Source organism: Sinorhizobium sp. BG8, from assembly GCF_016864555.1.
Taxonomy (GTDB): Bacteria; Pseudomonadota; Alphaproteobacteria; order Rhizobiales; family Rhizobiaceae; genus BG8.
On the sequence record NZ_CP044011.1, the window covers coordinates 2,863,247 to 2,920,917 of the forward strand.

At 60.9% G+C, this 57,671-nt stretch carries 48 protein-coding genes, 1 tRNA gene and 1 pseudogene (2 of these 50 running past the window's edge); 30 read left to right on the forward strand and 20 right to left on the reverse strand.

Going from position 1 to position 57,671, the window contains the following annotated elements; genetic code table 11:
* The 3 genes from lipA to F3Y30_RS13595 form a co-directional block, all read left to right on the forward strand.
* Positions 1–327, forward strand: partial view of a lipoyl synthase gene (lipA, locus tag F3Y30_RS13585; RefSeq protein WP_203423218.1) — the final stretch only. Its footprint begins 645 nt before the window's first position; only the last 327 of its 972 coding nucleotides appear in the window; the start codon falls outside the window, past its left edge; its stop codon occupies positions 325–327.
* Between the two features lie 362 nt (positions 328–689).
* Positions 690–2,102 carry an aminotransferase class V-fold PLP-dependent enzyme gene (locus F3Y30_RS13590; RefSeq protein WP_203426616.1) on the forward strand — a complete coding sequence of 471 codons (1,413 nt, stop codon included), beginning with the start codon at positions 690–692 and terminating at the stop codon, positions 2,100–2,102.
* A 94-nt stretch (positions 2,103–2,196) separates the two neighbouring features.
* Entirely contained in the window at positions 2,197–2,652 is a 456-nt protein-coding gene (locus tag F3Y30_RS13595; protein WP_203423219.1) for a type II toxin-antitoxin system RatA family toxin, read from the forward strand.
* 9 nt (positions 2,653–2,661) lie between these two features.
* On the opposite strand, the gene F3Y30_RS13600 is transcribed toward F3Y30_RS13595, so the two are convergent.
* Both F3Y30_RS13600 and F3Y30_RS13605 read right to left on the reverse strand, forming a co-directional pair.
* Positions 2,662–3,165, reverse strand: coding sequence for a CinA family protein (locus F3Y30_RS13600; protein ID WP_203423220.1), 504 nt, complete (start codon positions 3,163–3,165; stop codon positions 2,662–2,664).
* Entirely contained in the window at positions 3,162–4,376 is a 1,215-nt protein-coding gene (locus tag F3Y30_RS13605) for a bifunctional 2-C-methyl-D-erythritol 4-phosphate cytidylyltransferase/2-C-methyl-D-erythritol 2,4-cyclodiphosphate synthase (RefSeq protein WP_203423221.1), read from the reverse strand. The genes F3Y30_RS13600 and F3Y30_RS13605 overlap by 4 nt, the downstream gene beginning before the upstream one ends.
* Before the next feature lie 156 nt (positions 4,377–4,532).
* Between F3Y30_RS13605 and dusB the strand changes: the two genes are divergently transcribed.
* The 9 genes from dusB (at position 4,533) to hflX (ending at position 16,034) form a co-directional block, all read left to right on the forward strand.
* Positions 4,533–5,549 carry a tRNA dihydrouridine synthase DusB gene (gene dusB, locus F3Y30_RS13610; protein ID WP_203423222.1) on the forward strand — a complete coding sequence of 339 codons (1,017 nt, stop codon included), beginning with the start codon at positions 4,533–4,535 and terminating at the stop codon, positions 5,547–5,549.
* Complete coding sequence (locus F3Y30_RS13615) at positions 5,546–6,697, forward strand: nitrogen regulation protein NR(II) (RefSeq protein ID WP_203423223.1); 1,152 nt, start codon at positions 5,546–5,548, stop codon at positions 6,695–6,697. Before dusB ends, F3Y30_RS13615 begins: the two co-directional genes overlap by 4 nt.
* A complete protein-coding gene (gene ntrC / locus F3Y30_RS13620) occupies positions 6,694–8,148 on the forward strand; it encodes a nitrogen regulation protein NR(I) (protein WP_203423224.1) in 1,455 nt (484 codons plus the stop codon). The genes F3Y30_RS13615 and ntrC overlap by 4 nt, the downstream gene beginning before the upstream one ends.
* A gap of 210 nt (positions 8,149–8,358) precedes the next feature.
* On the forward strand, positions 8,359–10,632 hold the full coding sequence (locus tag F3Y30_RS13625) for a PAS domain-containing sensor histidine kinase (protein WP_203423225.1): 2,274 nt from the start codon (positions 8,359–8,361) through the stop codon (positions 10,630–10,632).
* Positions 10,622–11,986: a sigma-54 dependent transcriptional regulator gene (locus F3Y30_RS13630; protein ID WP_203423226.1), complete on the forward strand. Its 1,365-nt coding sequence runs from the start codon at positions 10,622–10,624 to the stop codon at positions 11,984–11,986. Before F3Y30_RS13625 ends, F3Y30_RS13630 begins: the two co-directional genes overlap by 11 nt.
* A 58-nt stretch (positions 11,987–12,044) precedes the next feature.
* Positions 12,045–13,421 (forward strand): Trk system potassium transporter TrkA, encoded by a 1,377-nt coding sequence (gene trkA / locus F3Y30_RS13635; protein ID WP_203423227.1) that lies wholly within the window; start codon positions 12,045–12,047, stop codon positions 13,419–13,421.
* Positions 13,422–13,428: 7 nt separating this feature from the next.
* The gene (locus F3Y30_RS13640) at positions 13,429–14,292 is read left to right on the forward strand and encodes a D-amino-acid transaminase (protein ID WP_203423228.1); all 864 of its coding nucleotides are present in this window, start codon (positions 13,429–13,431) and stop codon (positions 14,290–14,292) included.
* 106 nt (positions 14,293–14,398) lie between these two features.
* Entirely contained in the window at positions 14,399–14,641 is a 243-nt protein-coding gene (gene hfq, locus F3Y30_RS13645) for an RNA chaperone Hfq (RefSeq protein ID WP_183799062.1), read from the forward strand.
* A 4-nt stretch (positions 14,642–14,645) separates the two neighbouring features.
* Positions 14,646–16,034 (forward strand): GTPase HflX, encoded by a 1,389-nt coding sequence (hflX, locus tag F3Y30_RS13650; protein WP_203426617.1) that lies wholly within the window; start codon positions 14,646–14,648, stop codon positions 16,032–16,034.
* A 238-nt stretch (positions 16,035–16,272) separates the two neighbouring features.
* Here the strand turns inward: hflX and mazG are convergent, their stop codons facing one another.
* The gene (mazG, locus tag F3Y30_RS13655; protein WP_203423229.1) at positions 16,273–17,106 is read right to left on the reverse strand and encodes a nucleoside triphosphate pyrophosphohydrolase; all 834 of its coding nucleotides are present in this window, start codon (positions 17,104–17,106) and stop codon (positions 16,273–16,275) included.
* 23 nt (positions 17,107–17,129) lie between these two features.
* Entirely contained in the window at positions 17,130–17,717 is a 588-nt protein-coding gene (locus tag F3Y30_RS13660; protein ID WP_203423230.1) for a nucleoside deaminase, read from the reverse strand.
* A gap of 216 nt (positions 17,718–17,933) precedes the next feature.
* Between F3Y30_RS13660 and cysG the strand changes: the two genes are divergently transcribed.
* The 5 genes from cysG to F3Y30_RS13685 all read left to right on the forward strand — a co-directional run bounded on the left by cysG (position 17,934) and on the right by F3Y30_RS13685 (position 22,922).
* Positions 17,934–19,370, forward strand: coding sequence for a siroheme synthase CysG (gene cysG / locus F3Y30_RS13665; RefSeq protein ID WP_203423231.1), 1,437 nt, complete (start codon positions 17,934–17,936; stop codon positions 19,368–19,370).
* Between the two features lies 1 nt (position 19,371).
* Positions 19,372–19,689 carry a DUF2849 domain-containing protein gene (locus tag F3Y30_RS13670; RefSeq protein ID WP_203423232.1) on the forward strand — a complete coding sequence of 106 codons (318 nt, stop codon included), beginning with the start codon at positions 19,372–19,374 and terminating at the stop codon, positions 19,687–19,689.
* A gap of 9 nt (positions 19,690–19,698) precedes the next feature.
* On the forward strand, positions 19,699–21,369 hold the full coding sequence (locus F3Y30_RS13675; RefSeq protein WP_203423233.1) for a nitrite/sulfite reductase: 1,671 nt from the start codon (positions 19,699–19,701) through the stop codon (positions 21,367–21,369).
* A 10-nt stretch (positions 21,370–21,379) separates the two neighbouring features.
* Complete coding sequence (locus F3Y30_RS13680; RefSeq protein WP_203423234.1) at positions 21,380–21,892, forward strand: DUF934 domain-containing protein; 513 nt, start codon at positions 21,380–21,382, stop codon at positions 21,890–21,892.
* 217 nt (positions 21,893–22,109) lie between these two features.
* Positions 22,110–22,922 (forward strand): ferredoxin--NADP reductase, encoded by an 813-nt coding sequence (locus tag F3Y30_RS13685; protein ID WP_203423235.1) that lies wholly within the window; start codon positions 22,110–22,112, stop codon positions 22,920–22,922.
* A gap of 110 nt (positions 22,923–23,032) precedes the next feature.
* Here F3Y30_RS13685 and F3Y30_RS13690 read toward each other — a convergent pair whose 3' ends face one another.
* Together F3Y30_RS13690 and F3Y30_RS13695 are read right to left on the reverse strand one after the other, a co-directional pair.
* Positions 23,033–23,653, reverse strand: coding sequence for a GntR family transcriptional regulator (locus tag F3Y30_RS13690; protein ID WP_203423236.1), 621 nt, complete (start codon positions 23,651–23,653; stop codon positions 23,033–23,035).
* Between the two features lie 377 nt (positions 23,654–24,030).
* A complete protein-coding gene (locus F3Y30_RS13695; RefSeq protein ID WP_203423237.1) occupies positions 24,031–25,452 on the reverse strand; it encodes a M10 family metallopeptidase in 1,422 nt (473 codons plus the stop codon).
* Between the two features lie 311 nt (positions 25,453–25,763).
* Here F3Y30_RS13695 and F3Y30_RS13700 point away from each other — a divergent pair, with 311 nt between their 5' ends.
* From F3Y30_RS13700 to F3Y30_RS13730, 7 genes are all read left to right on the forward strand, one after another.
* On the forward strand, positions 25,764–27,023 hold the full coding sequence (locus F3Y30_RS13700) for a ferric reductase-like transmembrane domain-containing protein (RefSeq protein ID WP_203423238.1): 1,260 nt from the start codon (positions 25,764–25,766) through the stop codon (positions 27,021–27,023).
* A gap of 47 nt (positions 27,024–27,070) precedes the next feature.
* Positions 27,071–30,307 (forward strand): c-type cytochrome, encoded by a 3,237-nt coding sequence (locus tag F3Y30_RS13705; protein ID WP_203423239.1) that lies wholly within the window; start codon positions 27,071–27,073, stop codon positions 30,305–30,307.
* A 71-nt stretch (positions 30,308–30,378) separates the two neighbouring features.
* Positions 30,379–31,278 carry an OmpA family protein gene (locus tag F3Y30_RS13710; protein ID WP_203423240.1) on the forward strand — a complete coding sequence of 300 codons (900 nt, stop codon included), beginning with the start codon at positions 30,379–30,381 and terminating at the stop codon, positions 31,276–31,278.
* Positions 31,275–32,039, forward strand: coding sequence for a caspase family protein (locus F3Y30_RS13715; protein ID WP_203423241.1), 765 nt, complete (start codon positions 31,275–31,277; stop codon positions 32,037–32,039). The genes F3Y30_RS13710 and F3Y30_RS13715 overlap by 4 nt, the downstream gene beginning before the upstream one ends.
* Before the next feature lie 35 nt (positions 32,040–32,074).
* On the forward strand, positions 32,075–32,830 hold the full coding sequence (locus F3Y30_RS13720) for a hypothetical protein (RefSeq protein ID WP_203423242.1): 756 nt from the start codon (positions 32,075–32,077) through the stop codon (positions 32,828–32,830).
* 14 nt (positions 32,831–32,844) lie between these two features.
* A complete protein-coding gene (locus F3Y30_RS13725) occupies positions 32,845–34,113 on the forward strand; it encodes a caspase family protein (protein WP_203423243.1) in 1,269 nt (422 codons plus the stop codon).
* A complete protein-coding gene (locus tag F3Y30_RS13730) occupies positions 34,017–34,367 on the forward strand; it encodes a DUF4384 domain-containing protein (RefSeq protein WP_246752982.1) in 351 nt (116 codons plus the stop codon). Before F3Y30_RS13725 ends, F3Y30_RS13730 begins: the two co-directional genes overlap by 97 nt.
* Before the next feature lie 258 nt (positions 34,368–34,625).
* Here F3Y30_RS13730 and F3Y30_RS13735 read toward each other — a convergent pair whose 3' ends face one another.
* The 13 genes and pseudogenes from F3Y30_RS13735 to F3Y30_RS13790 all read right to left on the reverse strand — a co-directional run bounded on the left by F3Y30_RS13735 (position 34,626) and on the right by F3Y30_RS13790 (position 50,771).
* Positions 34,626–35,747 carry an AI-2E family transporter gene (locus F3Y30_RS13735; RefSeq protein ID WP_203423244.1) on the reverse strand — a complete coding sequence of 374 codons (1,122 nt, stop codon included), beginning with the start codon at positions 35,745–35,747 and terminating at the stop codon, positions 34,626–34,628.
* 252 nt (positions 35,748–35,999) lie between these two features.
* Complete coding sequence (locus tag F3Y30_RS13740) at positions 36,000–36,665, reverse strand: CBS domain-containing protein (protein ID WP_203423245.1); 666 nt, start codon at positions 36,663–36,665, stop codon at positions 36,000–36,002.
* 280 nt (positions 36,666–36,945) lie between these two features.
* Positions 36,946–39,396, reverse strand: a complete 2,451-nt coding sequence (locus tag F3Y30_RS13745) for a phosphoketolase family protein (protein ID WP_203423246.1) — start codon at positions 39,394–39,396, stop codon at positions 36,946–36,948.
* Positions 39,397–39,810: 414 nt separating this feature from the next.
* Complete coding sequence (gltS, locus tag F3Y30_RS13750; RefSeq protein ID WP_203423247.1) at positions 39,811–41,016, reverse strand: sodium/glutamate symporter; 1,206 nt, start codon at positions 41,014–41,016, stop codon at positions 39,811–39,813.
* Positions 41,017–41,377: 361 nt separating this feature from the next.
* Entirely contained in the window at positions 41,378–42,751 is a 1,374-nt protein-coding gene (locus F3Y30_RS13755) for an amidase (protein WP_203423248.1), read from the reverse strand.
* A 99-nt stretch (positions 42,752–42,850) separates the two neighbouring features.
* The gene (locus tag F3Y30_RS13760; RefSeq protein WP_348649870.1) at positions 42,851–44,341 is read right to left on the reverse strand and encodes an aldehyde dehydrogenase family protein; all 1,491 of its coding nucleotides are present in this window, start codon (positions 44,339–44,341) and stop codon (positions 42,851–42,853) included.
* Complete coding sequence (locus F3Y30_RS13765) at positions 44,259–45,413, reverse strand: ABC transporter ATP-binding protein (RefSeq protein ID WP_203423250.1); 1,155 nt, start codon at positions 45,411–45,413, stop codon at positions 44,259–44,261. Before F3Y30_RS13765 ends, F3Y30_RS13760 begins: the two co-directional genes overlap by 83 nt.
* 26 nt (positions 45,414–45,439) lie before the next feature.
* The gene (locus F3Y30_RS13770; protein ID WP_203423251.1) at positions 45,440–46,231 is read right to left on the reverse strand and encodes an ABC transporter permease; all 792 of its coding nucleotides are present in this window, start codon (positions 46,229–46,231) and stop codon (positions 45,440–45,442) included.
* Complete coding sequence (locus F3Y30_RS13775; protein WP_203423252.1) at positions 46,228–47,151, reverse strand: ABC transporter permease; 924 nt, start codon at positions 47,149–47,151, stop codon at positions 46,228–46,230. Before F3Y30_RS13775 ends, F3Y30_RS13770 begins: the two co-directional genes overlap by 4 nt.
* Positions 47,148–48,449 carry a GMC oxidoreductase gene (locus F3Y30_RS13780; RefSeq protein WP_348649844.1) on the reverse strand — a complete coding sequence of 434 codons (1,302 nt, stop codon included), beginning with the start codon at positions 48,447–48,449 and terminating at the stop codon, positions 47,148–47,150. Before F3Y30_RS13780 ends, F3Y30_RS13775 begins: the two co-directional genes overlap by 4 nt.
* A gap of 74 nt (positions 48,450–48,523) precedes the next feature.
* Positions 48,524–48,814 (reverse strand): annotated as a pseudogene (locus F3Y30_RS26725) (GMC family oxidoreductase N-terminal domain-containing protein); the annotation flags it as partial.
* A gap of 85 nt (positions 48,815–48,899) precedes the next feature.
* A complete protein-coding gene (locus tag F3Y30_RS13785) occupies positions 48,900–50,033 on the reverse strand; it encodes an extracellular solute-binding protein (RefSeq protein ID WP_203423253.1) in 1,134 nt (377 codons plus the stop codon).
* A 662-nt stretch (positions 50,034–50,695) separates the two neighbouring features.
* Positions 50,696–50,771, reverse strand: a tRNA-Lys gene (locus F3Y30_RS13790).
* A 224-nt stretch (positions 50,772–50,995) separates the two neighbouring features.
* Between F3Y30_RS13790 and F3Y30_RS13795 the strand changes: the two genes are divergently transcribed.
* A complete protein-coding gene (locus F3Y30_RS13795; protein ID WP_203423254.1) occupies positions 50,996–51,751 on the forward strand; it encodes a cytochrome c biogenesis CcdA family protein in 756 nt (251 codons plus the stop codon).
* Positions 51,752–51,794: 43 nt separating this feature from the next.
* Positions 51,795–52,757 carry an AEC family transporter gene (locus F3Y30_RS13800; RefSeq protein WP_203423255.1) on the forward strand — a complete coding sequence of 321 codons (963 nt, stop codon included), beginning with the start codon at positions 51,795–51,797 and terminating at the stop codon, positions 52,755–52,757.
* Here F3Y30_RS13800 and F3Y30_RS13805 read toward each other — a convergent pair.
* A complete protein-coding gene (locus F3Y30_RS13805) occupies positions 52,725–53,933 on the reverse strand; it encodes a UbiH/UbiF family hydroxylase (protein ID WP_203426618.1) in 1,209 nt (402 codons plus the stop codon). The genes F3Y30_RS13800 and F3Y30_RS13805 overlap by 33 nt on opposite strands.
* Positions 53,934–54,199: 266 nt before the next feature.
* Here F3Y30_RS13805 and pcsA point away from each other — a divergent pair, with 266 nt between their 5' ends.
* The 4 genes in view from pcsA to F3Y30_RS13825 are tightly spaced (at most 49 nt apart) and all read left to right on the forward strand, a layout consistent with a single transcriptional unit that may run on beyond the window.
* On the forward strand, positions 54,200–54,925 hold the full coding sequence (pcsA, locus tag F3Y30_RS13810) for a phosphatidylcholine synthase (RefSeq protein WP_203423256.1): 726 nt from the start codon (positions 54,200–54,202) through the stop codon (positions 54,923–54,925).
* Between the two features lie 18 nt (positions 54,926–54,943).
* On the forward strand, positions 54,944–55,915 hold the full coding sequence (locus F3Y30_RS13815; protein ID WP_203423257.1) for a quinone oxidoreductase: 972 nt from the start codon (positions 54,944–54,946) through the stop codon (positions 55,913–55,915).
* A 49-nt stretch (positions 55,916–55,964) separates the two neighbouring features.
* Positions 55,965–57,539 carry an ABC transporter ATP-binding protein gene (locus tag F3Y30_RS13820; RefSeq protein WP_203423258.1) on the forward strand — a complete coding sequence of 525 codons (1,575 nt, stop codon included), beginning with the start codon at positions 55,965–55,967 and terminating at the stop codon, positions 57,537–57,539.
* Positions 57,529–57,671, forward strand: partial view of an ABC transporter permease gene (locus F3Y30_RS13825; RefSeq protein ID WP_203423259.1) — the 5' portion only. 952 nt of this gene lie beyond the right edge of the window; 143 of the gene's 1,095 nt are visible here — the first part of the coding sequence; its start codon is at positions 57,529–57,531; its stop codon lies off the right edge, out of view. The genes F3Y30_RS13820 and F3Y30_RS13825 overlap by 11 nt, the downstream gene beginning before the upstream one ends.

Here is a 57,671-nt window from a genome sequence, read left to right on the forward strand (position 1 = left end):
CTGGACCCCACCATGTTCACCAAGTCCGGCATCATGGTCGGCCTCGGTGAGGAGCGCAACGAAGTGCTCCAGCTGATGGACGACCTGCGCACGGCGGACGTCGACTTCCTGACCATCGGCCAGTACCTGCAGCCGACCCGCAAGCACCACAAGGTCGAGAAGTTCGTTACGCCGGAGGAGTTCAAGTCCTATGAGACGGTTGCCTATACCAAAGGCTTCCTGATGGTAGCCTCCAGCCCGCTCACGCGCTCTTCGCATCACGCGGGTGACGACTTCGCACGATTGAGGGCAGCGCGCGAAAAGAAGCTTCTCGCCGCAGCCGAGTAAGTTCTTTATCCATGATCGCACGGGCCGGGGTTGCAAGACCTCGGCCCGACTGCGTTTGAGGGCGAAGAAATGGGCAATGCTTTCAATGGCAAGTTTGATTCAGATTCGACGCTTGTCGCGGTTTCGAGGGCTCTCGTGATCGCTTGCCAGAGTTATCTGGTTGGCCGATCCGGTAGCGGCGCTTCGGGGCAACAAAGCGAGCCGGGCAGGGGAATCGTCCCCCATCAATCCCCAAAAGTCTCCTGGCCCGGCGAAAGTCACCAATTGAGGTAATTGTCGGCTTGTACCCTTGAGGGTAGGCTGCTCATGAAGCTTTCGCGGGGAAGCGGGAGCGATGGCTCGTGCGCGAAAGTGGGTTGCCGATGGACACGGAGGCGCTTTTCAGGGTCGCGGCCGCCGAGGCTGCGCGGTATCGCAATTCCGTGCCGGACCGACCGCACCGACCTGTTCGGGGATATGCGGAAAGTCTCGCGGCATTTTCTGAACCGCTGCCGGTGGAGGCGTGCGAGCCGGAGGCCGTGATCGCTGATTTAGTGTCGCGCGCCGAGGCGGGGCTTCATCTGATGGTCGGCCCGCGGTTTTTCGGCTGGGTCATCGGCGGCTCACATCCGGCCGGCGTTGCGGCGGACATGCTCACCTCCGCATGGGGACAGAATGCCGGCAACCATGTGGCGGCTCCCTCCGCTTCAGCGGTGGAAACCGTGGCGGCCCGATGGCTCCTCGAACTTCTCGACCTTCCGCGCGAGAGTTCCGTCGGCTTCGTAACCGGTGCGACAATCGCTAACTTCACGTGCCTAGCGGCCGCACGCGGCGCGGTCCTGAGGCGGGTTGGCTGGGATCCGGACGCAAACGGTCTGTTCGGCGCGCCGCCCGTTTCCGTTTTGATCGGAGACGATGCCCATACGACTGTCTTTTCCGCCCTCCAGTATCTCGGCCTAGGCCACGACAGGGTCGTCCGCCTTCCCACCGATCGGGAGGGACGGATCCGGCCTGATGCGTTCGCGGCACTGATGGCGGCGATCGAGGGGCCGTGCATCGTCATCCTCCAGGCGGGTCAGATCAATTCGGGCGCTTTCGACGACTTTTCCACGCTCGTCCCGATCGCACGGGAACGAGGCGCCTGGATTCACGTGGATGGCGCTTTCGGTCTCTGGGCGCAGGTAACCCCCGCACTGCGACATCTTTCACGCGGCGTCGACCTCGCCGACAGCTGGGCGACGGACGGGCACAAATGGCTTCAAACCCCCTATGATTGCGGCTACGCGATCGTTCGTGACGAAGCCGCACACCGCAGGGCGATGACAATCGCTGCGAGCTACCTACCGACAGCTTCAATGGGAGAGCGGGATCCGAGCCATTATGTGCCCGAACTGTCGCGGCGCGCGCGCGGCTTTGCTACCTGGGCGATGATCAAGCATCTCGGACGCGAGGGAATTGCCCGGATGGTCGAACGCAACTGCCGCGCAGCGGCGGCGCTGGCGGAGGCACTTGGCCAGCATCCGGACATCGCCGTTATCAACTCCGTCGATCTCAACCAGATGATCATTCGCTTCGGCGCATCGCTTGAGCCGGAGCGCGGTGACAGGCTGACGAGGGCGGTGATCGCGGCGATCCAGGAGGAGGGTGAAATTTTCACCGGCGGCGCCGAGTGGCGCGGCCTGCAGGTCATGCGCCTGTCCATCAGCAACTACCAGACTGATGAGGTGGAGGCGGAGAGGGCTGCAACGGCGATCAAACAGGCCCTTGACCGCGTCAAAGCGCTCGGCGGCGAGTAGGAACTCGCTGAGATCAGCCGCAACTGGTAGCAAAGAACGCGCTTGCAGGCGCACACATCTTGTCTCGTTCGAGGCGATTGAATATCTGGTTGCCATGCCCCATTTCGAAACCAACCACTCCGTTCCCCACACATCCGAGCAGATGTTCGATCTTGTCGCCGACGTCGAGCGCTACCCGGAATTCCTGCCGCTGTGCGAAGCTCTCACCATACGCAGCCGCAAGGAGCGGAACGGCAAGGTGCTGCTGATCGCCGACATGACGGTGGGTTACAAGGCGATCCGCGAAACCTTCACCACGCAGGTCCTGCTCAGCAAGGAAGAGCGTGTCATCGACGTCAAGTACATCGACGGTCCCTTCAAGTACCTCGACAATCGCTGGCGCTTCGAAGAGCGGGGCGATGGGACATCCATCGTGCACTTCTACATCGACTACGAATTCAAGAGCCGCATTCTCGGTGCGCTGATGGGGTCGATGTTCGACAGGGCCTTCCGGATGTTCACTGATGCCTTTGAGAAGAGGGCGGATCAGGTCTACAAGCCATCCGCATGACGAGGCCTGTCAGCGGAGCGTTGCAAGGTCTCTAAGCATCTGAAGCGCCGTCCGGACGGTTGCAAGCCGGATCTGGTCCCGCCCGATGTCACCGTAGCGCATCTCTCTGTGCTTCCCTTTGCCTGCGCGGGTCGTCGCGGCGATGTGGACGAGCCCGACCGGCTTTTCTTCCGACCCGCCACCCGGACCTGCAATCCCCGTGACCGCCACTGAAATGTCAGCCCTTGAATGCGCGAGTGCGCCCGCCGCCATTTCCTCGGCCGTCTGCCGAGAGACCGCTCCATGGGCTTCAAGCGTCGCGGACTTCACGCCGAGCAGGTCCATCTTCGCCTGGTTGGAGTAGGTGACGAAGCCTCGCTCCACCACAGCCGACGAGCCGGCGATCTCGGTCAGGGCGCCGGCGATAAGGCCGCCGGTGCAAGATTCCGCCGTGGCCACCATCAGATTTCGTGCCGGGAAATCCGTGATGATGTCGCGAGCCAATGCTTCCAGATCGGCAGGCCACATGCTCATGGGTTGCTTCCCGCAAAGACCACCGTGGCCGTGGCGATCGCCGCGATCCCTTCGCGTCGACCAACGAAGCCGATCTTCTCGTTCGTGGTTGCCTTGACCGAGCATCGGTCGAGCGCGATTCCGAGCATCTCGGCGAGGTTTCGTCGCATCTCCTCCCGACGCGGACCGATCTTGGGTGCCTCGGCGATGAGCGAGATGTCGGCGTTCATGATCGTGCCGCCACGGCTTCTGACGATTGCGGCGGCATGCTCCAGGAAGATCCGCGATGCCGCGCCCTTCCATTGGGGATCCGAAGGCGGAAAGTGATCGCCGATGTCGCCCGCCCCGCATGTGGCAAGAAGGGCGTCCGTCAGCGCATGCAGGGCCACGTCGGCGTCGGAATGCCCGGAAAGCCTCTGGTCGTGCGGAAGGAAGACGCCGCACAGCGTCACGCCATCGCCGTCCACGAGCTGGTGGACGTCGTAGCCGTTGCCTGTCCTCACATCCGGGAGTGTCTGCGAGCCGAGCCGCTGGTCTGCCATGCGGATGTCCTTCTGTACTGTCAGCTTTACATTCCCCGCCGCGCCTTCGATCAGCCGCACAGGGATACCGGCCCATTCGGCAATCGCCGCGTCGTCGGTAAAGTCTGCGAGCCCTTGAGAGGCCACCCGGTGATGGGCATCGAGGATCGCCCGAAACTCGAAAGACTGCGGCGTCTGGGCTGCGTAGAGGCCGGCGCGATTAACCGTGTCTGCCACCATGCCCCGGCCATCGGCACGCTTCAGCGTATCGGCGACGGCCATTGCGGGCAACACCGCGCGCTCTCCCTCGGTGAAGGCTGCTATGGTGCGCGCAAGAATGCCATCATCGACAAAGGGACGCACGGCATCCTGGATGAGAACATGTGTCACGCCCGTTCCGTCGAGGGCCTCCAGGCCGGCAAGCACGGATTGTTGGCGGGTCGCTCCGCCGAGCACTGTGACAAGTCGGTCGCCGGCCGGGTTCGCCTCTTGGCTTGCCTGTTCGAAAAGCGCGACGTCGTCCGGGTGAATGACCGCGACGATCCTTTCGGCGTGCGGCCAATTGACAAAAATATCCAGAGTGTGGGAGATCACCGGCCTTCCGCCGATGCGGCGGTACTGCTTGGGTCCTTCGGCGTGTGCTCCGGCGCGTTCGCCGCGTCCGGCTGCGACAATGATCACGCCGCAGGATATCCGTTCCTTTGCCTGCATGTCGAACCCGGGCCTCGCAAATTCAAAGCGTTTCGGGCCGGTTTAGACTGAACGCAATCACAATTCCAGCCGTCTGGGGAATTTTACGTTTGCCTCTTAAAGAGGCTTGGCAAGCGCGGGAACTATGTCTAAAAATAGTGCAGAAACGAGGACTGCTTGAAAGATAAGCACTTGCTGAATGCCTCCCTGTCCGAGCCGTTGACCATCGGTCACCAGACGCTGCGCAATCGCGTGGTACTGGCGCCGATGTCCGGCGTCACCGACCTGCCGTTCCGCGAGTTGGCGTGGCGCTTCGGTGCAGGGCTCGTCGTGACCGAGATGGTCGCAAGCCGTGAACTCGCAGTCAACTCCCCCGAGTCCTGGGCTCGCATCCGCAACTGCGGGATTCGTCCGCATATGGTGCAGCTCGCCGGTCGCGACGCGCACTGGATGGGCGAGGCCGCCCGTATAGCCGAGGCGAACGGTGCGGACATCATCGACATCAACATGGGCTGCCCGGCCAAAAAGGTCATCGGTGGCTATTCCGGTTCGGCACTGATGCGCGATCCCGATCACGCTTTGACCCTCGTTTCGGCGACGGTGAATGCAGTGAAGGTGCCGGTCACGCTGAAGATGCGTCTCGGCTGGGACCACAACTCGATCAATGCACCCGAGATTGCGAGGCGCGCCGAAGAGGCGGGCGTAAAGATGATCACGGTGCATGGGCGTACCCGCATGCAATTCTACGAGGGCAGGGCGGATTGGGACGCCATTCGCGCCGTCCGCGATTGCATCTCGGTCCCGCTCGTCGCCAATGGTGATGTGGACACAGTAGAGGATGCGCGGGAGATCCTGCGGCGCTCGGGCGCGGACGCGGTGATGCTCGGACGCTCGGCTCAGGGGCGGCCCTGGCATCCGGCGGTTCTCGCCGGAGCCTGCAGCGCGCCGGCGGGCGAGGATCTTGCTGCCCTCGTTGTCGAACACTATCGCATGATGCTCGACTTTTATGGTCCGGAGGCCGGGCTCCGTCATGCTCGCAAGCATCTTGGCTGGTATATCGAGCGCCATGCGACGGATCTGCCGTCGCAATCGAAGGCGGAGATCCTGACCTCGCGCGACACCGCGTTCGTAATCGATCGCATGGGTGAAACTCTGCGCGCGGAGGCGGCAATTCAGGAAGTGAAAGCGGCATGAACAGCGGCAAGCGCAACGACGATCCGGCGAACGGCAACGGCCTCGCCATGGCGGTTCTCAACGCCGTCCAGAATCCGGTCATACTTGTCGACGAGGCGGGGCTGATCGCCTTTGCTAACTGGGAAGCGGAATCCTTTTTTGGGGCAAGCGCCCAGTACCTCGCTCGGAACACGGTCAATACCTTCATTCCCTTCGGCAGCCCGCTCCTGACCTTGATCGACCAGGTCCGGGAGCGCCGGGCACCGGTCAACGAATACCGCGTCGACCTGAGCTCGCCGCGGCTCGGCGCCGACAAGCTCGTCGATCTCTATGTAGCGCCGGTGACCAGTCTGCCCGGATCCGTGGTTATCGTCTTCCAGGAACGATCGATGGCCGACAAGATCGACCGGCAGCTCACCCACAGGGCGGCGGCGCGCTCCGTGACCGGGCTCGCTTCCATGCTCGCGCACGAGATCAAGAATCCCTTGTCGGGCATACGCGGTGCGGCGCAGCTTCTTGAAACGTCCGTGATCGACGAGGACCGCGCCCTGACGCGCCTCATATGCGACGAGACCGATCGCATCGTGTCGCTGGTCGACCGCATGGAAGTCTTTTCGGACGAACGTCCAGTGGATCGCGTTCCGCTGAACATTCACTCCGTGCTCGATCACGTGAAGGCCGTGGCGAAAGCCGGTTTCGCCCGCCATATCAAGATCACCGAGAACTACGACCCGTCCCTGCCGCCGGTCTTCGCCAATCGGGACCAGCTCGTCCAGGTGTTCCTGAACCTGATCAAGAACGCCGCCGAGGCGATCGGCGACAAGACGGACGGCGAGATCATGCTGACGACGGCCTATCGCCCCGGCATTCGCCTGTCTGTTGCAGGAACGCGGGAAAAGATCTCGCTGCCTCTCGAATTCTGCGTTCACGATAACGGGCCTGGTGTCCCGTCCGATCTGCTGCCGCATCTCTTTGACCCGTTCATAACCACCAAGACGAACGGTTCCGGCCTTGGTCTGGCGCTGGTCGCCAAGATCATCGGCGGACACGGCGGCATCATCGAATGTGACAGTCAGAGCCACCGCACGACCTTCCGCGTGCTCATGCCGGCTTCCAAGGGCGTGAGCGAAGACGACGATACCTCCACGACCAGAGGACATTCCCGATGACAGGTGCCACAGTCCTTGTTGCAGACGATGATGCAGCGATCCGCACAGTGCTCAATCAGGCATTGAGCCGCGCCGGCTACGACGTCCGCATCACCTCGAATGCCGCAACGCTTTGGCGCTGGATTGCCGCGGGCGACGGCGACATCGTCGTCACGGACGTGGTGATGCCGGATGAGAATGCCTTCGATCTGCTGCCGCGCATCAAGAAGGCGCGGCCGGATCTGCCGGTCCTGGTCATGAGCGCCCAGAACACATTCATGACGGCGATCAAGGCATCCGAGAAAGGTGCCTACGACTACCTTCCGAAGCCCTTCGACCTGACCGAATTGATTGCCATCATCGGTCGGGCGCTGGCCGAGCCGAAGCGCAAGCCGCCGAAGCAGGACGACGACATGCAGGATGGCATGCCGCTCGTCGGCCGCTCTGCTGCCATGCAGGAAATCTACCGTGTCCTGGCGCGTCTGATGCAGACCGACCTCACGCTCATGATCACAGGCGAATCGGGTACCGGCAAGGAACTGGTGGCGCGTGCGCTCCACGACTACGGCAAGCGTCGAAACGGACCGTTCGTGGCGATCAACATGGCCGCCATTCCGCGCGACCTGATCGAGTCGGAACTCTTCGGGCATGAGAAGGGGGCGTTTACCGGCGCGCAGAACCGTTCGACGGGCCGCTTTGAGCAGGCTGAAGGCGGAACCCTCTTCCTCGACGAGATCGGTGACATGCCGATGGATGCCCAGACCCGTCTTCTTCGGGTGCTGCAACAGGGGGAATACACCACCGTCGGCGGTCGCACCCCGATCCGTACGGATGTCCGAATTGTCGCGGCCACGAACAAGGACCTGAAACAGTCAATCAATCAAGGGCTTTTCCGCGAAGACCTCTACTATCGTCTCAACGTCGTTCCCCTGCGTCTACCGCCGCTTCGCGATCGCGCCGAGGACATTCCCGACCTCGTTCGCCATTTCGTCCAGCAGGCCGAGAAGGAAGGGCTCGACGCAAAGAGGTTTGACCAGGAAGCGCTGGAGCTCATGAAGGCGCATCCGTGGCCGGGCAACGTTCGCGAACTCGAAAACGTCGTGCGCCGCCTGACCGCGCTCTATCCTCAGGACGTGATCACGCGCGAAATCATCGAGAGCGAATTGCGCTCCGACATTCCCGACAGTCCGATAGAGAAGGCGGCCACGCGCAGCGGTTCGATGTCGATCTCTCAGGCGGTCGAAGAGAACATGCGCCAGTATTTCGCAAGCTTCGGCGAAGGACTTCCGCCTTCGGGCCTCTACGATCGCGTGCTCGCCGAAATGGAATATCCCCTAATCCTGGCCGCCCTGACGGCAACCAGGGGTAACCAGATCAAGGCTGCAGACCTTCTCGGTCTCAACCGGAACACGTTGCGCAAGAAGATACGGGAACTCGGAGTTTCCGTGTACAGAAGCTCCCGTTCCGCTTGACACTGCCCCTCCCGGCGTTGCATTTTCGCCACAATATGTTGCTTCATGGTAACAGATGGAATCTGCGTCCGCAGCTCTTGCGACAGCGGAATGCAGCTTGTTCCCAGAGGTATCTGAACAGCGACCGCGTGCCCGTTCGGGTTTCCGGAATACGCCGGCAATGGAATATGGGTGGAGCGTACGCCCCGCCCGCGAGCAGAGAAGCGGACTATGGCTGAGGGGACGACCCTGGTTGGCACCACGCAACAGCATGCGAACGGCGGTTCCGATCGCCGGGCGTCCTTCGCGTTACCGGGGCTGGTACTGGCTGGGGGCGCGCTTGTTGCGGCGACGATCTCGCTCTTCATCCTCCTCGGGCTTACGCCTATCAAGCCCGAGACGAATGTCGTCATCGCCTCCGCATCCATCAACGCGATTTTCGTTGTCGGTCTTATCTTCCTGATCGGACGGGAAATTTCACGACTCCTCAAGGCGCGGAGCCGCGGAAGGGCGGCAGCAAGGCTGCACGTACGCATCGTCGCCCTGTTCTCGATCGTCGCGATCACGCCGGCGATCCTTGTGGCGATCTTTGCATCGATTACGCTGAATGTCGGTCTCGACCGATGGTTCTCCATTCGAACGCAATCGATCGTCAGTTCGTCGCTGAATGTCGCCCAGGCCTACATGCTCGAGAATGCCAGTTACCTGCAGGGCCAGACGGTCTCGATGGCAAACGATCTCGACAGGAACCGCCAGCTTTACAGCCTGGACCGCACCGGCTTCATCGAGCTGATGACCCGCCAGGCGAGGGGCCGCGGGCTCCTTGGCGCCTTCCTGCTGCGGGCCGATGGGACCGCGATTCTGCAGGCGAAGATCTCGACCGAACGGCCTCTGCCGGCCATACCTGATGACGCGCTGAAGGCATCCGCAGCAGGCCAACCGACGCTGATACCGCCCGGCGCGACAAATCTGGTCGGCGCGGTCATAAAGCTCGACAACATCCCGGACTCGTTCCTCTACACCATCCGCACCGTCGATCCCGAAGTCATGCGCTCGATGCGCCTGATGGAGGAGAATGCTGCGGAGTATCGCGCGCTGGAGGCCGGCCGAACCACGCTTCAAGTCGCATTCGCGGTGCTCTACCTCGGTTTCGCACTTATCGTGCTGCTCGCCGCCATCTGGACCGCCATCGCCGTCGCCGACCGGATCGTGCGCCCGATCCGCCTGCTGATCGGCGCTGCCGACAGCGTCGCCTCGGGCAATCTCGACGTCAACGTTCCCGTGAGGACCGCGGATGGCGACGTGGGTAACCTCTCGCGGACCTTCAACAAGATGATTGCCGAGATCCGGGTTCAGCAGGAGCAGATCCTGGACGCGAAGGACGAGGTCGATCATCGCCGCCGCTTCATCGAGGCTGTGCTCTCGGGCGTGACCGCCGCCGTTATCGGCGTCGAGGAAGACGGACGCGTGACGATCGCGAACCCGACCGCTGAGATCGTTCTGGGCCGGCCCATGGCATCCCTCGTCGGCGAACGCCTGGCGGACGTCGCGCCCGAGATCGAAGCCGTCCTCGCCGAAGGCGCCAACAGGTATCGAAGCGACCATCGTCAGCAGGTCAATATCATGCGTGGCGGCAAGGAACGGACCTTGAACGTCCAGATCACCCGCGAAGAGGCGAAGGACGCCAAGCAGTCCTACGTCATCACGATTGACGACATCACGGACCTGGTGATTGCCCAGCGCTCGACCGCATGGGCCGACGTGGCGCGTCGTATCGCGCATGAGATCAAGAATCCGCTCACGCCCATCCAGCTGTCGGCGGAACGCATTCGCAGGCGTTACGGAAAGCATATCGACCCTGACGACCGGGCCGTGTTCGACCAGTGTACGGACACGATCGTGCGGCAGGTCGAGGATATCGGCCGAATGGTTGACGAATTCTCCGCCTTTGCCCGCATGCCGAAGCCGACCAAGGAGCGTGCCGACCTTCGGACGATCCTCAAGGATGCGGTATTCCTTCGCGAAATGGGCAACACCCATGTCGACTTCCAGAAGGAATTCGGGGACGCGCCGCTGACCGGGCATTTCGACAACCGGATGCTCGGGCAGGCCTTCGGAAACCTTATCAAGAATGCCGTCGAGGCCATCGAGGGGCTGCCGGCGGATGCCGTGCGTGATGGCCACAGGATCCTGGTTCGTGCCAGGAGGAACGATGTGGCCCAGCAATTCGTCGTGGATGTGATCGACAACGGTCGTGGACTTCCGACCGAAAACCGGCATCGCATTCTCGAACCCTACATGACCATGCGCGACAAGGGCACCGGGCTCGGGCTCTCGATCGTCAAGAAGATCATCGAGGATCACGGCGGTCACATCGAGCTGCACGACGCACCCGCAGATTTCGACAGGGGCTACGGAGCGATGATCCGGGTAGTCCTGCCCTTCGAGGATCAAATGTCTTCTGGTGCTGATACCAAGAACAAGGAAATGACTGATGGCGTCTGATATTCTGGTCGTCGACGACGAAGAAGACATCCGCGAAATCGTCTCGGGCATATTGTCCGATGAAGGGCACGAGACCCGGACCGCCTTCGACAGCGACAGCGCGCTCGCCGCGATCAGCGACCGTGTTCCGCGCTTGGTGTTCCTGGACATCTGGATGCAGGGAAGTCGCCTGGACGGGCTTGCCTTGCTGGACGAGATCAAGAGCCGTCATCCGGACCTGCCCGTGGTGATGATTTCCGGCCACGGGAACATCGAAACGGCGGTATCGGCCATTCGCCGCGGGGCCTACGATTTCATCGAGAAGCCGTTCAAGGCGGACCGGCTCGTGCTGATCGCGGAGCGTGCTCTCGAGAACTCCAAGCTTCGCCGCGAGGTGAGCGAACTGAAGAAGCGCTCCGGCGATCCGGCCGAGCTGATCGGAACGTCCGTCGCCGTCTCCCAGCTTCGCCAGACCATCGACAAGGTGTCGCCGACCAACAGCCGGATCATGATTCATGGACCGTCCGGATCGGGTAAGGAACTCGTCGCCCGGATGATCCACCGAAAATCCAATCGCGCCAACGGGCCCTTCGTTGCCCTGAACGCGGCGGCCATCACCCCGGATCGCATGGAGATCGCTCTTTTCGGGACGGAGGGCGGACCGGGACAGGCAAGACGCACCGGCGCGCTTGAAGAGGCTCACAACGGCATCCTCTATCTCGACGAAATCGGCGAAATGCCGCGCGAGACGCAGAACAAGATCCTGCGCGTGCTGGTGGATCAGCAATTCGAGCGGGTCGGCGGCTCGAAGCGGGTAAAGGTCGACGTCCGGATCATCTCGTCCACCGCCTACAATCTCGAGAGCCACATAGCGGACGGTACGTTCCGGGAAGACCTCTACCATCGACTGGCCGTCGTGCCCGTGCGTGTACCCGCGCTTGCCGAACGCCGCGAAGATATCCCTTTTCTGGTCGATCTCTTCATGCGGCAGATCAGCGAGCAGGCAGGCATCCGCGCGCGCAAGATCGGCGACGATGCGCTTGCCGTCCTCCAGGCTCACGATTGGCCCGGCAACATCCGCCAGTTGCGCAACAATATCGAGCGGTTGATGATCCTCGCCCGCAGCGACGGTCCGGATACCGCCATTACCGCCGATATGCTCCCCACCGAGGTCGGCGACATGCTGCCGAAGGTCTCGACGCAGGGGGACCAGCACATCATGACGCTACCCTTGCGCGAAGCACGCGAAATGTTCGAGCGCGACTACCTCATCGCCCAGATCAATCGTTTCGGCGGCAATATTTCGCGCACTGCCGAGTTCGTGGGCATGGAGCGGTCCGCTCTGCATCGAAAACTCAAGTCGCTCGGAGTATAAGCCCGGAACTGCCGGCCGCCGCTTGTGATTCGTTGCTGCCCCGCACGAGGGAATATTCATGAAAGTCATCATATGTGGTGCCGGACGGGTGGGTTACGGCATCGCGGAGCGCCTGGCCCAGGAAGGCAACGACGTCTCGGTGATCGACACACAGGCATCCCTGATCAGTGCGATCACGGAGACGCTGGACGTGAGCGGTCACGTCGGTCACGGCGCTCATCCGGAAGTGCTCGCGAAGGCCGGGGCTGACCAGGCCGACATGATCATCGCGGTCACGCTCTTCGACGAGGTAAACATGGTGGCCTGCCAGGTCGCTCATTCCCTTTTCGGCGTACCGACGAAGATTGCCCGCATTCGCTCCCAAAGCTACCTCGCTCCCGAGTATTCCGATCTGTTCTCCCGGGAAAACCTGCCGATCGACGTCACGATTTCCCCCGAAGTGGAAGTCGGAAAGATGGTGCTGCGCCGGATCTCCTATCCCGGCGCGACCGATGTCGTCCGCTTCTCCGAAGACCGGGTGGTCATGCTGGCGATCGAGTGCATGGAGGATTGCCCGGTCGTCAACACGCAGTTGCGGCAGCTCTCTGAACTCTTCCCTGATCTGAATGCGACCGTAACGGGCATCTACCGAGATGGGCATCTGTCCGTTCCGAGCTCCCAGGACGAACTCTTGACGGGCGACCTCGCTTACGTCGTCTGCGACCGCGATCACACCCGCCGGACGCTCTCGCTCTTCGGACATGAGGAACAGGAGGCGGCTCGCATCGTAATCGCCGGCGGGGGCAATATCGGCTACTTCGTCGCTAAAGCGATAGAGGATCATCAGCCGAGGACCCGCATAAAGATCATCGAGAACGACCGCGAGCGCGCGGTCCTGGTCGCCGACAAGCTTCGCAACGCCGTCGTCCTTCACGGCTCCGCGCTCGACCAGAAGATCCTCATGCAGGCGGATATCGAGAATGCCGACCTCGTCGTGGCGCTGACCAACAACGACCAGATCAACATCCTCGGCAGCGTCATGGCGAAGAAGCTGGGCTGCAAGCAGAACCTGGTCCTGATCAACGATCCGTCCTACCAGGAATTCACGAAAAGCCTGGGTATCGATGCCCATATCAATCCCAGGGCGGTGACGATCTCGGGCATTCTGCAGCACGTGCGCAAGGGGCGCATCCGTGCCGTCTATGCCGTACAGCACGGTTCCGCCGAAGTGATCGAGGCAGAAGCGCTGGAGACTTCTCCGCTCGTCGGAAAGCCCCTGCGCGAGACGGACTTGCCGGATGGCGTGCGCATAGGCGCCATCTATAGGGACAAGACATTCATACGCCCGGACGGCAACACCAGGGTCAAGGCCAAGGATCGGGTCGTTCTCTTTGCCAAGGCCGAAGCCGTGCGCCACGTCGAGCAGCTTTTCCGCGTCAGTATTCAATTTTTCTAGGGGCACCATGCCGAGATACGCCTATGTAAACGGACGATACCTGCGCCACGCCGACGCCGGGGTTCACATCGAGGATCGCGGCTACCAGTTTGCCGATGGCGTCTATGAGGTCTGCGAGGTCCGCCACGGCCAGATCGTCGATCTGACACGCCATCTGAACCGTCTCGATCGCTCGCTCGGCGAAATCCGTATCCGGGCGCCGATGTCCCGTGCAGCGCTCGTCGGGATCATCCGCGAACTGTTGCGCCGAAACCGCGTGCGCAATGGACTGTTCTACCTGCAGGTAACACGTGGTGTCGCTCGTCGCGACCATGTCTTTCCATCCGCCGAAACGCCGGCTTCTCTGGTGATCACAGCCAAGAGCACGGATCCGGGAATTATTGCCGGCAAGAACGCAAAAGGAATCAAGGCCGTTACGGTTCCCGAGAACCGGTGGGACAGGGTCGACGTGAAGACGATCGGATTGTTGCCCAATGTCCTGGCAAGGCAGCAGGCGCGGGAGGCGGGCGCCCAGGAGGCGATCTTCGTTGATTCCGATGGCCTGGTGACGGAAGGGGCGGCGACGAACGTCTGGCTCGTCGATTCGTCCGGCCGTCTGGTGACGCGGCCGGCAGAGCACGGCATCCTTCGCGGCATCACCCGCACGACGCTCATGGACGTCGCGGCGCGGCTGGGCCTGGAGATCGAGGAGCGTGCATTTTCCGTCGAGGAGATGCGCTCGGCCCGCGAGGTGTTCATTACCGCGGCGACGAGCATTTGCTTCCCTGTGGTGGAGATCGACGGGGTCCCGATTGCGAATGGCCATCCGGGGATGGCGGCACAGAGAATTCGCGAGGCTTTTTTCGACATTGCGGAAAAGACTGCGATTTGATACCAAAACCCGATGATCTGCGGAAGACTTGTCGGCAGGTCTTTCGGGGGCATGAATTTCATTCAACCGACCAGTTGGGGTCGGCAATCAAGAAAGAAGCGGCGCGATGGCGGAACGTTCTCAGAATTTGCAGGATCTTTTCCTCAATACAGTTCGCAAGCAGAAGATTTCCCTCACGATTTTTCTCATCAATGGCGTCAAGCTGACGGGAGTCGTGACTTCCTTCGATAACTTCTGCGTGCTCCTGCGCCGTGATGGCCATTCGCAACTGGTCTACAAGCACGCCATCTCGACCATCATGCCCGGCCAGCCGCTGCAGATGTTCGAGTCCGAAGAAAGCGCCTCCTGACAGGATCAGGCACATTAAGAAACGCGATACAAAACAGGACTCGCTCGTTCCGGAGCTCGAGAAGCGCCGCGACGACATGCGAGCAGTCGTCATCACGCCAGTCGTCAAGAAGGGCGGGGCAAACAAGGACGTGACCGTGTCGCGCAGCGACGAGGCACGTCTTGCCGAGGCTATCGGTCTTGCAAAGGCGATCGACCTCGAGGTCGTCCACGCGGCGGTCGTGCCCGTAAGCCAGCCGAAGCCGGGTACGTTGCTCGGAACCGGAAAAATTGCCGAGATCACCGAAGCGCTCGATGCAAACGATGCGGGTCTGGTGATCGTGGATCATCCGCTGACGCCCGTGCAGCAGCGGAACCTCGAAAAGGAATGGAACGCCAAGGTCATCGACCGCACGGGCCTCATCCTGGAGATCTTCGGCCGGCGTGCCTCGACGAAGGAAGGTACGCTTCAGGTCGAACTCGCGCATCTGAACTACCAGAAGGGTCGACTGGTCCGAAGCTGGACCCACCTTGAGCGTCAGCGCGGTGGCGCCGGCTTCATGGGTGGCCCTGGTGAAACCCAGATCGAGGCCGACCGTCGGCTTCTGCAGGAACGAATTGTCCGCCTGGAACGTGAACTCGAACAGGTGCGGCGCACCCGTCAGCTTCACCGCTCGAAGCGCAAGAAGGTTCCACATCCGATCGTTGCTTTGGTGGGGTACACCAACGCCGGCAAGTCGACGCTGTTCAACCGGATAACCGGGGCAGGGGTTCTGGCTGAAGATATGCTCTTTGCCACGCTCGATCCGACCCTCCGGCGCATGAAGCTGCCGCAGGGCCGCATGGTCATCCTTTCCGATACCGTGGGTTTCATTTCCGATCTGCCGACCCACCTGGTGGCCGCTTTCCGCGCGACCCTGGAAGAGGTTCTGGAGGCCGACCTCATTCTGCACGTGCGCGATATGTCCGACCCCGACAATGCGGCACAGGCCGGCGATGTCATGCGCATTCTCGCGGATCTCGGAATCGACGAGAAGGACGGTGCCGAGCGTATTCTGGAAGTCTGGAACAAGATCGACGGCCTCGACCCGGTCGCCCGGGAGGCGCTCGTTCAGAAGGCGAGCAGTGCCGAGAATACCATCGCTGTTTCGGCATTGACCGGCGAGAATGTCGATGCGCTTCTCGCCGAGATCAACAAACGGCTGTCTGGCGTTCTCGTCTACCGGGAGGCAATCGTGCCGGTGGACAAGCTGCAACTCCTGCCATGGATCTACGATCACTCAATCGTCGACGAGCGGCGGGACCTCGAGGACGGAAGTGTTGCGGTCGACGTGCGCTTGACCGAAACGGAAGCGAAGGAACTCGACAGGCGGCTCGGCATTGGACAGAAGCGCGCCCGTGAGGATTGGGAATAGCCCTTCGCATTCGGGGAAGTTGCCAGGACACGCGCGCTTCTATTGGAGCCGACTATCCTCAGGCGTTTCGCTATGCGGTGTCCATTCCACGCGTGTCGCAGCGCGACCGAATTCGTTTCCGTCCTACGTGAGACCTGCCACGGGGAGTTTCCGCTTCACCGAGCCGAGAAAGCGCTCCCCTCCCATTTCGATATAGCTTCGAGCGCCAAGCCTCTGAAAAGACTTGTAGGTTCTAAACCTAACTGAGCTGCCTTTCTATCGACTTGGCGGCCTGCCAGAGTTCCTCCATTCGCTCGAGCGTTGCTGAATCCAGGCTCTCGCCATGAGCCTCAAGCTGTTGTTCGATGTGCGAAAAACGGCGGCGGAACTTGGAGTTCGTCCCGCGCAATGCCATTTCGGGGTCCGCGTCGGTGTGGCGGCCGATGTTGACGACGGCAAACAGGAGATCGCCCAGTTCGTCCCGCACCTTGGCCTTGTCGCCCTCTTTCAGGGCTTCGCGCAGTTCTCCGATCTCCTCGGTGATCTTGTCCAGGATCGGCTCGGGCTCCGACCAGTCGAAACCGACCTTTGCCGCGCGCTCCTGCAGTTTCAGCGCCTCGACCAGTGCCGGAAATGATCGCTGGACCCCTCCGAGATATCCTGTCGCGGTTTCTTCCGGCAGGCCACGCTTCGCGCGCCGCTGGTGTCTTTCGCGCTTCTCGGCCTGCTTTATTTCGTGCCACTGGCGCTTGACCGCCTCAGGCGTATCGGCGTCGGAGCGATCAAAGACATGCGGATGGCGGCGGATCATCTTGCGTGTGACGGCTTCCACTACATCTTCAAAGGTGAAGTCGCCGGCTTCTTCCGCCATGCGCGCATGGAAAACGACCTGAAGCAGAAGGTCGCCGAGTTCGTCGCAGAGATCGTCCATGTCGCCACGTTCGATCGCGTCAGCAACCTCGTATGCCTCCTCGATCGTATATGGCTTGATCGTCTCGAAGGTCTGGACGACGTCCCACGGGCAGCCCGTTTCCGGCTGTCGAAGGGCGGCCATGATGTCGATGAGGCCTTGAATGTCGCGTGAGGGCTGCATCTGCTTTTCCGTGGGCGGGAAGATCAATTGAGGGGAATGCTGTTGTTGCTCTTGCCGGCCTGATAGTCCTGGGAAAGACGATCGTAGGCGGCGCGAACACGAGCGTCCTGGGATTGAAGGCCGGGCTTTTCCTGGTCGTCGGCTGTCGCGATGAGATCGCCGATCGCCGCTGAACGCCAGAATGCGTTTTGCCTCGCGTATCCGCCGGGGTCGAGGCGGAAGACTTCCTTGAGGATCTTGAGATCGTGGGGGATTGCGAAGCTGTCCCTGGAGTCCTGGTGGCTGAAGAAATAGTAGAAATTGTCGAAGCCCGCCCAGGTTATGGCCGAAAGGCACATCGAGCAGGGTTCGTGCGTGGACAAGAAAATCAGATCCTTGGTATCCGGCTTTTCCGTCCGCTCGTAGAACCGTTTCAGTGTATGGACCTCGCCATGCCAGAGCGGGTTCTCGGTTTCGTTGTTCGTTTCCGCCAGGACCAGCGAAAGGTCGGATTTCCTGAGGATGGCAGCTCCGAAAATCTTGTTGCCGGCAGCAACACCCTTGGCGGTCAGCGGAAGGATGTCGCGCTCGATCACGTCCAGCAGGCGTCTGGCCAAAAGGGGCTGGTTCATTGTGGATTCCTTTTTCGTGTCCTGCCGGAATAGGGTAGTCTTAGCTGCGGCTCTGTGATCGAAGCAAGCCTCGAGGCGAAGCGTTCGGGCATATTTGCTCACAAACAATTCAGCGAGAGCAAAAGAATACCCCCGTCGGGAACGGGATGAATTTCTGTTTCTTCAATTCTGGTCCGCTTTTCGCGATAGTGCGCCAGCTTCGAACCGGACCGTCATATGCAGCATGCCAATGAGAAATTGTCGGTATTCCCAGCCTTTTTCCGCGTAGCGGCAAAGAGGGTTCTGGTGGTGGGCAATGGCGATGAAGCTTTTGCCAAGACCCGGTTGCTGCTCAATACCGAAGCCCGCATTGTCGTTGTCGCCGACGGCCCCCAACCGGATTTCGCGGCATTTCTCGCGGACAAGGGCGTAGAGCTGTCGAGCGAGCCTTTTTCCGCCGCACATCTCGACGGCAGCGTACTTGTTTTTGCCGCCACGGGTGATGCCGAAGCCGATCGTGCGATTTCCACCGCCGCGCGCGCCGCCGGGATCCCTGTCAATGCCGTGGACCAGCCCGAATACTGCGACTTCTTCACCCCGGCGCTCGTCAACCGCGCGCCCGTTGCAGTCGCGATCGGCACCGAAGGCGCAGGCCCCGTGCTTGCGCAAATGATACGGGCGCAGATCGACCAGCTTCTTTCCCCGTCGCTTGGACGGCTTGCGAGCCTTGCTGCCGCTTACCGGCACGCCGTGGACGCCACCCTGCCGCGCGGTGTGACACGCCGCGTATTCTGGCGCCGGTTCTTCTCGGGACCCGTGGCGGATGCGGTCAACGTCGGCGACGGCGAACTTGCGCGCAAGAATGCCAATCATCTCCTGAACACTGCACGCGAGGTCAAGGGCCACGTCTGGCTCGTCGGCGCCGGCCCGGGGGCCGAGGATCTGCTGACGCTACGCGCCCAGCGCGTCATGATGGAGGCGGACGTCATCGTGTTCGACGCTCTCGTGCCGCAGGCGATCGTCGACATGGGGCGCCGTGATGCAGAACGCATTTCCGTCGGCAAGCGCAAGGGTTGCCACTCGAAATCGCAGGAAGAAATCAACGATCTGCTGGTGGAACTCGGCAGCGCAGGCAAGCGCGTCGTGCGCCTGAAATCCGGTGATCCCCTGGTCTATGGTCGGGCCGCCGAGGAGATGTCGGCACTTCGGGGCGCGGGCGTCAGCTACGAGATCGTCCCCGGCATCACGTCGGCCTTCGCCGCTGCCGCGGATTTCGAGCTTCCGCTCACGCTTCGCGGAGTGGCATCGTCGCTGGTCTTCACGACGGGTCACGACCTCACGGGTGCGGTTCTTCCCGACTGGGCTCGCCTTGCTGTTTCCGGCGCGACCATCGCAGTCTATATGGGCAAGACTGTCGCTGCGTCCGTAGCGGGCAGGCTGATGGAGGCCGGATTGCCCGCCGAGACCACGGTGGCGGTGATCGAGAACGCGAGCCGGCGGGAGAAACGTCTCCTGCACGGTACGCTCAAGGATCTGCCGGACCTCGAGTTCCGCGACGAATTGACCGGTCCGGTCATGGTAATAATCGGCGATGCCGTCGCCGGTGCGAATTTCGAACATTCGGTTCCGCTCGTCCAGCGCGAGACGGCGGATGCCGCATTATTGGGAGCATGACATGGTCGACAAGGTCTTGACCGCGAACCGCCTTTCCGACGGAATTTCCGTATGGCTGGATGCCGCCGGGAACTGGAGCGAATCTCTTCAGGACGCCTTCGTCGCCCGCCACAAGGAAGCGGTGGACGCGCTCGAGGCGACCGGAAAGCAGGCCTTTGCGGACAACAAAGTGGTTGACGCGAATGTCATCGACGTCGAAGAAGTCGGTGGCATCCTTCGTCCGCTGCGTATGCGTGAGCGCATCCGCGCCGAAGGACCTTCGATCGATTACGCCGCCGGTTACTCCGGCTTGAATGCGACCAACCCGGCCGCCGCCTGAGGACTTGAAATGTACCGATACGACGAATTCGACCATGCCTTTGTCAACGACCGCGTCGCACAGTTCCGCGATCAGGTCGAGCGGCGCCTCTCCGGCGAGCTTGCAGAGGATGCGTTCAAGCCGTTGCGCCTGATGAATGGCGTCTACCTGCAGCTTCATGCCTACATGCTTCGTGTTGCGATTCCCTACGGGACGCTGAGCAGCAAGCAGATGCGCATGCTCGCCGAGATCGCGCGCAAGTATGACCGCGGCTACGGGCATTTTACCACACGCCAGAACATCCAGTATAACTGGCCGAAGCTTTCCGAACTGCCGGATGCGCTCGCCGATCTCGCCACCGTCGAGATGCATGCCATCCAGACATCCGGAAACTGCATCCGCAACGTGACGGCCGACCACTTTGCAGGCGCGGCGGCCGACGAGGTGGCGGATCCGCGCCCCTACGCCGAGATCCTGCGGCAGTGGTCCTCCGTCCACCCGGAGTTCTCCTTCCTCCCGCGCAAGTTCAAGATTGCCGTGACGGGCGCCGAGCGCGACCGCGCCGCCATCCAGGTGCACGACATCGGACTCCACCTGAAGAAGAATGACAAGGGCGAGATCGGCTTTGCCGTCTATGTCGGCGGCGGGCAGGGGCGTACCCCGATGATCGCCAAGAAGATCCGCGACTTCCTGCCCGAGGAAGACCTGCTCTCGTACACGACCGCGATCATGCGGGTCTACAATCTGCACGGTCGCCGGGACAACAAGTACAAGGCACGTATCAAGATTCTCGTTCACGAGACCGGCGCCGAGGAACTGTCGCGCCAGGTCGAAGTCGAGTTCGCGGACCTCAAGAACACCGAGCTGAAGCTGCCGGATGCCGACATCCAGGCGATCACTTCCTATTTCGCGCCGCCGGCTCTCGAGCCGCGCGCCGAAGGATGGGCGAACCTGGCCCAGTGGAAGAAGGCGGATCCTGAATTCGCCCGTTGGGTCCACCAGAACGTCCAGCCGCACAAGCACCCCGACTACGGCATGGTGACGATCTCGCTGAAGCCGATCGGCGGCATCCCGGGCGACGCGACCGATGCTCAGATGGAAGCAGTCGCCGACATCGCCGAGGAATATGCCTTCGATGAGATCCGTGTCAGCCACGAGCAGAACCTCATCCTTCCCCATGTGGCGCTGGCAGATCTGGAGGCGGTCTATCGCGGGCTCGTCGCGACGGGGCTTGCGACCGCGAATGCCGGGCTGATAACGGACATCATTGCCTGTCCCGGGCTGGACTACTGTGCGCTGGCGAATGCTCGCTCCATTCCTGTCGCGCAGGAGTTGTCGACGCGCTTCGGCTCGCCCGAGCGGCAGGCCGAAATCGGTGAGCTGAAGATCAAGATCTCCGGCTGCATCAATGCCTGCGGCCACCACCATGTCGGCCACATCGGCCTGCTTGGCGTGGAGAAAAAGGGAACGGAACTCTACCAGATTACGCTTGGCGGCTCCGGCGACGAGAACACGTCCATCGGCGAGATCATCGGCCGTGGCTTCGAACCGGAAAAGGTGACGGATGCCGTCGAGGTCATCGTCGATACCTATCTCGGCCTGCGCAGCGATCCGTCCGAGACCTTCCTTGCAGCCTATCGCCGTGTCGGACCGCAGCCCTTCAAGGATGCGCTCTACGGCAACGCGGCCGAAGCGGCCTGAGGACCTTGAAATGACCAGACTGTGGAAAGAAACCGGCTTCGTGAACGACGATCCGTGGGTGATCGAAACGGAAGAGACGAAGGCGGAGGAGGGGCAGAGACCTCTGCTGGATCTCGACGCCCTGATTGCACGGGCCGAGGGTAGCAACGATGTCGGTCTCGGCGTGGTCCTGAAGCCTGCAGACGACGCACTGCGGCTGGAACCCTACCTTTCTCGCCTGGATCTGGTGGCGATTTCCTTCCCGGCTTTCAATGACGGCAGGGGCTTTAGCCAAGCATCTCTCCTCAGGCAGCGCCTCGGATATCAGAACGAGGTGCGTGCGGTGGGTGACGTCCTGATCGACCAGATACCGCTCATGATACGCTGCGGCATCGACAGCTTCTCGGTGACGAATGCGACGGCCTTGAAGCGGCTTGCCGAAGGGCGGCTTCCTGGAATTTCGAACCACTATCAGCCGACGGCCAAGCCTGCAGCTGACCCGAAGTCCTACAGTTGGCGTCGGATTGCCGCACCGACCGCCTGACCCCTGTAGATCAGGAAAGAAAGGGACTATCCTTGAATGAGCCCAAGGGTAGTCTTATCTCTAGTAAGGCAGCCTGGCTCGAAGCACGTGTTGCAACTGAGGGAAGCATATTGCTTCTACGACTTCGCGATTGGAACGCGATACCTTCCTTTGCAGCGCAACATGTAATATCTGCCTACCATCACGTTTTCGACCAGACGTCAGGATGATCCCGAGCATGAATGCGCCTGCCAAGACCGAAGAGTTCGTCCCCACCGTGCCGGCCGGCGTTTTCGCCGAGACGGTGACGAGCGTCCAGCATTATACGGACCGGCTGTTCCGCTTCCGCATGACCCGCCCTGACAGCTTCCGCTTCCGCTCAGGCGAGTTCGCCATGATCGGGCTCGTTGTCGACGGGAAGCCGGTCTATCGCGCCTATTCCATTGCGAGCCCCGCCTGGGACGAGGAACTCGAGTTCTTCTCGATCAAGGTGCCGGACGGCCCGCTGACCTCCCACCTTCAGCAGATCAAGGTCGGTGACCAGGTTCTCATGCGCAAGAAGCCGACGGGCACGCTTGTGCTGGATGCGCTGACGCCCGGAAAGCGGCTCTACATGTTCTCGACCGGTACAGGCATTGCGCCTTTCGCAAGCCTGATCCGTGATCCGGAAACGTATGAGAAGTTCGACGAGGTCATCGTGACCCATACCTGCCGGGAAGTTGCCGAACTCAAGTACGGCTTCGACCTCATCGAAGAGATCAACGGCGACGAAATGCTGTCTGAGATCGTCGGTGGAAAGCTCCGGCACTATGCCACGGTGACGCGCGAGGACTACGCGTTCCAGGGCCGTATCACCGACCTGATCGTCAACGGCAAGATGTTCGCGGACCTCGGTGTTCCGCATTTCGATCCGGCCGTCGATCGTGCGATGATCTGCGGATCGTCGGCGATGTTGAAGGAGACCAAGGCGCTCCTCGAGCAGGCCGGCCTTACCGAGGGCGCAAACAGCAAGCCCGGCGAGTTCGTAATCGAGCGCGCGTTTGTCGACTGAGCTCTCGTACGAGCAAAACCGGAAATGAATAGACGAAGGCGGCACGACCTGTGTCGCCTTTTTTGTTGTCCGATCCCGGCAAGACGGGATTGTGACCGAGCGTCTTCCGTTCAGGACCCGAGATGGTCCATCAAGGCTGACATCGCGGCGGACGCTTCAACTGCATCCGCCTGCCGGATCGCCCGGATCACCTTCACATGCAGGTCGATCGAAGTATCCATTTTCCTGTTGTCGGCGCGAGCGAACCACAGGCGACGCGCGTGGGTCTGAAGAGAGGCGAGAGCCGATGTGAGGAAGGTGTTGGGGCAGGCTTCCTCCATGATCTCGTCGAATTCCTTGTCGGCCGCCAGAAACCCTTCGATGTCGGAATTGATCGAGCACGCGGTCATCGACTGGGCGCAGGCGACCAGCCGGCTACGCTGATTATCCGACGCATGAAGGGCGACGAGTTCGGCGGCGAGGGGTTCCAGCCGCCTTCTTGCCTGCATGATGTTCTCGTGGTCGTCGGAACGAATGGCCGAAATCTGCAGGCCTACACGCGGTCTGATTTCGATGAGGCCCTGCCATGCGAGCTTCTGGATCGCCTCCCTGACCGGTGTCCGGCCATGGCCCGCGAGATCGATGAGCTGCTTCTCGGTGACGAGCGCCCCCGGTTTCAGCTTCAAAGTAACGATGAGGTTCTCCAGCGCGCGGAACGCAAGGCGAGCCTGTGAATCGATCGGCGGTGACATTGTGATTCCCGGACCTGATATATCACATACTGGCATGTCGCAAAGAGAATAGCAAAATAACTGATATATCAGTGCGAGTGAAGGTGCCCATACGGCCGAGGGCGCGCTCGGCGGAAGTGATAGAGTTCACGACCGAAAGCGGTATCGTCACATCAACAACCATTGGGCAGATCATCAGGCTTGGCGAAGGGGTGCAATCGGCCTGAATGATCGCACACGCACTCGGTGCCCGTCGAGTTCCGGTGGCTTACACGCGCCGAGGGCGTCATTGCAGCGATGAGGGTGAGGAAACCGGAACTTTCGGTGGGAGTATTTCCCGACAGCAGCACGCAGGCGGGGGCTCCGCCTGCCTGCTCCGCTTCAGGGACGTAGCTCGCTCACAGCAGGAAATCTCCTGCGCCGAGGTTCTTCAGCAGAAAATCAGCGACGACGAGAATGTCCGAACTGGTGAACTTGATGATGACGTCATCATTCGATTGGGAGGCCTTGTCCAGAACCTGGTCGACGCCTGAATAGCTGTAGGCTCTCAGGTCGATGTCGTCGGTCCCATCCTCGAAGTCAAGGATCCAGTCCTTCCCGTAGCCTTTGCGGAAGACGAAGTCGTCGTATCCATCTCCGCCGCTCAGGCGGTCGGTCCCCGTGCCGCCGTAGAGGATGTCATTGCCTGACTGTCCGTACAGCCTGTCGTTGCCCGCACCGCCAAAGAGGACATCCTTGGCCGCGTCCCCATAAAGCTTGTCTGCGCCGGAATAGCCTGAAAGCTTGTTGCTCCCGACGTTGCCGCGGATCGTATCGCTTCCCGAGCCGCCATAGGCGTTCTCGATCAGGGATCTCGTGTCGGAGTCGTGGAGAAGCGCGTTGAAGACGTTGCCACGGGAGTTTCCCTGGTTCGGCCCGCCACCCAGATAGGCAAGCTGCGCCTCGCTGGTGATCGAGTACTTTCCTGGCCGCAGGTCGATGTTGACCGCACTCGAATAGGCGGTCAGATCGTAGGTGTCCGAACCGCCTCCATCCCAGATCGTCGCAAAGATGCGGTTCGCAGCCGCGTCGATCGCGACCTCGCCGTTGACATAGGTGTCTCCGCTGCTCGGCTTCCACTTGTAGACGGTGTCGCCGGCATTCGTCGTATAGTCGGCGCCGTAGATCTCCTGGAGTGCCGCGATGTCGAGCATCATGAACGTCTGGGCAAAACCGTAGGTCTCGTTCATAAAACCGGACGTGCTGCGCTCACCGATGTAGGAGTGATAGGTCATGATGCTGTACTCCATCGAGTCGTAGCTCGATGGAAGCGCGGGAGACCCATACTCCGCTACATGCCCATGCTTGAGACCGAGGGCGTGGCCGGTCTCGTGCAGCATGACCAGCCAGGCATAGTTGCCCGCAGCGGGTGACCGGTTTGCAGATGCTGAACTGATCCATACATCGCCTCCCCACGCGGAAGTCGACGGCAGGTAGCCGTAGGCAGTCGGAAGTGCCTCGTCCGATTGCGCATAGCGCAGCGTGGCAGTCGTAGCGCTGCCCACTGACACGGTCAGGTTTGTGAAGCCCTCGACCGAGAATCCATCGTTCGCGCGCCCACCGTAGGCAGTGTCGAGAGCAAATCGCACCGCGCTCTGTTGTCGCGAAGAAAGGGTTTCGAAATTGTTGTCCGGCTCGCCGTAGTAGTTATAGCTGCTGGCTGACGTGGGAAACGCATAAGTGACGGTCGAGCCGGCCCACGCTTCCCCGTAGATAAGGGCATCGATCTGTTGCGTGCCGGTAAGGCTGACGCTCCGTGTGGTCTTTCCAGTTCCTGTCACACGCACTTCTCCAAGACGCGGCTGCGGGTGGCCGTTGCGGCCGTCGGTCGACATGGATTCTATGGACTGGCGTTGATTCTTGTATTGCTAGATTTCGTGAGCGATTTCCGGTGTCCTGCGGCCATGACGGGCGAAATTCCCCGGGAGGTGCGTGATCGCCAGAGACCCTTCTTTCCCAACGGTCGAATATGCTCCCGCGCGAATAAAGGTGGGGTGTTGTCCGTTGTTAGGGCAACGTCGGTCGATCGGCGCGCGACTGCCGGATGCATAGTTAACTAACCGGTTGCATTGACTTTTCTAAGGGTGGGAAATTGACCCTAGGTTCCATTGTCGCGACGTCTCTGATCGTGACGGCCGGATTTCTGGCGGTGCCGGCCGTAAGCCATACAAATGCAGGAACCACCTTTTCCCTTATGGCGTCTTCGATGGCGTTTGTGGCGATGGCGCTCGCGCAGTTCATGGCGACGCGCCCGCCCTTCGTGGAAAGCTTGTTTGGCGGCCTCGATCGCGTCTACCACTTCCATCGGAAGATCGGCATCTCCGTGCTCGCGCTGATCTTGGTTCATTATTTCGTCACGCCGGATTTCAAGGGCCTTTCAGTCACGAGCGGGCTGAACAGGCTTGCCGCAAGTGCCGGAGAATGGGCCTTCTACGGCTTCGTGGTCCTGTTGGTGCTGAGCCTCGTCAAGGTCGTGCCAAAGACCCGCATCGAGATTCCCTATCACTATTGGAGAATGACCCACCGTCTGATCGGCTGCCTCTTTGTCCTGGTGGCGTTCCATCAGATGTTCATCAAGCGGCCCTATGACGGCACGGCCCTCCTTGCGTCGTATCTGAATATCTTCGCTGCCATTGGCATCGCGAGCTACCTCTACACCCAGCTGCTACCCTGGCTCAGAACCCGGAGATACGAGGTCCGCGACGTCGTCCGCCACGACGGAGCGACACTTGTTTCCGCAAGCCCGAAGGGCCGGAAGCTCAGGGCGACACCGGGTCAGTTCGGTTTCTTTCGCGCGTACAGGCGGGGGCTGCGCGAGCCGCATCCCTTCACGATTGCCGGAATGGAAGACGATGGCTCCGTTCGCTTCGCCGTCAAACCGCTTGGCGACTACACACGGGCACTGCGCGATGGGCTGGAGGTCGGCGACGAACTTCGGCTGGAGGGTGGCTACGGTCGGTTCAACCACCGGCGCGGCGGCAGCAAGCAGATCTGGCTCGCCGGAGGTATCGGTGTCACGCCGTTTCTTGCAATGGCGGGCCGTCTGAAGGGTGACGAAGGCCAGGACATCCACATGGTCTATTGCGTTCGAGACCGGGCGGAGGCGATCGGCATCGAAACCTTCCAGTCCCAGGCGGAGAAGCTCGAGAACTTCAGCTTCGATCTTCACGACTCGTCGACCGACGGTCGGCTGGATGCGAGCAAGCTCGTAAGCACCGTGCGCATGGATCCGGCAGATGCGGATCTCTGGTTTTGCGGGCCGCCACCCCTGCGTCTGGCGATTGTCAGGGGGCTGAGGGAGCTCGGCCGCATGCCGAGGCGAATAGAGTTCGAGCGTTTCGAGTTTCGTTGAAGTATCCGCCGGCGCGCCGGCCATCCGATGACCGAAAGGAAGCCGCAATGCCCATGCCCCGGCAGCTTTCCGATGCCGTCCTGCGCGCGACCCGACCGTGCTTGCGGCTTGCCGCTGCCGCGGGAATTGTGCTCTCGGTCCTCTGTCCCGCGGGGGCGGTTGCGCGCGACCACTTTTCCGCCGACGCCTTTTCGGGCTACGTGCCGGACAAGGCGAACGGAAAGGATATGTTCGCTGCGGCGGGATGCGGTGCGTGCCACGGCTCCGGCGATAACACGGAACTCCTCTCCGGCGGCATGGAGATGGAAACAGCGATCGGAAAGTTTTTCGCGCCAAACATTTCCGCCCACCCGAATGGGACGGGAGGATGGTCCAACGGCGACTTCCTCAATGCCGTGATGAATGGCGTCGACCGAGACGGAAACCACCTTTACCCGGTCATGCCCTACACCTCGTATGGTGGGATGAAGCCCGAGGATGTGCTCGACATTAAGGCCTACATCGATACGCTGCCGCCATCCGACGCGGTATCGCGGGAACATGAAATCGCGTTCCCGTTCAACCGGCAGACGACCCTGACGCTTTGGAAGCGCACTCATTTCACTGTGCCCTCCTATCAGGCGCGCGAACAGACCCAGCAGGAACGGGGCCGATATCTCGTGGAGAACGTCGGTGCCTGTGGCGACTGTCATACGCCGCGCACCACCACCTATGGGCTTGATACCGAACACGCCTACGAGGGCGAGAAAGGGCTCACGGGTGCGGTTGCTCCCGACATCACCAAGGCCCGCATAGCTGGGCTCGCCTCTCCTGAGCTTTTCACGGTGGGCGTCATCGAGGAGAGCAAGAAACTCTCGGGCACGCCGCTCTCCGATCCCCTGATGCGCCGGATCGCCAAGGGAATGTCGGCTCTTGGCGAAGAAGACAGGCTGGCAATCTATTCCTTCCTCGCCGATCGCCCGACAGCGGTCAGAAAGCCGGATGTGGAACCGGTCTGCAAGGAGAAGACGGCGCAAGCAGCACTCGGCGGAGACAACGGCGCCCTCGCATCGGCTGCCGACGCCTTCATCGGCAAGTACTGTCGCAATTGTCATGGTCCTGGAGAAGGTTCGCAAGGCTCGTTTCCCGCCGGCGATCTCGCCTCGATTGCAGCAAACGCTGCCTTCGTGACACCCGGCGATGCGGGGAAGTCACGGCTCTTCACCAGCGTCACGAGCGGGCGCATGCCGCTCGGCAAACGGCCGGATGTCTCGGAGGTGAAGGCTCTCGAAGAATGGATCGACTCGCTCGATGAAAAGGCGCTTCCGGATACCGCCGCTTCGCCGCCAACCCGGACAAGGCCCATGCTCGGCTACAAGGCGTTCATCGAGGCCGCGCTCAAGGATATCTCCGGCGTAAGCGACACGGACAAGCCGTTCATGCGCTACTTCAGCTATCGCAACCAGTACAATGGAATGATGGGGTGCGAGGACCAAAAGACCTTCATGAAGCGGATGGACGTGCTGGCGGGCGGGTTCAAGAAGCTCCTCAACTCCGTGTCCTTCGGTCCTGACGTTGTGGTTCCGACCGAAGTCGAGGGAACTGATGGCCTTCTCGTACGGGTGGACATCCGCGACCTTGCCTGGGACACGGAAGACTACGACTTTCTGATCGGAGAGTACGTCTACGGCGTCGACCCGGAGAGCGATCCGTCCTTGAATGCGCTCTCGAAGGCGACCGATACGACGCTGCCGATCATGCGGGTCGACTGGTTCATGAGCAACGGCGCCCGGCCCAAGGTCTACAACAGGCTTATGAAGCTTCCGACCGATATCCGGGAACTCGAGAAGCGTTTCGACATCGACGTGGACAACAACATCCGCACCCACAAGATTGTCCGGGCCGGGTTTACGGACGGATCGTCGGGCGTCTCAGACCACAATCGCATGCTCGAGCGCCACGACATGCCCTTCGGCGGATATTACTGGAAATCCTACGACTTCGGCGGCGATGTCGGCAAACAGGTGCTCAAGCGCTTCCCACATGGTCCCGCGACGCTCGAGCCTCTCGAAACCGGCCTCGAGGCATTCCACCACGACGGTGGTGAAATGATATTCTCGTTGCCCAACGGACTGCAGGGTTACTACCTCTCGACAGCCGCAGGCAAGCAGCTCGACGTCGGACCGACCAACATCGTCTCCTTCCGTCAGCGGCCCATCGGCAAGGGGGTGGAGATCACGAATGCCCGTTCGTGCTTCGATTGCCATGCCAATGGTATCCTCTCGAAGCGCGACCAGCTTCGCGAACATATCGAGACCTCCACGCTCTTCAGCAAGGACCAGCAGGAGGCGCTCCTTGCAATGTATGTGCCCCAGGAGACGTTGGACCGGGTCTATGACCAGGATCGCAAGCGGTTCGTGGCGGCATTGCAGAAGCTCGACGTCACCGAACCGACGCCCGATGGTGGGGCTCAGAGCATTCTCGCACCCGGCAATGCGGAGCTGGTCACCTACTTTGCGGACAAATACGAGGAGGAGCTGAATTTCGAGGCGGTCGCTGCAGAGTTCGACATGACGCCGGGCCAGTTCTCGGACGCCGTGCGGCGCCTGACGGATCTGGACGTCCTGCGCCTGGGCATCGATTGGGTCGCGACGCTCGAGGCCGGCGGCACCATCCCGCGTGTGGAGATCGAGCAGCAGTTTCCGTTCCTGCTCGAGCCCCTGATGAGACTTCGGCCGCTGCAAAGGTCCGCGGACGCGCTGGCGAACGCATCGTCGGAGACATCGACGGGCATAGCGACGACAGGTGCTTCAGCGATCCAGACCGTCGCCGAGACGCCTGCCTATCGCCAGGACGACAAGACGAATGAAGGCAAGCTCCGGCTCGCTCTGCATGTCCCGTCGACCGTCGCGAGGGTCGGTGACCAGCTATCCTTCGAGCTCACCACCAACAAGGCCTGTGAGCTTCAGGTGATGTATGTCGAAGAGACGGGGAACGTGGAAATCATACCCGATGTGATGATCGGCGATCCCACCCTGAAGCCGGACGAGAAGCGGCTGATTCCGCAACCGGGGACCGGCGACCTGACTTTCGATACGCCCTCGGCGGCCGAAACGATGATCGCCTTCTGCCGTGTCGGCGGACTTGGAGGGGATAGGCTGAGCGCGGACAGGGCCAAGGATCTCGTCGCAGAGGCGAGGCAGCCCGTGACACGCGGTCTCGCGATCAATCTCGCCAAGAAGGCAGAGGAGGACAAGGGAGCGAGCGGCGTACAGATGGTGACCTTTGAGATCAAGGACAAGTGACGGTGCGGTGGCGGGCAGGGGACGGCGGCCCACGCCCGCGAGCAGTAGGCACTGGTAAAACGGGAATGGTCATGAACCTGAAATCTATCCTGGCGACCATTGTGGTGACCCTGTCCGCTGCGTTTCCGGCGTCGGCTGCCTGCAGCGCTGTGAACGGCATCGTCGAGGCGTTCAACAACGGCAACGAAACCGCGGCGCGCTCCATCGCCGGAAGCTCCGAGGTTGACAGTTGCACGGCGGACGAGAAGACGCTGATAGGCCGTGTCGCTTCGCTCACCGCTTTCAACCGGATCACCACCGACGTACAGGCGAACGGCAATCTTGCCGGCCAGGAACGGACGCTCGACGAACTTCAGAGGGAATATGGGGGGCCTTGGCAGGTCTTCGATGCGCTGGGCGATATCGCACGGGAGCGCAGGGACTATGGGGCTGCTGCCCGATACTACCAGCTAGCACTGGAAGACAGTGCGAACGAGACGCTCACGCCGCAATGGATGGCGCCCGATGAGGCCTACATCCGGCGGATGGACAGGCTTGCGAACGAGATGAGGCTCGCCGCACCGGGTCCGGTCAAGCTCGCGATGCGCGGCGGCTGCAAAGTCTCCTTCCGCGGCATCAAGATCACGAAGAAATCGACGCCGGTTCGCTACGTCTTTGGCACTGCCGAGTTCACGCCGGAGGGAGCGCAGGCTGCGAAGGATCTCGCCGATTGCCTGAAGGCGGTGAGACCGGCTGCCATCACGCTGGTCGGCCACACCGACCCCATCGGTACAAACAAGGAGAATCTCTCATTGTCCGTGGCGCGTGCAGAGACGCTTGCGGCCTATCTGGCCGCGCACGGCTTCTCGGGGGCAATTGCCATCGAGGGGCGGGGAGAGGAGGAACCCTTCCAGCCGGACGACCCCAGCGCCTACGACGAGGAAATGCTCAACCAGCTGAACAGGCGCGTGGAAGTGGACGTGCACAAATGATCGGGATAGGGCGATTTCTGGCAGCCGCGCTCCTATCGGCATGCTCGCTGCCATCGGCGGGTCTTGCAGCGGAGACCTGGGCCATCGTCGTCGGCATCGACCAGTATCCTTTCGGCGGCAGTCTGGACGGCGCAGTCAAGGATGCCGAGGATGTCTACAGGGCCATACGGCAGGCCGGGTTCACAAATGCCGTGAAGTTCACCAATGGCGAAGCCCGGAAGGACGATATCCGACAGGCCTGGGCTGAGGTCGTAGCGAAAGCCACGCCGGGGGACACCATCATCTTCACCTATGCGGGCCATGGCGCGCAGATGCCGGAACTCGTGGCCGGCGAGGAGGAGGACGGTCTGGATGAATTCCTGCAATTGCCGGGCTTCGATCAAGTTCATCCCGGACAGACATTCAAGGAAATCATCGTCGACAACGAGCTGAACAGCTGGTTCGCCGAAGCCGAAGGCAAGGGCGTCCACGTGCTTTTCGTTTCCGACAGCTGTTTTTCGGGAGGGATGAGCCGCTCGATATCGGGCAAGACCCGCCTCGCACCGGCAGTGAAGGTAAAGCTTCAGGCCCCCTCGCAGGAGGCTGTGGCGGGAGCAAGCCTGAAGGATATCGGGTTCAAGCAGGTGACTGTGCTTGCCGCATCGCTGGAGAGCCAGCCGACGCCGGAGGTCATCATCGACGGAGAACCGCGCGGGGCACTGAGCTGGAGTTTTGCCCGCGCCATCGAGGGGGGGCGGACCGCAACGGCGACGGCCAGATAACGCGCATCGAGCTTGAGGATTATGTCTTCAGCAATGTGAAGAACCGCTCGGAGGCGCTGCAGGTGCCGAACTTCACGCCACAGGCTGCGCGTTCTGCGGGGGAGGTTGTCGTGAGCCTTTCCCGCGGCGTCCCTGCAAATGGCGAAAGTTCACAGGCAATCCACAGGCGCGTGGCAAGATCCGTGCGAGACCTCGGATGGACGGGCAGGATTCCGCTCGAGGTTGTCGGATCCTCCGTCACGCCGGCGAGGACTGGCGGAAGCGGCAGGCCATACCGCTGGGATGCCGTGACGGGTACGATCCTCACGCCAAACGGCGAAGTCGCGGCGGAAAACATTGGCGAGGACCGCATCCAGCCGGTGGTGGACAAGTTCGTGCTGCTCGACTTCCTGAAGGCGATGGCCCGCCAGAACCCCGGGACGGTGACGCTGGACCCGGTCAGAGACATTTATGCGGCAGGAGAGCGGTTGCGTTTCGATGCGCCTGAGACCGGCTACGCAAACATGCTGGTATTCAACCTCGCCAACACGGGCGAGGTCCAGGCACTTGACGTGCAGGTGGCGGGGACGGGAAGCCAGGCATTCAAGCTGTCCGATATGGAGATCGTCAAACCTTTCGGTGCGGATCACCTGGTGGCGATCGCGACAAATGAACCGATCGACGCCATTGCCGCTGTCCTCGCCGGCAACGACGCCACACCGGACACGCTCCTCCAAGCGCTGCTGACCCGCCTCGACGGCAAGGAGGCAAGCGTCGCCATCCAGCCCCTCTATACACGGGAGCGGCGATGATGGTGGCTCGGCTAATGGCAATAATGGCCGTTGTGCTGGCGGTCGCCATCTTCGGCGGGCCGCGGTCCGCTGCTGCGGAGGATCGAGCTCTTCTGATCGGCATAGGAACGTACATCAACCTGCCGGAGAAAATGACGCTTCACGGGCCGCAGAACGACGTTGCGGCGGTAAAGACCCTGCTTACCAGCAAGCTCGGATACGCGGATGGATCGATCCGCGTTCTCCTCGACCAGGCCGCGACGCGTGCGGCCATCGTTTCGAGCATCGAGGACTGGCTGGTGGCCGGGACCAAGCCCGGAGATCGGGCATACCTTTATTTCTCCGGTTACGGCCTGCAGGTGGCAGATGCCGACGGCGACGAGGAGGACGGGTTGGATGAAGCACTTGCCCCCTACGACATTCAAGTCGGCGACACCGACTGGGGAAACGCCATCAGCGATGACGAGATCGACACGGCCTTGGCCCAACTGAAGGATCGCGCCGTATCGTTGGTCATCGATGCCTGTCATTCAGGAACAATCGCGCGATCTGTCTCTGGCGAGATGGGTGAGGCTATCGAGGGCGCACGGTTTCTGCCGCGCCTGCATCCGAAGCCCGTGGAAGCCGTGAAGACGCGTGGCCTGAGGATCGATCTTGCGGTCGTCGGAGAGGCTAAGGAAAACAAGCAGGGTGGGCTCGAAGCCTGGAGTGCCGCCTCATCCTACCAGATTGCCTGGGAGGACGATCGACAACCGGCCAACGAACGTCACGGCGTCTTCACCGAGGCCTATGTGGCTGGCCACGAACTGGCCGACGGGAACGGCAACGGCACCATATCGCTCTCCGAACTGTTCGAGTTCGTCAAGGCGCAGTCGCAGGCCTACTGCGCAGCGAAAGAGGGGTGCCACGCACTCGATCCCCAGCTTGACGTCGCAGATCTCACCCTTGGGGCGAGTGTGATCACTCAGGCTTCAGCGACAGCCGGGCAAAACGGCAGCACTTATGTCTCTAAGGAAAACACGCAAGCTGTCGGTTTGCTGGGTAAGCCTTCGACCGGCCACGGCGCGCAAAGTTCCATAGAGGCGCTCGAGGACATCCTCGGGCGCGAGGACACGGGAGACGTCCACCTCTCCCTCGATCCGGGCGTACAGCTCAAGCAGGGGACGTCTTCAAGATCACTGTGGCGAGCGATCACGGCGGTGACCTCATCCTCTACGACGTCGACAAGAGCGGAAAGGCAACGCAGATCTTTCCCAACGAAGCGGCGAGGAAGATTACACCCCTGGCCGCCGGGATGCCGCTGACCATTCCGGATGAATACTACGGGTTTGATTTCGAAGCCGGCGAGGCGGGTGAGAACCTTCTGGTGGCAATCGTGGTCCGCGACGCGGTCGAGCTTTCGGAAGTCGCTCCCGCTTCACAGGGACTGGCGTCTGAACTCGACGCCCGATTGACAATAGCAGGTGTCGTCGGTGCGCTTCGCAAGACCTGGACCGGTGACGTCGAGAACAGAGGTGTCATCTGGTCACTTGGTACTCTCAGATATTCAATTTATTGAATACGATAAGAGGCTTTATTAATTCGGGGCTGGAAATCGTCTGGGGTGTCGACAACAGGCTGTCGGCAGCTGGTGGCCGGTCACCGTCTCCGCTGAACTGTTGTACCGCCGTGATACTAAGAATGCACACTATCACGAAGGCGATGACTCCCGTCATCATGAAGGGCAAACGCATGGGACGACCTCGCTTTGCCACTTGAACGGCCCAGACGACACGAGGTTCCGTGAACGGGAATATGTCCCGGGCGGTGCCGATCGCTAGGGCGTAGGAGGCGCGCCATTACGCGGCGGGACGTCCCTCAACCAGGTGAGGACAAGGTCGTAGAAGACGCTGAGGACGACCGGTCCGAGGAACAGTCCGATCAAGCCATAGGATAGCGTGCCACCGATCACGCCCGCGAGGATGACGAGAATTGGTGTCGAAAGCCCGCGGGCAACAAGGATGGGCTTGGCGATGTTGTCGATCAGGATGATGGGGACCAGGAGCGCCGAGAATACGACGGCAGACGCGGTATCCATCGTCATCCACGCCCAGATGGCGACAGGTAGCAGGACGAGGGCAGGCCCGATCTGGACGATGCAGAGGATCAGGATCACAAAGGCGAGAACACCCGGTGCCGGAACATCGAAGATTGCCAGCACGACCGCGGATAGCATCGCCTGTACTGCCGCGACACCGATCACGCCGCGCGCGACGTTGCGGATTGTCGATGCAGCGAGGTTGACGAAGCCCGCACCGCGATCGCCGGCAAGCCGTCGGGCGATTGCCGCGGCTCCTTCGCCGAGCCGCGGACCGGGAACGAACAGAAATCCCGAGGCGATTACAGCCGCGATAAAGCCGAGCATGTCCACGCCGAAGCCCGCGATCTTTTCGACTACGACGCCGCTTGCCTTGAGCAGGTACGGCGCGAACCGCTTGAGCGAGGCGTCGATGTTGACGGAGGCTTGCGCCCACGTGCCATAGACCCAGTCACCGACCAGCGGCCAGTTCCGGACGTTTTCGGAAGGTGGAGGAACCACGAGCTTTCCGCCTTCGAGCTTGGCAAAGATGGCCTGGGCCGCTTCGGCAAAATCGACCACGATCGCAGCGAGTGGGCCCGCGATGACAACTAAGGCGAGAAGCGTGATGGTGGCTGCAGCCAGCCGGGGGCGTCCGCCGAGGAGCATGCGAAGAAACCGGTAGAGCGGATAGAGCGCGACGGTGAGGATGCTGGCCCAGACGGCGATGAGGGCGAATGGAGTAACGAGCTTCAGAGACAAATAGGCAAACAACGCCAGGACTCCGAGCCTGGCGAAATCTGTGACCCTCGACTCGATCGAGGACGGGCCAGGCGTGCGGCTGGGCACAATGGCTTGGTCCGGATCCTGGCTCTTGTCCATGCAGTCATCTCCCGATCAGCACTACATGAAGGAACGGATTGCCTGTTATTCCATGGGGTTGGAGTCTGTACTTCACGCACATTCTGATGCGTGCGAAGTGCTCGGCTGGCTATTATGGCAGCGATATCTAATAAAACAAATGGACTGCGGTCGCCGAGGACATCGTGCCTTCAGAGACGGACTGGATATTCTCGGTCGCACGGATCCTCGCCCGGGTGCGTGGTGGCTCGATGCGACATCTCGCAGAGCCCTTCAGGAGGGACCTTGGGAATAGTGCTCGGCCACGCCTCTCACGCCCCGGACACCTTCGGCCGCGACGCGAACGGCCCGCCTGCACGCTTCCGACGCGAGATCGCCTGACAGATGCACCACACCGTCGCTAACACTCACATCGGGTACTTGACCCTCCAGGCCCGTAATTTCGCCGAGCCGCACAATCACGCTGCGCCTGATTGCCTCGTCACCCGGCGCCGTGCCGTCGTGCGCGGCATTGACGATGAGCTGGAGGAGGTCCGCGCGACTGACGATCCCAACGATTTCGCCCGCTCGAAGGATCGGAATGCGCTTGATGGAATGTTTTGCCATCAGCTTGGCGACCTCCAACACCGAGGCGAACTCGTCGACTGTGATCGGATCGCGGCTCATCGCATCGCCCACCTTCCACGAGGTATGCCTGACATATGCCTGGGCTTTCTCGTCGGCCGATAGGACACCGTCCGTAGGAAAGCCTACTCCGGCTCCCATCTCGGTTCGGCGTATGAGGTCACCTTCGCTGATCATGCCGACCAGGCGATTGTCGTCGTCGACGACCGGCAATCCGCTGACGTGGTGGGCGAGCATTGTCTCTGCCGCCCGTCTGACGCTGTTTTCGGGCGAGACCTTGATGACGTGGGTCGTCATGACGTCTGTGACAAGCATTCCGGTTCACTCCAGCTGGATGGCCGCACGATCGTTTGGGTATCGAGCCTAGACCTCATGCATTTCCTCGACAATCGAATTTGAAGAGTGCGGAGGTTGGTGGTTCCGGGATTTGTCGAGGACAAATCCTCCGCATTGCCACAATGCAGGCAAGTACAAGGGCGCGGTGAACTGCATCAGCCCAAAATCCTGCCCGGTCGATGTCATCTGCCGCGTTCCCCTTACCCGCGCGAGCGCGATCGAGCAGGCGCCCGTGACAGTTGCCGCGCTGGCTCGTTGTCTAGATGTTGTCTCCTTCCGTGGAGGTTTTCGATTTCGCGGATCCGCCGCTTTTCGCACCCCATTTCCAGCCGCTGATGGCCGGCATGTCGTCGCCGTGTTCCTCGATGTACTCCCGATGCTCGATCAGTTTCGCCTGGATCGCCTGCTTGAAGTAGGCGGCGCGGGCGCCGAGTTGCGGCAGCCTGTCGATGACGTCCCCGACGAGGTGGAAGCGATCCAGCTGGTTGAGGACGACCATGTCGAACGGCGTGGTGGTCGTACCTTCCTCCTTGTATCCGCGGACGTGAAGGTTGCCGTGGTTTTTCCGTCTGTAGGTGAGGCGGTGGATCAGCCAGGGATAGCCGTGGAAGGCAAAGATGATCGGTTTGTCCCGTGTGAACAGCCCATCGAAATCCCGGTCCGAAAGTCCGTGCGGATGCTCTTCCGCCGGCTGCAGCTTCATGAGGTTCACGACGTTGACCACCCGAACCTTGATCTCCGGGAGGTGCTCGCGGAGCAGTTCGACCGCCGCAAGCGTTTCAAGCGTCGGTACGTCCCCGCAGCAGGCCATCACGACATCGGGCTCGCTGCCCCGGTCGCTGCTCGCCCATTCCCAGATGCCGACGCCCATGGCGCAATGGCGAACTGCCTCCGCCATCGTCAGCCACTGCGGCGCCGGCTGCTTGCCGGCAACGACCACGTTGACGTAGTTGCGGCTGCGCAGGCAGTGATCGGTCACCGACAGGAGCGTGTTGGCATCCGGCGGCAGGTAGACCCGCACCACCTCTGCCTTCTTGTTGACGACGTGGTCGATGAATCCCGGATCCTGATGGCTGAAGCCGTTGTGGTCCTGCCGCCAGACATGCGAGCTCAGGAAATAGTTCAGCGAGGCGATCGACCTGCGCCAGGGGATCTCGTTGCACACCTTCAGCCATTTGGCATGCTGGTTGAACATGGAATCGATGATGTGGATGAAGGCTTCGTAGCAGGAAAAGAAGCCGTGGCGGCCGGTGAGGAGATAGCCTTCAAGCCATCCCTGGCACTGGTGTTCGCTGAGCACCTCCATGATCCGGCCGTCCGGAGAGAGGTGATCGTCCTCCGGATAGATTTCCGCCATGTAGCAGCGGTTGGTGACCTCGAGCACGTCTTGCCAGCGGTTGGAGTTGTTCTCGTCCGGGCTGAACAGGCGGAAGTTCTTGCTCTCCATGTTCAACTTCATCACGTCCCGGAGGAACGTGCCCATCACGCGCGCCGATTCAGCTGTCGTTGCGCCAGGGCTTGGAACATCGACGGCATAGTCCCGGAAGTCGGGAAGCTTGAGATCACGCAGCAACAGCCCACCGTTGGCGTGCGGATTGTCGCTCATGCGGCGGTGGCCGGTGGGAGCGAGCGAGAAAAGTTCGGGACGTAGCCGACCCTCGTCGTCGAAAAGCTCGTCCGGCCGATAGCTCTTCATCCACTGTTCGAGAATGCGGATATGTTCCGGCTTGTCCATCTCGCCCATCGGCACCTGGTGCGATCGCCAATAGTCCTCGCACTTCTTGCCGTCGATTTCCTCGGGGCATGTCCAGCCCTTCGGTGTGCGAAAGACGATCATCGGCCACGCCGGACGCTTCAGGTTGCCGTTGGTGCGGGCGTCGTCCCAGATACTCCTGATTTCGGCAACGATGGTGTCCAGCGTACCCGCCAGTTGCTGATGCACGTCCTGCGGGTCGTGGCCTTCGACGAAGTAGGGCTTGTAGCCCATACCCTCAAAGAATTTCCGGAGTTCGTCCTCGGGAATGCGGGCAAGGAAGCATGGATTGGCGATCTTGTATCCGTTGAGGTGCAGGATCGGCAGAACGCATCCGTCGCGGGCCGGATTGAGGAATTTGTTGCCCTGCCAGCCGGTCGCCAGCGGCCCGGTTTCGGCCTCGCCGTCGCCCACGACGCAGGCGACGATGAGGTTGGGATTGTCGAAGGCCGCGCCATAGGCATGGCTCAACGCATAGCCGAGCTCGCCGCCTTCATGGATGCTTCCGGGTGTCTCAGGAGCGACGTGGCTGGGAATTCCGCCCGGGAAGCTGAACTGCTTGAAAAGCCGCTGCATACCCTCGGTGTCACAGCTGATGCTCGGATAGAACTCGCTGTACGTCCCTTCGAGATAGGCGTGGGCGACCAGCGACGGTCCGCCATGGCCCGGCCCTATCACGTAGATCATCTCGAGATCATCGCGTTTGATCACGCGGTTGAGGTGGACGTAGAGCATGTTCAGACCGGGCGACGTTCCCCAGTGGCCCAGCAATCGTGGTTTGATGTGCTCCCTCTTCAGCGGCTCTCTGAGGAGCGGATTGTCGAGCAGGTAAATCTGGCCGACGGAGAGATAGTTCGAAGCCCGCCAATAGGCGTCGATCAGATGCAGTTCATCCGTCGAGAGCGGGGCGTCGGTTGCGGAAGACTGTTTTACTTCTACCGTCTCAAGTGAAGACATCGAAACCTCCCGGTCGAAATCGAATCTCAAAAGGGCGAAATATTGCGGCTTCTATGGACGTTCTGAAATTGCAAGGGCACCGCGGCGGGATCTCTTTGTGTCCCTTGTCGATCGGCGGTGCGGAGACAATCTTGCACAAAAAAGCGCCTCGGGCATAGAGAAATCGCCCCTTGTGGAAGGCAATGTGGAGACCCGGATTTCGTGCGCCGATTGTAACAGGAATGAAGCGTTCGCCTCAGTCAAATGGCGGTTAGTTGCATCGCCTGTGTGTTTCTCCGTAATGCTACACTGACCGATCGGCGCAACCGCCTGAAGCGGATCGTGATACTTCGGCTTCTCTGTCGCACGCTTTCTCTTCTTGTTCTGGCACTTGTCTCTGTCCCGAAACCGGCGAGCGCTTCCGGCAGGCATGCGTCAGCGGACCATGAACCCGATCACGAAAGCATTGGCGATATCGATGAAGAATGCCGAGACGAGCGGCAGGATGATGAAGGCCGTTGGCGCCGCTCCATGGACCTTGGTGACGGCCGTCATGTTGGCGATAGCCGTTGGCGTCGCACCGAGGCTGATACCGCTGAAGCCGGCTGAAATGACCGCAGCCTGGTAGTCGCGGCCCATGGCCGGAAAGACGACGAAGATCATGTAGAGAACGGCCGCAATCGTCTGGAGCCCCAGCACGATGACGAGCGCCGGCCCAAGGCCGCCAAGCGTCCAGAGCTGCATGCTCATGAGGGACATGGCGAGGAAGATATTGAGCGAGAGATCCGAGATGAGGGCGAGGGGACGCGAGCGGGTCGGCCAGAACATGTGCGGAAAGAAACGCGGAATCGTGTTTGTCATGACGATCGCAACCAGCAGGCAGACGACGAAGAGCGGCAACTTGATGCCGGTTTCGGCGATGATTTCATCCAGCGCGAAGCCGATCAGGATGGCGACATTGAGGATGAGCGCCGTCCGCAGCAGGTTGATGTGGTTGATGTCGTTCACTCGCTCGGTCGCGGGCTGATCCGGAAGGCCGATGCTCGGCGCCTCTGTCTCCTGGCCTCGCAGGTGATAGCGATTGATGAGAACGCGCGCGACCGGGCCGCCCACAAGACTGGCGACGACGAGGCCGAGCGTAGCCGAGGCGATGCCGATCTCAAGGGCGTTGCCGAGGCCGAAGCGGCCGGCGATCAATGGCGCCCACGCGATCGTGGTGCCATGGCCACCGATCAGCGAAACTGAACCGAGGAGAGGGGCAATGCCCTCTGGCAGGTCGAGGAGCGCCGAACTACCGGTCGCGATGATGTTTTGCAGGATGAGGAACGATATCGTGAGGATGAGGAGGATCACGAGTGGCTTGCCGCCGGCCAAGAGGTCGGCCAGACGCGCATTCAGCCCGATGCCGGTGAAGAAATAGAGGAGCAGCAGGTCGCGCGCATCGAGATCGAACACGATTTCGGTACCGAAGAAACGGTAGGCGACGAGCGTGACAAGCGCGGCAAGCAGGCCGCCCGTCACCGCTTCGGGGATGTTCCAGTGCCTGAACGGACCGACGATCCTGTTGAGCCCGGATCCAACGAAGAACACTACGATGGCGATTGTGAAAGTCAGAAAGCCCGGCGTCTCGATCGTCGTCATGCGTCGGTCGCTCCCTTTTGGTCAGCGCCACGCCCTCTCGTGGTGCCTCTCGCAACCCTAGGGTTACTACGATGCGGGCAATCGGTCCAGCCTGCGGCTGTGGTGCGTGGGGATTGCGGTTGTAGTGACTGATCTGGTCTTCGTCGTCGCCTGGGCTTTCCGTTCCCCGACTGGTAACGCTGAATTACGCATGAGCTGTCGCACTCAAGGGTACGGTTGCAGCTGGATTGATGTCGGGCGCGGATGTTCGACTGGTCGGATAGAGCCCAGCGGCTTTCTGACCTCGTAAATGTAATCTGACAGCTTCAGTTCGGTACGAAGCCGGTCTCTGTCATCATGCAGACCTGGTGTCAGAAAGCCGCTACGATGGTGCCATCTCACGGACGCTCTTGTTCCACATTCGGCGATAGCTGCTTTCCCATTGGACGGATTCTTCCAATTGTCGAGATAACTGCAACACGAGGAGATCGCGATGCGGGGCCGCCATCAACTGCACACCGATCGGTATGTCGGATTCCGGGAGCGGCAATGGGAGTGAGGCGGCCGGCTGTCCCGCAATGTTCGCATGAATGGAGAATGGCGCGAAGCCGTAGCCTGCCGCCGCCCAATTGGCCATCGTGCCGAGATCGTTGAAACCCAACGTACCAACCGGTGCGGGATCGCAAGCGAGGCTCGGAGTAAGGAGAACATCGTAGGTCTCGAAGAGTTGGAGGTGTGATCGGGCAGCCTCCGCCATCATTCTGATGGCCCGCTCGACCCCGGCTGGCCCCGCAGCGCTTAGCAAATCGAGCGCTACCAGCGTGAACGGCTCCAATTCGCCGGGCATCGGCTCCCGGCAACGATAACCGGCCTCGTCCGCCAGGAGGCGTGGGATATCGTCAATCCAAAGCAGATCAAACCAGTCGCCGACCGCAATAAACGGGGAGTTTTCAAAGAGATGCACATCGTGGCCATGTTCCCGGAGCCGGGCGACCACATCCTCCACGGCCCGCACCTGAAGATGGTCGGCGACGAGCCCATCCGCGCCATGAACTGTCGCGGCAATCTTCAGCTTTCGAGGCTGGGCGAGGTGGCCGGCAAGGTAGTTTCCGCGTCCTGACCCTGCGGTTATGTCCAAAGACGCCGCGCTGTCGCGCACGCTTCGAGTAACCACATGGTCGGAGTTCAAGCCATGTGCAATCTCTTTGAAATAGGGACCACTGGAGTTGAGACCTGCTGTCGGCTTGAAGCCATACAAACCACAGCAGGCAGCGGGAACGCGGATCGACCCGCCTAAATCAGTCGCATGCGCCAACGGAACCATTCCCGAGGAAACTGCTGCCGCGGCTCCGCCGCTGCTCCCCCCGACAGTCACGTTCGCGTCCCAGGGATTGATCGTCCTTCCATAGGCGGCAGGGTCCGTCACAAACTCGGATGCAAATTCAGGTGCATTGGTCTTGCCCAGAATGGTCAGTCCGGCCGCACGCCATTGGCTTACCATCGTGCTGTCAGCACGCGGCCGGGTACCCTGGAAAAACTTGCTGCCCCACGTGGTCGGCATCCCGTCTGTATAGAGGTAGACGTCCTTGAGCAGAAAGGGTACGCCCGCCAACGGACCAGTCGATGGCTGAGCGGCGCACTTCAGTGCCCGCTCGTAGTCCTTGCAGATGACAGCGTTGATCGAAGGATTGAGTGCTTCGATCATGCCGATGGCTACAGTCGCGAGTTCGACAGCCGTCACGTCGCCGGATGCCACGGCCTGTGCAAGGCCGACGGCGTCATGGCTAAGATACTCACCTGGTGTCATCCGAGCCCTCTGAATCGAATGTCGCTTGGGATTTTTTCGACATGCCGACTAGGTCACGATCGATTTGAGTTCCATGAACTCGTCAATGCCATAGGCTCCGTACTCGCGGCCATTTCCGGATTGCTTGTAGCCGCCGAATGGAACCTCAAAGTCGTAGTCCGGGCTATTGATGTAGACACTGCCTGTACGCAGGCGTCTTGCAACACGGTCCGCTGACTGCGCATTGGCGGAGTGCACATAGGCCGCGAGTCCATACTCGGTGTCATTGGCGAGATGAATTGCTTCGTTTTCATCCTGGTATGGCAGGATGGACAGGACGGGGCCGAAAATCTCTTCCCGCCAGATGCGCATGTCGGGCGTCACGTCAGAGAACACGGTCGGTTTGACGAAGTTGCCGAACTCCAGCGTCTCCGGCCGGCCAGTACCCCCGGCGACGACCCTTGCACCTTGCTGTATGCCCGAGTTTATTAGGTCCTGCACCTTCTGGAATTGCGTGATGCTGACCAGCGGTCCGACCCTCGTTTCGGAGGTCTGCGGGAGACCAACCTCATATGTTTCAACAGCTTCTGCTGCAATCGAAACGACTTCATCAAGCAGATGCTCTGGCACCAGCAGTCGCGTTGGCGCGTCACACGTCTGGCCGTTATTGTCCATGCAACCGGAAACGGCCGAGGTCACCGCTGCGCGAAGATCTGCGTCGGGAAGTACGATGAAAGGCGATTTGCCTCCCAGCTCCTGTGTCACGCGTTTGACGGTATTGGCAGCCAGCTTGGCGATCTGGACGCCCGCGCGCGTCGAGCCCGTAAAGGAGATCATGTCGACGTCTGGATGAGACACCAGCGCCTCGCCAGTTGTCGGGCCGTCTCCTTCGACAAGATTGAACACGCCTGCAGGCAAGCCTGCTTCAGCTACGGCCTCCGCGAATAGACGAGCGGCGGAAGGTGCAACTTCGCTCGGTTTCAGCACCATCGTGCAGCCGGCGGCGATTGCGGGCGCGACCTTGCAGACAATCTGCACCAGAGGCCAGTTCCACGGCGTGATCATCCCGACGACGCCAATCGGTTCACGCAGGACGCTGCTCCCACCCCGTGTGGTTTCGAATTCGTAGCGATCCATAAGCGATATCGCCAATTCCAGGTGTTTTACGGCGACCGGTATTTGAACTTCGCGGCAATATTGAATGGGGATTCCGACCTCCTCGCAGATGCTTCTCGCAAACTGCTCGGAACGGTCTCTGCAAGCCTCCAGTAGATTTGTCAGCCAAAGTCGCCGTTGATCGCGATCGGCAGTCGTCCCTGCGTCGAACGCTCGCCGCGCCGCGCGAACCGCCTCGTGAACCTCGGAGGGGGTGGCAACCGCTACCGTTCCGATCGTTTCATGAGTGGCGGGGGAGAGCAGGTCGATGCGTCCCGGACCCTGCGGCTTGTGCCATTTGCCATCGATGAAGAACAATGATTCATGCGGCATGTCTGTTGCTTTCAAGATGTGTGTTGCCGCTGGTCCCATTCCATGTGCCCTTTGAAGGGAGCAACACGGCATCCTCGGGACGGAAGCTCGCGACGATTGATGATCCCGCAGCGGGATTGCCGAGACCCCGATTGGCGTTCGGAGCGCTGACAAGGACCGTTGTCCCATCCTGTGCCTGCATGTGCAGATGGCTGCGATCTCCAAAATAGGCAGCGCTTCTCAGCGAGCCCGGGATGGAGTTGGTTCTCGACGCATCATCCGATCCGATTGCAAGCTTTTCTGGCCGCACGGCAACGGTCACGGCCGTTCCGGGAGCGAGGCGACCTGCGGAGCCACCTGGCAAACCCGCCGTCAATATTCCTTTCCCCGCAGTGCGCACACGCACAACCGAGTTTTCCAAGGTATCGACGACACCCTCGAAGAAGTTCATGGAGCCGATGAAGGCGGCGACTTCGCGGCTCGCGGGAGCTTCGTAGATACGGTTCGGTTCATCGATCTGAAGCACGTGTCCACGCGACATCACCGCCATGCGGTCGGACAGGGCAAGCGCCTCTTCCTGGTCGTGCGTCACAAAGACGAATGTAATACCGACCTGGCGCTGGATGCGGCGCAGTTCCATCTGCATTTCTTCGCGCAACTGCTTGTCGAGAGCGGAAAGCGGCTCGTCTAGCAGCAGCACCTTCGGCCGTCTCGCCAAAGCACGCGCGAGCGCGACGCGCTGCCGCTGACCACCCGAAAGCTGGTGCGGTTTTCGTCCACCAAGGTGTGAAAGCTGGATCATGTCGAGAGAGTCTTTCACGATCCTTTCCTGGTCAGCCCCGGTCAGCTTCAAGGACCGAAGGCCAAACGCAATGTTTTCCGCAATGGTCAGATGTGGAAAGAGCGCGTAGCTCTGGAAAACGGTGTTCGTCGGGCGCTTCTCGGGCGGCAGCCCTTCCACAGACTGGCCGTCGATCAACAGCCGCCCGGCCGTGGGGGTTTCAAAACCTCCGAGAAGCCGCAGCAACGTGGTCTTGCCGCAACCTGAGGGGCCCAACAGCGAGAAGAATTCGCCTTGGCGTATGCTGAAGCTGACATCTTCCAGCACCGTAAGAGCACCGAATGCCTTACGAACTCCCTCTATCTCAACACTGTGCCGGGTCATGTATTTGTCCTCCAATGAATATGGAATCACGCCTGCTCGGCCGAAGCGCCGGAGCGCCTCAGTTTTTCGGCGATGAGAACGAGGGTGAACGAAAACGCGAGGATCAAGGTGCTGAGTGCCAGCACTCCTGGAAGCTTGTTGGGAAAGCGCAGCTGCGACCAAATGAAGATCGGGAGGGTACTGTCGGTCCCGGCAAGAAAGAAGGCGAGAACAAACTCATCGAGCGACACCGAGAAGGTCAACAGCAGACTTGAAATGATCCCTGGTGCCGCGATCGGCAGAACCACCCGTCGAAAAGTCATTAAAGGACCTTCGCCCAGGTCACGCGCCGCTTCTTCGAGGCTGGGATCCATGCCTTCAAATCGTGGCAGCATGATCATCATCGCGAACGGCGTGCAGAACAGAATGTGCGCAAAAACGATCGTCGAAAGCGAGAGCTCCAGACCGAAACCCGTGGCAACGATCAACAGGGATATGCCGACGACGATTCCCGGTACAAGAAGCGGCAGCCCGATGAGCGCCAGGAAGATCGTTCTGCCCGGAAGACTTGGGCGACTGACTGCCTTGGCGGCAAGCGTGCCTAATATCGTGCTCACGATACTCGCGGTAACCGCCACCCTGATGCTGTTCCATAAGGCTTCGAGAAGGGCAGGTGCGGCGAATACCTGTGAAAACCACTGGAGCGTAAAGCCTTTCAGCGGAAACGCGATCGCGGTCCCTGCATTGAACGCGAAGAGCGCAATGAAGAAAATCGGGGCGTAGAGAACCAGAACGTAGAGCGCCGAATATACGCCAAGTGCCTTCAATCCCGTTCTCATGCCTTGCCTCCCTTGATGTTTCCATAGCGGCTGGTCAGCTTCAGGAATACGCAAGCGGCAGCGGTAACGACGATCATCGCGGTGACGGATATCGCTGCGCCCAGCGGCCAGTTGTTTGCGCGCCCGAACATTGACTGGACGACATTGCCAACCATGAGCCCCGACGTGCCGCCGACCAGCTGTGGCGTGACATAGTCACCGACAGTCGGAATGAATATCAGCAGGCTTGCAGCGACTACGCCCGGCAACGAAAGGGGCAGGATGACACGCCGGAAGACATGGAACATGCTCTCTCCCAGATCACGCGCGGCTTCGATAAGGCTCCTGTCGATGCGGCTCAGGCTGATGTAGATCGGCAGCAGAGCAAACGGAGCCCAGGCGTGGGCCAGTGTCAGCACGACGGCGAACGGATTGTAGAGCAGGATTTCGAGCGGTTTATCTATGATCCCAATGGAGATCAGGCTCGAATTGATCACACCGTTGTAGCCAAGGATGATCTTCCAGGCGAAAACTCTCAGGAGATAGCTGGTCCAGAACGGGATGGTGACGGCCAGAAGCCAGAGCGTCTTGTGCCGCTGGACTCCAAAAGCGATGTACGCGGCAATCGGATACGAAAACACGACCACCAAAACCGTCGCGGCGAGCGAGATGAGAAGCGATTTCCCGAGGATCAGCAGCTGGTTGGCGGAGCCGAGCAGCGTCAGGTAGTTGTCAAATGTGAAGTCGCGGACGACATCCATCCCTTCCTGTCGCCAGAAGCTGTTGAAGAACAACAGCCCCAGCGGGTAGAGCAGCGACAAACCGACAAACAGCAAGGTCGGAAGAACAAGGAGATAGCCTCGCAGGCGTGAGTCATAGCTCAGACGGGACCAGAGACTTGGGGAACTGGTGTGGGACTGCAGATCGGCTGTGATCGTCATCGCTGGGCATGCCTCCAGTTCTCGGCCACGAAATAGGGAGCGGATGTTGCCGGCAATGGCGCGCGTCCGCGTATGAGGTCCGCCGCCTTCTCAGCTATCATCATGGTCGGTGCATTGAGATTTCCGCTGACGATCGAGGGCATGATCGATGCATCGACGACTCTGAGGCCCTCGACACCCTTTACCTTGCAGTCCGGATCGACGACCGCCCTGTCATCACTGCCCATGCGGCAGGTGCAACTCGGGTGATACGCGCTTTCGGCTGTCGCCCTGACATAGCCATCGATTTCCTGATCGCTTTCAACCGACCGTCCCGGCATGAACTCTTCGCCGCGAAAGCGCGAGAATGCTGGCGCGGCAAAAAGCTCTCGGGTCAGGCGCAAGGCGTCACGCATGACCTGTCGATCTCCTTCCGTCGCAAGGTAATTGGGATCGATGGACGGGGGTACGCGCGGATCGGCACCGCGGATCGAGAGATGTCCACGACTTTCCGGGCGAAGCGCATCGGCATCGACCTGGTAGCTCGGGCCGATTTTGGCCGGCCCTTCCATGTGTTCGTAACCGACGGCGATTGGAAGGAAGTGGTATTGGATATCGGGATGATCGATGCCTGCACGGCTGCGGATGAAGCCTCCAACCTCGAATTGGTTCGAGGCGCCCGGGCCGGATCGCAGAAACAGCCATTGTGCGCCGATCTTCAGCTTTCCGAGCGGGCTGAGCTTTGTTGCGAGCGAGTCTGCTGTGAGGCAACGATGCTTGACGTAAATGCAGAGGTGATCCTGAAGGTTGCGTCCCACTTCGCCTGCATCGACGGTCACATCGATCTCGTGTCGTCGAAGCAAGTCTGCAGGGCCGATGCCTGAAAGCTGGAGCAGGTGCGGGGAATTGATCGCCCCGCCACAGAGGATCACTTCGCGACTTGCTCGAATTGTCTCTTGCCGTTTTCCGTTTTCGACAGAAACGCCGTTCGCACGCCGGTTCTCGAACACGACTCGATGAACAAGTGTGCGGACGGCCACAGTCAGATTCTGGCGTTGGAGTATCGGCTGGAGGTAGGCGCGCGCCGCGCTCCATCGGCGACCGTTGCCGACATTCATGTCGAGCCGCGACAATCCCTCCTGGCGGAAGCCGTTGACGTCACTGGATACGGCGTATCCGGTCTGCTGACCCGCTTGGAGCCAGGCCTCACCAAGCTTGTCGGTAGAGGTCCGCCGGGAGACGAGCACCGGTCCGGAACCGCCGCGGTAGTCGTCTTCACCGGCGACGAAGTTCTCGAGCTTGCGGAAATACGGCAGCACGTCCGCATAACTCCACCCTTGGCTCCCTCGGCTTCCCATCTCTCATAGTCCAGCGCATGGCCACGGATGAACACCATGCCATTGATTGAGCTGGAGCCGCCAAGCACTCGCCCACGGGGCCAGTGCAAGCTGCGTCCATTGAGGTGGGCCTGGGGTACGGTGTGATAGGACCAGTTAAGCTTTGGGTCCTGCATCGGATAGGCCAGAGCGGCAGGCATCACTATGCGCCAGTCGCGATCCGAGCCACCCGCCTCGATGAGCAGCACGCGAGTTTCCGGATCTTCGGTCAGGCGAGCGGCAAGCACGCAACCTGCCGATCCCGCGCCGACGATTATGTAGTCGTATTCCTTCACTGGAAATTCCATCTGCTGACCGGAGGAATTGGCCTGGTCGAGTGCCAATATCGAAGACAGAGAGCACCCGCTTTAAGCGGCGGGCACTTTCAGAGCCTCAGATTCCCTGCTTGACGGATTCAAACATCTTCTGGATGTCGTCCTGATCTTTCATCGGACCTTGAAGGACGGTCGATGAGAGCAGGGCGCTTGGATCACGGGGGATGTCGAGATTTGCGAGCGTCGCATCGTCAACCTGTTCGAATCCACCCTTTGTCGCACTGCCATATCCGAACTGCGTCATTCCCAATGCACGCGCTTCCGGCGAGAGGTACGCGTCGATCAGTTCATGGGCGAGTTCGCGATGGGGCGTACCTTTGACGATCGACAATACGCCGACCCAGGCCATCGTGCCTTCCTTGGGGCGCATGTAGCGGATTGGGATCCCTTGTCCCTTCAGCGCCACGTAAGTGTCGTTCCACGTATTGGCCGCGACAATTTCTCCCGACGTAAGCGCCTGCTGCAACGTGGTCGGGTCGTTAGAGTAGAAGCGAAGGAGCGCGCGCTGTTCGTCCAGTGCCGCACGCACGGTCTCAAGGTCGGCAGCAGACATATTGTAAGCGTTCACGCCCTTGTAGAGGGCGGCGGCACCAACCGCATCCGCCATGCTGTCAAGGGCCGCTAGTTTGCCAGAATAGTTGCTGTCCCAGAGCAATGCCCAGCTGTCATTTGCCGGATCAGCCGCCTCGGGAACCAGGTCTGTTCGTACGGCTATCGAGCTTAGCCCCCAGTCGGCGGGGACGCAGGTTACGTTCCCATCAATGGTGACACCGGGCATTTCACGGAAGTTGGGGAAGATGTCGTTCCAATTGCTGATGAGGTTTGTATCGATAGGCTCCAGGACACCAGAGTCATACCAGCGCTTGATCGTATACGACTGAGGATAGACGACATCGGCCTTGAAGCCGTTCTTCACCTTGAGCAGGGCCTCGTCCTGATCGCCGAAGACGGCAAAGTTCGGGGGCGTGCCGTGCGCGGCGACATAGGGTCCGAAGAACTCCGGCATATCCATGGTCGCCCAAGTGAAGAACAGCGGCTGATCCGCTGCAACCGCGCCACGAGGGCTCGTGGACATGACGACGCCAACCGCCGCAAAAAGCTTTCCAAAATCGCGGCGAGAGAGGGCACCCTTTTTCGCGAGCGAAATAATGTCTTTAAAATCGTTCATCATCGTTCCCCTTGCGGCCTTCATGACCGTCCCATTTGACGCGCCTAGCTAGGCCCGTTCACGAGAGGAGACGTAATCCTCGGCCTCCATCCCATGATCGTATGTTGGTATGCCATACGACGGAATGTCAAGCGTTGTTTTGATTTTTGCATTCGAGGAGAACGACGAAGAACGGAAACTTTTCAACGAGCTTACGCCGCGCATGGCGACGCAGGATACCTGACCTCATAGGTGACGAGGTGGCCGGGAGTTTCGAGGTGATGAACCTTGGTCGAAATCAATGTTTCCATCGCGACTCATGCGAAGGGCCGTGTATCGTTGGACCTCCCCACCTGCGCCCGCTGGCGCACGAGCCCGCACTACTCAAGGGCGCGGATTGGCCGGCTGGCTTCACCTCGGCGGGGCGAAGGACCATTCCGGGCTGAACTGAACCAGGCAATGAGCCTACGAAAGCATCAAGCCAACCTGGCGGAAGTGAACAGCGACCGTCTACAATTTAAGTGGTGGCGATTCATGCATGGGCAATATTGTTGGTGGTTCGGCGTTCAATGCCCAAAGGGTCAGCCGACCACATTTTCGGGCGTAACAAGCTTAGGTTTGTGCCTAAGAATATTCTGAAATTCAGTTTCAGCCTGGGAGGCTTGGGGTAGGCGGCTTCTTAATTGTCTGATTTTTTTGAAGATCTATGGTGAGCGCGCAGGGATTCGAACCCTGGACCTACTGATTAAAAGTCAGTTGCTCTACCGGCTGAGCTACGCGCTCCCAGTGAAGGGAGGGCCCCCTTCGGAAGTGCGCGGAACATATGCAGGAGGCCTTTCCGGGTCAACCGGAAAATGAAATGGGCAACAGCTTTTGCTGCATTTCGACGCGATCTCCAAAAGGTGACTGGCAGCCGGAGTTCCGCCAGAGTATCTGACATCGGCGGATGCCGCTCGTGACGCGGGCGGGCGAACGCTGGCATAATTACCGTCGCGGAGTATAGCTGCTTGTCGATTGCGGAGATTTCCCTCTTGAGTGCGCTGGTCGCTGGCGCGCTGTCCTTTCTTTCCCCGTGCGTCCTGCCGCTTGTACCGCCCTATCTGTGTTACATGGCGGGCGTTTCTGTCGAGCAGTTCCGTGGCGGGAGCGCAGCAATTGCAATCGAGGATCGCTCCGCGCGGCTCTCGGTCATCCTTTCGGCACTGTTGTTCACGCTCGGCTTCGCGACTGTCTTCGTCGCTCTCGGTGCCGGTGCCTCGACGATCGGTATGGCGCTCAGGCGGCATCTCGACATCCTGGCGCAGGTCGGCGGCGTGATCATCATTGCGATGGGGCTGCATTTCCTCGGCATCCTGAAGATCGGCCTCTTTTCCCGGGAGGCCCGGTTTCAGAGCAGCGGCAAGCCTGCGACATTGACCGGGGCCTATCTCATGGGGCTCGCCTTCGCTTTCGGCTGGACGCCATGTATCGGTCCCGTCCTGGGGGCAATTCTTGGGGTCGCGGCGGCGCGCGAGACCGTCGGGGAAGGGGCCGTGCTGCTTGCTGTCTATTCCCTCGGCCTGGCGGTTCCGTTCTGGATTGCCGCCGGATTTTCCGGGGCGTTCATGCGTTTCCTGATGCGTTTCCGTCAACATCTTGGCACGGTGGAGAAAGTGATGGGCGTGCTCCTCGTCCTCACGGGCCTTGCCTTCATCTTCGGCTACATCAGCGACGTCGCAATCTGGTTCCAGCAAACGTTTCCAATCCTGTCGCAGATAGGATAGGCGATGGTTCAAGCGGCGAACGGCGAGGGGATGATTCTGTCTGATGGCTGAACTGGCGGGGTTGGTGCTGCCGTTTTTCGGCATGATTCTGCTGGGCTACCTGGCCGCCAAGGCAAGGCCGCAGCCGGAGGAGGCGCTGGGCTGGCTCAATGCTTTCATCGTCTACATCTCGCTCCCGGCATTGTTCTTCAAGCTCGTATCGAAGACGCCGATCGAGCAGTTGACCCGCATCGACTTCATCCTTGCCAATGTCAGCGCCACCTACCTCGTTTTCGGGACAATCTTCGCGATTGGCCTGTTCGTGCGCCATGCGACGGTTGCCGAGGCGACCGTGCAGGGGCTCTCGGCGGCTTATGGCAACATCGGCTACATGGGCCCGGGCTTGGCACTTCTCGCCTTCGGTGAACGCGCGGCGGTGCCCGTGGCACTCGTCTTCTGCTTCGAAAACATGCTGCATTTCATGGTGGCGCCCGCCTTGATGGCTCTATCTGGCGGTGGCAGGCAATCGGCGGCGACTGTTGCGGCGGGCATTCTGCGCCGCATCGTCACGCACCCGTTCATCGTTGCGACGGCTGCCGGCTTCGTCGCGGCCTTCTCCGGTTTCGAGCCGCCGGTTCCCTTGATGCGGCTCATCGACTACCTCGCCCAGGCGGCCGCGCCCTGCGCGCTGTTTGCCATGGGCGTCACCCTTGCCCTGCGCCCCGTCAAGCGCGTCCCGGTCGAGATCGCCTATATCGTTCCGGCGAAGCTCCTTCTCCTGCCGGCGGTCATGTATCTGATGCTCGGCTTTGCGGGGAACTTCGATCCCTTGTGGGTGTTCACGGCGATGCTTCTTGCAGCGTTGCCGACGGCGACCAACGTCTTCGTCATCGGCCAGCAATACGGCGTGTGGCAGGAGCGGGCGTCGGCGACCATTCTCATCACCACGCTCCTCTCCGTCGCCACGGTGACGTTCCTCCTCTACCTCATCAAGTCAGGCCTTCTGCCCGGCGATCCTTTTCCTTAGGCTGTCGCGAAACGCCTTGAACGACCCGCCCGGCTCGATGCCTTCGCGCATGGCGACGCTTCTGAGCGGTCCCATGGCGGAGAGAAGGTGCAGGCCGGCTGAGCGGAGGATCTGGACCGGAAGGAAGCCCGAAAGAAGCGACCGATTGAGGAGGTCGACACTCATCGTGCGGCTGCGAACGTCCGCCTGCCTGTGACGGTCGAAGCGGTCGCCGATCTTTCCAAGGTCGGGTGTCGTCGAATCTCCAAGCAGCTTCCTCAGGGCCATTATGTCCCTGAGGCTAAGATTGAGGCCCTGGGCCCCGATCGGCGGAAAGGCATGCGCCGCTTCGCCGACGAGTGCGGTGCGCTCCCTGCCGAAGCGGTGCGCAATCATGCCCGACAGAGGATAGGCTTGCGGGATCGTCTCGACGGTCACCTTGCCGAGGATCGATTGCATCCTCTCCTCAACCACTTCGCTGAGCTTGGCCTGAGGAAGTTCGAGCATTTCCTCTGCCTTGCGCGGCGACTGCACCCAGACGAGGCTCGAGCGATTGCCGGGCAGAGGTACCTGCGTGAATGGTCCGCTCTCGGTGTGAAACTCCGTCGAGATGTTGTCGTGCGGCAGGCTGTGGCTGAAGTTCAGGACAATGGCGGTCTGCGGGTACGACCATGTGCGAACGCCGATACCGGCGCTCTGGCGCACGAGCGACCCACGCCCGTCGGCTCCGACGACAAGTTGCGCGCGAAGCGAGTCACCGTTTGCAAGCGTGATCTTGGCCGCGTCGGGCTCGGTGTCAACGGCATCGGCACCGTAATCGAATCGCGTGATCGTGTCAGTTGTCGCAATCCGGCTCTCCAGCAGTTCGGCGAGCGGTGCGTTCGGAATATTGTAGCCGAAGGCCGACAGCCCGACCTCGCTTGCACGGAAGCTGACTGGCGGCGCCCGGAACAGACGGGAGGTGCCGTCCAGGATCCGCATCGTTTCAAGCGGGGCGGCACTGGGAGCGATGGTGTCCCAGAGTTCGAGATCTCTTAGCAGGCCGATCGACTGGTCCATCAGCGCCGTGGTGCGCCCGTCCGGCATGTCGCGACGCGGGGCTACCAACGCCACGCGGCCGCCTGACGTGGAAAGTGCAAGCGCGGCAACGCTTCCTGCCAGTCCTCCTCCAATGATTGCGATCTCAAACTCGTTCACGGGCATTACAGACTTTCGAATTGCGACCCACCGATTTGTGGGTGTTGAACCTTTGAACAGACTAGATCCGAAGGTGGGCGAAATCCATGGGGTGAATCGGCGCAGGTTGATCGCAAGACTGGAAGGACGACCCAAGCGCGCGCATTTTCTCTGGCGGCGGGAGCCAATCGGTGCATATTAGCCGCACAAAATCGGGTAAGCCGGTACCGGCTCGATAGCGGGCAGGGTGCAGCGGATTCTCGCGCGGGGATGGACGACAAAAACCGATGAAACTCTTCAACTACAAACGGGTACCCTATGCCGAGATGCGGGCCTTCTCCGTCCACATCCTTACGGCATCCGGCTCGTTTCTTGCCTTCCTCGGTGTTGTCGCTGCGGCAGAGAGACGCTTCGTCGACATGTTCTGGTGGCTTGGCCTTGCCCTGCTCGTGGACGGTATCGATGGACCGATCGCACGGAAAGTGCGCGTCAAGGAAGTGCTGCCGAACTGGTCCGGCGATACGCTGGACAATGTCATCGATTACGTGACCTACGTCCTGCTACCTGCCTTCGCACTCTACCAGAGCGGCATGATCGGTGAGCCCTGGTCCTTTGTCGCTGCGGGCGCGATAGTGGTCTCGAGCGCCATCTACTACGCCGACATGGGGATGAAGACGGACGACTACTTCTTCTCCGGATTTCCGGTCGTCTGGAACATGGTCGTCTTCACCCTGTTCGTCATCCAGGCAAGTGAGTTGACGGCATCGATCGTGGTCTTCGTTTCGGTGTTCCTCACGTTCATGCCCATCAACTTCCTGCATCCTGTTCGCGTAAAGAGGCTCAGAACGCTCAATCTGGCGGTGTTCCTGCTATGGTCCGCCCTTGGCATGTATGCCCTGCTGCTGCACTTCGTTACCCCGGATTGGGTCGTCTACGGCGTGGTGGCGACAGGGCTCTACCTCTATGTGATCGGCGCAGTGCTGCAATTTGTTCCCGGCCTGGGCCGGGATTGATTCTCGAGGAGTTCGGAAATGACAAAGGCGATTGTGGTTCGTTCGTTGGGCGGTCCGGAAGTGCTTAAGGTGGAAGACGTGCCGCTCGGCGCGCCCGGCCCCGGCGAGGTCCAGATCAAGCAGGCGGCGATCGGGCTCAATTTCATCGATGTCTATTTCCGCACAGGTCTCTACAAGGCCGAGCTTCCCTTCATTCCCGGCAAGGAAGGCGCCGGCACCGTCACGGCTATAGGGGAGGGCGTGACGGATTTTGCGATCGGCGATCGCGTGGCCTATGCCTCGGCCGATGGCGCCTATGCTGCGGAGCGGAATGTGGCTACCCGGCACCTGGTGAAGGTGCCGGACGAGATTTCTCTCGAGACGGCTGCTGCAATGATGCTGAAGGGCATGACGGCACAGTATCTGCTTCTGCAGACCTATCCGGTCAAGCCGGGAACGACCATTCTCTTCCATGCCGCAGCCGGAGGGGTAGGCCTGATCGCCGGCCAATGGGCCAAGGCTCTGGGCGCGACGGTGATCGGTACGGCGGGCTCCAAGGCGAAGATCGATCTCGCGCTTGCGCACGGCTACGATCACGTGATCGACTACGACAAGGAGGATTTCGTCGCGCGCGTAAAGGAATTGACGGGCGGCAAGGGCGTGGACGTGGTCTATGATTCCGTCGGCAAGGACACATTTCCGAAGTCGCTCGACTGCCTGAAGCCCCTCGGCATGTGGGTGAGCTTCGGCAATTCCTCGGGTCCGGTCGATGCGTTCAACATGGGATTGTTGGCGCAGAAGGGGTCGCTGTTTGCGACCCGCCCAACCTTGTTCCACTACATAGCCACCCGCGAAGCCCTTGATGAATGTGCAAAATCTCTGTTTGATATTGTGCGAAGCAACAAAGTGCGTATCAATATAAATCAGACTTATCCGTTAGGTGAGGCGGGACGCGCGCACACGGATCTCGAATCAAGAAAAACGAGTGGAACGACATTGCTGATTCCCTGAAAAAGGACCCGACAAGGGGCGAGGGAACGCAGGGGAAAAGAGGGGAAGAGTGTCAGCGGTTGGAGCGTCCGATGGCAAGCCATTGCTGGCTGTCCGCAACCTGACGAAGCTGTTCGGTTCGTTTGCCGCCTGCAACGGCATCGATCTCGATGTGCAGCCGGGTGAGATCCACGCCCTCCTGGGCGAGAATGGAGCCGGCAAGTCCACGCTGGTGAAGATGCTGTTCGGGGTCCTCGCTCCGACGAGCGGGCAGATCCTGTGGAAGGGCGAGCCCGTCCGCATAGAAAGCCCCGGTGCCGCCCGCAAGATCGGTATCGGCATGGTCTTCCAGCACTTCTCCCTGTTCGAGGCACTGACTGTCGCGGAAAACATCGCGCTTTCGCTGGATCCGGGTATCTCGCTCGCGAGGATCTCAGACGAGGCCGCGAGTCTCTCCCGCAACTACGGTCTTCCGCTGGACCCGAACGCACATGTTGCCGACCTCTCCGTCGGAGAACGTCAGCGCATCGAGATCGTGCGGGCGCTGTTGCAGAACCCTGAACTTATCATCCTGGACGAACCAACCTCGGTACTGACGCCGCAGGAAGCGGACAGGCTGTTCGAGACCCTTGCCAAGCTCAAGGCCGAGGGCCGCTCGGTGCTCTACATCAGCCATCGCCTGGAAGAGGTGCAGCGCATCTGCGACCGGGCGACGGTGCTCCGGCACGGTAAGGTCACCGGAGCCTGCGACCCGCGGAAGGAAACGCCGGCATCGCTGGCACGCATGATGGTTGGCAGCGACGTTGCCATCGTCAGCGCGGAGGGAACGAGTACCAAGGGCGAGATACTGCTCTCGGCGACCAATCTGAATGCTGCCGCGCGCACTCCATTTGCGGTGTCGCTGAAGAATGTCTCACTGACCGTGCATGCGGGCGAGGTATTGGCGATTGCTGGCGTTGCCGGCAATGGCCAGGGCGAACTCTTCGATGCGCTGTCCGGTGAATATCCTGTCGCCGATAATGACGCGGTAAAGATCCGGCAGAAATCCGTCGGCGCAGCCGGGATCACGGCACGCCGTCTGATCGGTGCTGGCTTCGTCCCCGAGGAACGGCACGGGCATGCCGCAGTTCCAGCCTTGCCGCTCTCCGACAACCTTGTGCTCGCGCGAAACCAGTCCGACCGCGGCGCATTTCTTGGCGGCGGTATTCTCGGGATCATCCGCCATGCGGTGGTGCGGGTCGCATCCCGGCGGATTTCCGAGGCGATGGATGTTCGCAAGAGCGGAGACGATCCCGCAGCCGGTTCACTCTCCGGTGGGAACCTGCAGAAATACATCGTCGGAAGGGAGCTCGACCGGCAGCCGGCGGTTCTGGTTGTCAACCAGCCGACCTGGGGTGTCGATGCCGGCGCGGCAAGCCGAATTCGCCAGGCGCTGGTCGACCTCGCCAAGTCAGGTTCCGCCGTGCTTGTGATCAGCCAGGATCTCGACGAAATCTTCGAGGTCGCGACCGAGGTTGCGGTGATCAGCGATGGTCGTCTCTCCGAGGCCTATCCCGCACGCGACATGACGCGCGAAAAGATCGGGCTTCTCATGGGCGGTATGCATGGGACGACGCAGCCAGGAGAGACCGCGCATGCGCATTGAACTCGAGAAGCGACCCCAGTCGTCCGTCCTCTTTTCCATTCTCTCGCCGTTCATCGCGCTGGTCCTCACGGTCATCGCAGGCGGGATCATGTTCGCGCTGCTCGGAAAGGATCCGCTGTCGGCGCTCTACAG

Excerpts from the sequence above, each read along its gene's own strand:
- F3Y30_RS13590 (WP_203426616.1), top strand. The coding sequence starts at position 690 with ATGGACACGGAGGCGCTTTTCAGGGTCGCGGCCGCCGAGGCTGCGCGG.
- F3Y30_RS13595 (WP_203423219.1), top strand. The coding sequence starts at position 2,197 with ATGCCCCATTTCGAAACCAACCACTCCGTTCCCCACACATCCGAGCAG.
- F3Y30_RS13600 (WP_203423220.1), bottom strand. The coding sequence starts at position 3,165 with ATGAGCATGTGGCCTGCCGATCTGGAAGCATTGGCTCGCGACATCATC.
- F3Y30_RS13605 (WP_203423221.1), bottom strand. The coding sequence starts at position 4,376 with ATGCAGGCAAAGGAACGGATATCCTGCGGCGTGATCATTGTCGCAGCC.
- F3Y30_RS13615 (WP_203423223.1), top strand. The coding sequence starts at position 5,546 with ATGAACAGCGGCAAGCGCAACGACGATCCGGCGAACGGCAACGGCCTC.
- ntrC (WP_203423224.1), top strand. The coding sequence starts at position 6,694 with ATGACAGGTGCCACAGTCCTTGTTGCAGACGATGATGCAGCGATCCGC.
- F3Y30_RS13625 (WP_203423225.1), top strand. The coding sequence starts at position 8,359 with ATGGCTGAGGGGACGACCCTGGTTGGCACCACGCAACAGCATGCGAAC.
- F3Y30_RS13630 (WP_203423226.1), top strand. The coding sequence starts at position 10,622 with ATGGCGTCTGATATTCTGGTCGTCGACGACGAAGAAGACATCCGCGAA.
- trkA (WP_203423227.1), top strand. The coding sequence starts at position 12,045 with ATGAAAGTCATCATATGTGGTGCCGGACGGGTGGGTTACGGCATCGCG.
- F3Y30_RS13640 (WP_203423228.1), top strand. The coding sequence starts at position 13,429 with ATGCCGAGATACGCCTATGTAAACGGACGATACCTGCGCCACGCCGAC.
- hfq (WP_183799062.1), top strand. The coding sequence starts at position 14,399 with ATGGCGGAACGTTCTCAGAATTTGCAGGATCTTTTCCTCAATACAGTT.
- mazG (WP_203423229.1), bottom strand. The coding sequence starts at position 17,106 with ATGCAGCCCTCACGCGACATTCAAGGCCTCATCGACATCATGGCCGCC.
- F3Y30_RS13660 (WP_203423230.1), bottom strand. The coding sequence starts at position 17,717 with ATGAACCAGCCCCTTTTGGCCAGACGCCTGCTGGACGTGATCGAGCGC.
- cysG (WP_203423231.1), top strand. The coding sequence starts at position 17,934 with ATGCAGCATGCCAATGAGAAATTGTCGGTATTCCCAGCCTTTTTCCGC.
- F3Y30_RS13670 (WP_203423232.1), top strand. The coding sequence starts at position 19,372 with ATGGTCGACAAGGTCTTGACCGCGAACCGCCTTTCCGACGGAATTTCC.
- F3Y30_RS13675 (WP_203423233.1), top strand. The coding sequence starts at position 19,699 with ATGTACCGATACGACGAATTCGACCATGCCTTTGTCAACGACCGCGTC.
- F3Y30_RS13680 (WP_203423234.1), top strand. The coding sequence starts at position 21,380 with ATGACCAGACTGTGGAAAGAAACCGGCTTCGTGAACGACGATCCGTGG.
- F3Y30_RS13685 (WP_203423235.1), top strand. The coding sequence starts at position 22,110 with ATGAATGCGCCTGCCAAGACCGAAGAGTTCGTCCCCACCGTGCCGGCC.
- F3Y30_RS13690 (WP_203423236.1), bottom strand. The coding sequence starts at position 23,653 with ATGTCACCGCCGATCGATTCACAGGCTCGCCTTGCGTTCCGCGCGCTG.
- F3Y30_RS13705 (WP_203423239.1), top strand. The coding sequence starts at position 27,071 with ATGCCCATGCCCCGGCAGCTTTCCGATGCCGTCCTGCGCGCGACCCGA.
- F3Y30_RS13710 (WP_203423240.1), top strand. The coding sequence starts at position 30,379 with ATGAACCTGAAATCTATCCTGGCGACCATTGTGGTGACCCTGTCCGCT.
- F3Y30_RS13715 (WP_203423241.1), top strand. The coding sequence starts at position 31,275 with ATGATCGGGATAGGGCGATTTCTGGCAGCCGCGCTCCTATCGGCATGC.
- F3Y30_RS13725 (WP_203423243.1), top strand. The coding sequence starts at position 32,845 with ATGGCAATAATGGCCGTTGTGCTGGCGGTCGCCATCTTCGGCGGGCCG.
- F3Y30_RS13735 (WP_203423244.1), bottom strand. The coding sequence starts at position 35,747 with ATGGACAAGAGCCAGGATCCGGACCAAGCCATTGTGCCCAGCCGCACG.
- F3Y30_RS13740 (WP_203423245.1), bottom strand. The coding sequence starts at position 36,665 with ATGCTTGTCACAGACGTCATGACGACCCACGTCATCAAGGTCTCGCCC.
- F3Y30_RS13745 (WP_203423246.1), bottom strand. The coding sequence starts at position 39,396 with ATGTCTTCACTTGAGACGGTAGAAGTAAAACAGTCTTCCGCAACCGAC.
- gltS (WP_203423247.1), bottom strand. The coding sequence starts at position 41,016 with ATGACGACGATCGAGACGCCGGGCTTTCTGACTTTCACAATCGCCATC.
- F3Y30_RS13760 (WP_348649870.1), bottom strand. The coding sequence starts at position 44,341 with ATGCCGTGTTGCTCCCTTCAAAGGGCACATGGAATGGGACCAGCGGCA.
- F3Y30_RS13765 (WP_203423250.1), bottom strand. The coding sequence starts at position 45,413 with ATGACCCGGCACAGTGTTGAGATAGAGGGAGTTCGTAAGGCATTCGGT.
- F3Y30_RS13770 (WP_203423251.1), bottom strand. The coding sequence starts at position 46,231 with ATGAGAACGGGATTGAAGGCACTTGGCGTATATTCGGCGCTCTACGTT.
- F3Y30_RS13775 (WP_203423252.1), bottom strand. The coding sequence starts at position 47,151 with ATGACGATCACAGCCGATCTGCAGTCCCACACCAGTTCCCCAAGTCTC.
- F3Y30_RS13785 (WP_203423253.1), bottom strand. The coding sequence starts at position 50,033 with ATGAAGGCCGCAAGGGGAACGATGATGAACGATTTTAAAGACATTATT.
- F3Y30_RS13800 (WP_203423255.1), top strand. The coding sequence starts at position 51,795 with ATGGCTGAACTGGCGGGGTTGGTGCTGCCGTTTTTCGGCATGATTCTG.
- pcsA (WP_203423256.1), top strand. The coding sequence starts at position 54,200 with ATGAAACTCTTCAACTACAAACGGGTACCCTATGCCGAGATGCGGGCC.
- F3Y30_RS13815 (WP_203423257.1), top strand. The coding sequence starts at position 54,944 with ATGACAAAGGCGATTGTGGTTCGTTCGTTGGGCGGTCCGGAAGTGCTT.